The following is a 57,671-nucleotide window of genomic DNA, read 5'->3' as shown; positions in this document are numbered from 1 at the left end:
GGCTGATAATAAATATTGGGCTGGATGTGAATTACATACTCGCTATAAGCGATGTCAGTACTCGTCATCGGCACTTCAAGATTACGTGAATTATAATAACGAATCTCGGGCAAATTAGTCGCGGTTAACGTGGTTAAACGATAAGGCCGCAATAAATAATGATACTGTAAAGGCGGTTCATAAATTTGTGCGATAAAGGTGTATTCATCAGCAGAGTAAGAACGCGCAGGATCCAAATGCTTAGGTTGTTCAGAAAAAGCACTATATAAAATAGACTGTTGGCTTTGTTCAATAGGATAAGGATTATTCCAAACCAATTTATTATTTTCATTAGCTTGATCACAGGCAACCACACATAACAATAAGCTCAGCGCTAGCAGCAACGGGACGCGATCCAACATGTTATGTAGAGGGCGATAGCCTTGCACAAGAACCTCTTCTGGTTTGTATCCGTAAGCGAACAAGCTTATCATTATGCCCACTTTATCTTTCTAAATCACAATGCATTATTAAGGAGTTACCATGGGTTTTCTGTCCGGCAAACGCGCCCTGATTGTTGGCGTGGCAAGTGATAAGTCCATTGCCTGGGGTCTTGCTCAAGCGATGCACCGCGAAGGTGCTGAGCTGGCCTTTACTTACCAAGGTGATCGTCTTAAAGATCGCGTTTACAAATTTGCCGAAGAAGTGGGCTCAACGTTAGTCGCTCCTTGCAATGTTGAAAGCGATGAGGAAATTGCCGGCGTATTTGAATACTTAGGCAAACATTGGGACGCTTTGGATATCCTTGTGCACTCTGTTGCCTTCGCTCCACAAGATCAAGTCCGTGGTGATTTTTTGGATTCTATTACTCGTGAAGGCTTCCGTATTTCTCATGACATCAGCGTGTATAGCTTGGCAGCACTCGCTAAAGCAGCAAAACCCTTGCTGGAAAAAAGCGCCGCACCCGCAGTATTAACTCTGACCTATTTAGGCGCGGAACGCGCCATTCCAAATTACAATACCATGGGTGTTGCTAAAGCGGCGTTGGAAGCAACAATGCGTTATATGGCACCTTCCTTAGGTAAATTTGGTGGCCGCGTTAACGCTATTTCTGCAGGACCCATTAAAACATTGGCGGCTTCTGGGATTGGTGGGTTTCGGAAGATTTTAGATCATGTTGCAGACACTAGCCCCTTAGGCCGTAACGTGACGCAAGAAGATGTTGGCAATGTCGGCGCTTTTTTATGTTCGGATTTAGCGGCGGGTGTCACCGGGCAAGTTATTTATGTCGATGGTGGTTACAACATTACCGGCATGAATTTACCGGAAGCGCCCAGTAAAGACAGCAAAGAAGCATAAGCCTATTTAATTACGTCCAAAAAAAAGCGCTGGTAATACAGCGCTTTTTTTATGCTTCATTGATATTATTTAAAAAATATTAACTGGTAGGCTCGCCTCGTGCACGCTCAGAAATTGTCACATCAGCATCCGCTTTTAATGCATCTAGTAATGCTTTAAATGCTAACTCACCTTCGGCCTGCGCTAAACGCTCGCGTAATTGCTTAGCTTCGCCCACATTCATCGTCGCTAAATCAGCATAATTAACAGCGTGTAGCACTAATACATATTCGCCATGCTCACCCGCGCGCAACACATTATTAACAGTAGGTTCTTTATTCGCGAGTTGTGCAGCGCTATGAAAGGCTACTTGTTTTACCGCTGCAGGTACATCAGTCGTTTCCCGCCGTACTGCATTACGCGTTTCCAGTTTTGCCGCATTGTTTTTCGCAACCACAGCAAGCGCATTGCCAGCTTGTAACTCTTTAACGGCCGTTGCCGCTACCTGCTTAGCTTTTGCCCACGCTAAGTCTTGTTTAAGCTGAGCAAACACTTTTGATTTTGCTTCTTGCAAACTTTCAACTCGACTAGGGTTGTATTGCTTAACGCGTAAAACCAACACACGGCCATCGGGTAATTCTATAACTTCCGAATTTTCGCCGCCCGTTAATACACGGTCTGTAAAAATGCTCGCACGTACTACTGGATACTGAGCAACAGCAGCACCCATATCGCGAGTAACATCAGAAACTTCTTGCAAAGGTGCGTCTAATGCTTCGGCGACTGGCGCCAACGAATCAGGAGTTTCATAACTTACCGTGCGCAAAATATTCAAACGATCGTAAAACAGTGTTTCTGCTTGTTGTTGGCGTAATTGCGCGGCTAATTCATCACGTACTGATTCGTAAGGAGTTTTTTCTCCACCACTAACTGCATCCAACCGCACGATATGAAAACCAAATTGAGTGCGGATGACGTCGCTAATATCGCCGGCTTTTGCTAAGCCATACACAGCGTCTTCAAAAGGTTTAACCATTGCGCCTTTGCGTACTATGCCTAAAGCACCGCCATTAACCGCTGAACCTGGATCCATGGATTTTTCTTTGGCTAATGCAGCAAAATCAGCGCCCGATTTTAAAGAAGCCGCCAGCGCATCAATTTCAGCGCGTTTTGCCGCTACTGCAACTTCATCTGCATCAGCAGGTACTTGGATAAGAATATGGCTCGCTTGACGTTCGCTTTCGCTAACATAATTACCTGCCGCAACGGCTGCATCATACGTTGCTCGCACTTCTTGCTCAGTGACCGCCGCTGTTTGCGCAAAACTGGCTTTATCCAATTCAATATATTGCACACTTGCTGTTTCGGTAGTTATGAATTTATTTTTATTTTTTTCGTAATAACTTTGTACATCGTTTTCACTGGGATTAATGCCCGTTAAAAAACGTTCTACTGGAAAATGGAGATAAGAAAAATCGCGCGTCTGATATTGCAAACGTACTATCTCTTTCAATTTCGCTTCCGCAACAAAACTGGTGTCAACAATGCCGCGGCTGAGTTGATTCATGCGAATGTTATTAGCAACGCTTTCTTCAAATTGTTTAACTGTTAAACCTTGGCTAACTGCAAACGATTCGAAGAGTGCACGACTAAACGCATTCTCCATTCTAAACTGAGGATCATTAACAATGCTTTGCGCTAATTCCGTTGCACCTACTCGAAAACCAGCGCGCGTTACCACATCTTCTAAAACAGCACGATTAACGAATTGATCAATTACACTTTCACGCAATTTAGGTTCAATGCCTTCGGGCAATTGATCGTTCAACATTTGCATCAAACGCGAACGCTCACTGTTTAATGTTTGCTCAAAAACGGCTTGGCTGATTTTTTTATCTGCTACTTGTACAGCAACATCTTCAGGCGAATTACCTAAATACTCAGAAACGCCCCAGAGCGTAAAAGGAATCGCGATCAAAATCACGATTACCCATGCAAACAACCCCTTCACTCGATCATGAATTGCCAACAACATAATTTTTCTCGCTTATATGTCATCCCATGAAACATTTGTATCATGACAAGACAAAATTAATATGAATGTTCACCAACGTTAAGGCGGGGTATATAAAGCACCCAACTGAAACGGCAGCGCATTTTAACGTAAGCTGAAATTGAATGTGCAATAAAAAAGCGCCCTTGCGAGGCGCTTATCTATCAATAGGTGGCGGAGTGGACGGGACTTGAACCCGCGACCCCCGGCGTGACAGGCCGGTATTCTAACCAGCTGAACTACCACTCCGCAATTTGGTGGGTGCTGTAGGGCTCGAACCTACGACCCTCGCCTTGTAAGGGCGATGCTCTACCAGCTGAGCTAAGCACCCTACCCACTTTCAAGCCATCACTGAACAAATTTAAACTTTAAACCCGCCCAGCGAAGGCGCGCTAGTTTACGGCATCCTTCAAGCCTTTGCCAGCTTTGAAACTTGGAATATTTGCAGCGGCAATATTCAAGGCTTCACCAGTACGCGGATTACGACCAGTACGTGCTTCGCGTGTACGCATCAAGAATGTACCAAAGCCAGTGATGGCAACTTGATCGCCTGCTTTTAAAGCATTGGTTACTACGGTCAACATTGCTTCAACCGCTTTGCTTGCATCAGTTTTTGAGATGCTCGCAGCTTCTGCAACTGCATCAATAAATTCGGTCTTTTTCATTACGATATAATCCTTATCGGGTGTTAATGTTAACCAACTGCTGTTATTCACATCTCACAAAATTATTGCGCACGATACAAAGAAATTTCTTATAAAAAAATTTTCTAACAGTATCTACATTTAGTTCAGATGCGTTCGCAGCTCCAAAACTACCAAAGCCCTGTGTTCAGTTTCGTAACTGTCGCATTCCTTGCGAATTATAAATACGTGGGAAGTTTACACTATGTAACAGGCTAAACGTCAACAGAGTCTCGCTATTTGGCGGGACTCTTTTTACGTTTAATGAGGCAATACTATTTGCTCTTTTGTTTGATCTGTGTCTGGTTTAACACTTTCAACATTTTTCTGCCCTTCGTCTAAAGGCATTGGTTTACGAATAAGTGCAAGTTCTAACACTTCGTCAATCCAACGCACCGGACGAATTTCTAATTTAGAAGTTATGTTTTTAGGAATCTCGCTTAAATCTTTTTTATTTTCTTCCGGAATTAAAACGGTTTGTATGCCACCACGCAAAGCAGCCAATAATTTTTCTTTCAATCCACCGATCGGCAATACTTCACCACGTAAGGTAATTTCGCCGGTCATAGCTACATCAGCGCGCACCGGAATACCGGTTAACGCTGACACAATGGTGGTACACATGCCGATACCTGCACTCGGACCATCTTTAGGTGTTGCGCCTTCGGGAACGTGCACGTGAATATCGCGCTTTTCATAAAAGTCTGCACTAATACCTAAACTCGCAGCGCGTGAACGTACAACGGTCATAGCCGCAGTAATCGATTCCTGCATGACTTCGCCCAACTGTCCTGTATAAGTAGTTTTACCTTTACCTGGAACAACTGCGGCTTCAATAGTTAATAATTCACCACCCACTTCGGTCCACGCTAAACCGGTAACTTGGCCAATACGATCTTCTTCTTCAGCCTTACCATAACGAAAACGTTGTACGCCTAAATATTTTTCTAACGAAGCTGGCGTTATATTAACTGCGGTTTCTTTTTGTTTTTGTAACAATTGCTTAATGACTTTGCGACAGATTTTAGAAATTTCGCGTTCCAGATTGCGCACACCTGCTTCACGTGTGTAATAACGAATCACATCCAGCAAAGCCGCATCGGAAATAGTAAGCTCATTCGCTTTAACACCATTATTTTTTATCTGCTTAGGCACCAGATATTTTTTAGCGATATTAAGCTTTTCATCTTCGGTATAACCCGGAATGCGAATAACTTCCATGCGATCCAATAAAGGACCGGGGATATTCATGCTATTAGACGTTGCCACAAACATAACATCGGATAAATCGATATCGACTTCCATGTAATGATCGCTGAAAGTATTGTTTTGTTCGGGATCTAACACTTCTAATAAAGCAGAAGATGGATCACCGCGAAAATCCATCGCCATCTTGTCGATCTCATCCAACAAGAACAAAGGATTACGCGTGCCAATTTTTGCTAAATTTTGCACAATCTTGCCGGGCATAGAACCAATATATGTACGGCGATGACCACGAATTTCAGCTTCATCACGCACACCACCTAAAGACATACGCACAAACTTGCGATTAGTTGCGCGCGCAATAGATCGCCCTAAAGAAGTTTTACCTACGCCAGGCGGACCTACTAAACATAAGATAGGGCCTTTTAATTTGCGCACACGTTGAGTGACTGCGAGATATTCCAAAATACGTTCTTTAACTTTTTCCAAACCAAAATGATCTTCTTCTAACACATCATTAGCGGCATTAATTTCAAGTCGAATTTTGCTGCGTTTACGCCAAGGAATGCTTAACATCCAATCAATATAATTACGCACCACCGTCGCTTCGGCAGACATAGGCGACATCATTTTAAGTTTGTTTAATTCAGTTTGTGCTTTGGCTTTGGCTTCTTTCGGCATGCCCGCGCTTTCAATTTTTTGCGTTAAATCTTCAATCTCATTTACTTCTTCATTAAGATCGCCTAACTCTTTTTGAATCGCTTTTAATTGTTCATTAAGATAATACTCGCGCTGGCTTTTTTCCATTTGCTGCTTAACACGGCCACGAATACGTTTTTCAATTTGCAAGATATCTAACTCGCCTTCGATCAAGCTCATTAAATGCTCAATACGTGCGCGCGGATCCGCAATTTCCAAAATGTGTTGTTTTTCTTCGATCTTGAGCGCCATATGCGCAGCGATGGTATCCGCCAACCGCGAAGCTTCATCAATACCCGCAAGCGACGTTAAAATTTCGGGCGGAACATTTTTATTCAATTTCACGTATTGCTCAAATAAACTCATAATCGAACGCGTGAGCACTTCTAATTCACGTTCATCTAGAGTATCGCTTTCAGGTAAAGCTTCTACTTTAGCCGCAAAAAACTGGCCCTCTTCCACAAGATCGGTAATTTCAGCACGCTCAGTACCTTCCACTAATACTTTAGTGGTGCCTCCAGGTAATTTAAGCAATTGCAAAATTGTTGCTAAAGTACCTACGCGATAAACATCATCTTTACCGGGATCATCAACATCCGCACTCTTTTGTGCGACTAATAAAATTTTCTTATTAGCGGCCATCGCCACATCCAACGCTTCAATGGATTTCTCGCGACCCACTAATAAAGGAATAACCATGTGCGGATACACGACCACATCACGCAAGGGCAGCAAAGGAATGTAATTATCGCGTCGTGTTGTCATAAATGCCTCTGTTCAATCCATCACGCCAACGACGTGATTAGATGTGATATGGGGGACGACTGCGTGCTTTTCAAGCACGCAGCGCATTATTCGGCGGAAGCGGCTTTCTTATATTCAACGCCGCCTTCATACAAGATATAAGGTTTAGCGTCGCCCTTAATAACGGCCTCATCAATTACCACTTTAGAGACATTTTCTAAAGAAGGGAGTTCATACATAATATCGAGCAATACATTTTCTAAAATTGTACGCAGACCACGTGCGCCGGTTTTACGATCCATGGCCTTACGCGCCACGGCATATAAAGCTTCTTCACGAAATTCTAGACTGCAATCTTCCATATCAAAGAGTTTTTGATATTGTTTAACGATAGCATTTTTAGGTTCTAACAAAATTTGCACTAGCGCTTCTTCACTCAACTCAGTCAAAGTCGCAACTACGGGTAAACGTCCGACAAATTCAGGAATCAAACCATATTTAATTAAATCTTCTGGTTCCACCGTGTGCAAAATATCGCCCACATTCCGTTTATTGTCTTTGCTTTTTACTTCCGCAGAAAAACCAATACCGCCCTTTTCGGAGCGATCTAAAATAACTTTATCTAATCCCGCAAAAGCTCCACCACAAATAAATAAAATATTCGACGTGTCTACTTGTAAAAATTCTTGTTGCGGATGCTTACGTCCGCCTTGCGGTGGTACCGATGCAACAGTGCCTTCGATTAATTTCAGCAAAGCTTGTTGGACGCCTTCGCCAGAAACATCCCGCGTGATTGAGGGATTGTCAGACTTACGTGAAATCTTGTCGATTTCATCGATGTAAACAATACCGGTCTGGGCTTTTTCTACATCGTAATCGCATTTTTGTAATAATTTTTGAATAATATTTTCAACGTCTTCGCCCACATAACCCGCTTCAGTTAATGTGGTGGCATCCGCGATTGTAAATGGCACGTTTAATAAACGCGCTAAGGTTTCAGCTAACAACGTTTTGCCGGAACCAGTAGGTCCAATAAGCAAAATATTGCTTTTGGCTAGCTCAATAGTGTCACGCTGATTACGTGTTTCTAAACGTTTGTAATGGTTATATACCGCAACGGCCAAAACTTTTTTTGCACGCTCTTGGCCAATGACGTATTCATCAAGAATTTCACGAATTTCGACAGGTTTGGGCAAACTAGCGCCACTTAAAGTACCTTGTTCTTGTAATTCTTCGCGAACAATATCGTTGCACAGATCTACACATTCATCACAAATAAAGACCGACGGCCCCGCAATTAATTTGCGGACTTCGTGTTGGCTTTTGCCGCAGAAAGAGCAATACAACAATTTGCTATTATCGTGGGTATTGCGTGTGTCATCGGTCATTTTGCATTCTCGTACGCAGTAAAGTCTGTTCCGATTGTTGAGCTAACAGCCTGCACTGTCAACAAAACACGCTAGAAAACTATAAATTGAGCAGAAATTAACCAGCCAACTTATGCGGTCTTTTCCGTAAGCAATGATTCGCGATGCGTTAGCATTTTATCAATCAAACCATAACTCACGGCTTCTTCGGTGTTCATGAAGTTATCGCGCTCAGTGTCATGTCTAATCTTATCGACCGGTTGACCTGTATGATTAGCCATAATTTGATTTAAACGTTCGCGAGTTTTGAGGATTTCACGCGCATGAATATCGATATCGGTCGCTTGACCTTGATAACCACCCAAAGGTTGATGAATCATCATGCGGGAATTAGGCAATGCAAAACGTTTACCTTTAGCGCCACCGGTTAGCAAAAATGCGCCCATACTGGCCGCCATACCAATACATAAAGTACTAATATCCGGTTTAATAAATTGCATAGTGTCGTAAATAGACATACCAGCGCTGACTGAGCCCCCAGGTGAATTAATATACAAGGCAATGTCTTTGTCTGGATTTTCAGATTCTAAAAACAACATCTGAGCAACTACCAGATTGGCCATATAGTCTTCCACTGGACCAACTAAAAAAATCACGCGTTCTTTGAGCAATCGCGAATAAATATCGTAAGCCCGTTCACCGCGTGCGCTTTGTTCTACCACCATCGGTACTAAACCAACGTTCTGTTCTGGCATCCACACTTTGCTCATAAGCATTAAACTCCGTTAGGCCCGCAGGCGCTATTATTTGCTAGCTTGGTTGGCTTTCGTAAGGGCATCAAAGTCCATCGCTTTTTCACTGACTTTCGCTTGCGCCAAAATCCATTCCACTACAGTGGCCTCTAAAACACCGGCCTCGATACTTTGCAGTAAACGCGGATTGTTATAGTAATACTGCACTATTTGTTCCGGTTGACCATAATTCGCGGCTAATAATTCAACTTCTGCGCGTACTTTAGCAGGGTCAGACTTTAAATCATGCTGCTTTACTACTTCAGCAATAATCAAGCCCAATAACACCCGACGCGTTGCTTCTTCTTGATAAGGCTCGCGGGGCAACTGATTTGCTTGTAAGTCTTTAATGCCCATGCGCGAAAGTGATTGTTCTTGCAAATATTGGATCTCTTGATCAACCATGACTGCCGGGACATCAAACGTATGAATTTCGGCTAAGCCATTCATGACTTGTTTTTTAATGAAGGCTTCCCGATTTTGTTTAAGCTCACGCTCCATATGTTCGCGCAAATCTTGTTGTAGTTTTTCTACACCACCTTCTTCAATACCGAATGATTTCACAAATTCTGCATTCACTTCAGGCAAGCGCTGCTCGCTTACTTCATAAACTTTTACTTTGAAAACAGCTTTTTTACCTTGTAGCTCAACATTCGCATAATCTTTCGGGAAAGTAACTTTCACTTCGCGCTCATCGCCGGCTTTTAAGCCTTTTAATTGTTCTTCAAAGCCTTCGATTAAACGACCACTACCAATTTGCATTGGCACTTTTTCGCCTTTACCGCCATCAAATAATTCACCATCAATGCTGCCTTCAAAATCAATTAAAACTTGATCGTCTTGTTGTGAAGCGCGTGTCACTACTTCAAACGTGGCGCGCTGTTTACGCAAATTATCGAGTAATTTATCAATATCAACGGCTTGAATATCTACAAGCGGTTTTTCAACTTTAAGTTTTTTGAAATCGCCCAATTTTACGTCGGGGTAAATTTCAAACACGGCTGTATATTTAACATCTTGGCCGGGTATTAAGGGCTCTGGTTGAATTTGCGGTCTACCTGCAGGCCGCAATTTCTCGCTAGCAACCGCTTGGCCGTAACTACGCTCAATCATGTCCGACAATACTTCTTGTTGAATGCCAGCGCCGTAACGTTGTTGCACCACTTTCAAAGGCACTTTGCCAGCCCGAAAACCATCCACCCGCGCACTTTTAGCGGCGGATTGTAATTTCGCATCGTAGGCTTGTTGATATTGCTGCGCCGGCAATTGCACCGTCAATTTACGTTCTAAACCTTTACTAGTTTCCACCCGAGTTTGCATCTAACACCTCAACAATGAACCGATTACCCATCGGTCTGAACTGAGACGGCCGACGCCATCTCTTTAATTTAACTAAAAAAATCCGCCCCTACAGACGGATAAAATACACCATGGTGCGAAAGGAGAGACTCGAACTCTCACCCCTTACGGGACTGGAACCTAAATCCAGCGCGTCTACCAATTCCGCCACTATCGCGACACCGGGGCGCATTTTACAACATTCTGCGGCTTTAAACGTAACGACGTACATATAGAAATACAGATAAGAAAAATATCCATTCATGAATAAATCCTTATCAAAATAGCGGGTATGTAAAACAAAGATAGCCAGACGCCGCAGCTGCTGCGACGCCTGATATTCATTACAAGGAATGAGAATTTGGTGGGCTGTGTGGGACTCGAACCTACAACCAATTGATTAAGAGTCAACTGCTCTACCAATTGAGCTAACAGCCCGGAAAAATGGGGTGAACGATGGGGCTCGAACCCACGACCACCGGAATCACAATCCGGGGCTCTACCAACTGAGCTACGCTCACCACTGCAGATAGGCGCGCATTCTAACGTCTCTTTGGGTTGCTGGCGAGTCTTGTACAAACGTAATTAAAATCTGGTAGCGCAATTATATAAGAACCAAGTATTCGGACTATTTTTAAAGCGCTCTCTTCTAAACCTAATATTGATAGATTTTGCGACACACTATTTGAATATTGGGCAACCAAGATGGTGCGCCCGGCAGGACTCGAACCTGCTACCCTCGGCTTAGAAGGCCGATGCTCTATCCAGATGAGCTACGGGCGCGCACAGGAATTGTACCCAGATTGCGCTGATACGTAATGATTCGACGAATGAATATTGATGATGAAGAAAAGTGGTCGGGGCAGAGGGATTCGAACCCACGACCCTCTGCTCCCAAAGCAGATGCGCTACCAGGCTGCGCTATACCCCGACAAGATACCGTCTATACCGAATTACAGTAGTGACGCCAGCGGCGGCGATCATACGCAGCAGTCGCGAACAGGTCAAACCGTATCTACATTAATTCATCGTCAAATTTATACTTTCATAAGTCCATAGGTTGTCGCTAGCCAAAGCCCCATGCGACAATCGCGCCCGCTCGCGATCATTGACCTTTTGGAAAGCACATGTCTACTCACGTACTTGCGAATATTATTGATGGTAAAAAAGTCGCTACTGAAATACGACAAGACATTCGCAGTGCCGTAGAAACGCATATACAACTAGGTCGGCGGCGTCCCGGTTTAGCGGTGGTATTGTTAGGTAATGATGCGGCTTCGCAAGTCTATGTCAGCCACAAAAAACGCGCCTGCGAAGAAGTCGGCGTGGTTTCCAAAAGCTTTGATTTACCTAGCGATACTAGCGAGCAAACGTTGCTCGCGTTAATTGATGAATTGAATAACGATACGCACATCGATGGTATTTTGGTGCAGCTGCCTTTGCCTGCGCATATTAACGCCCATCTCGTGACCGAACGCATTTTGCCCAGCAAAGATGTAGATGGTTTTCATCCTTATAATATAGGTCGTTTAGTCCAACGCATTCCTGCCTTACGCCCCTGCACACCTTACGGCATTATGTTATTGCTAGAAAAAACCGGCGTTAAACTCGCCGGCAAAGAAGCATTAGTCGTGGGTGCATCGAATATTGTGGGTAGACCCATGGCATTAGAATTATTACTGGCGGGTGTAACCGTCACCATCGCTCATCGCTTTACTGAAGATCTCGCGACTAAAGTCGCACGCGCCGATATTGTAGTGGCCGCTGTTGGTAAACCCGACTTAGTGAAAGGCGATTGGATAAAACCAGGCGCGATTGTGATTGATGTGGGCGTTAATCGTTTAGCAGATGGGCGTTTAGTGGGTGATGTGGAATATGCGCGCGCCATTCAACGCGCGGCTTGGATCACGCCCGTACCCGGCGGTGTGGGTCCGATGACAGTAACCTGTTTATTAAAAAACACTTTGCAAGCGTATGAACAAAATCAAAAAAACAAATAATAGCTAACCGCGTCGCCAACGCGTCAGCTGTGCGTCATCTTCTAAAATAATGCCTGCTGCCACTAATTGACCTCTCAATCGATCTGCTTCTGCCCAGTTTTTAGCAACGCGCGCAGCATTACGCTGTGCAATTAAATCATTTATAAGCTCATCACTTAAAGAATGGATCGCATTAACAGAGCCCACCCGCAAATAATCATCGGGCATTTGTTGTGCAATACCTAAATATTTTGCCAATTCAATTAACAAACCCGCTGCTTGCCCAACCCGTGCATCATTCATTTCGCGCAATTTATTAATTTCACGCGCAACATCAAACAATACGGCGATCGCTAGAGGCGTATTAAAGTCATCATCCATCGCTTCAATAAAACGTTGTCGATATTCAACGCCGAAATTATTGGCGGGTTCTGCGACCACATCGCGCAAAGCCGTGTACAAACGGGTTAATGCCGCACGTGCATTATCTAATTGTTCTTCACCGTAATTCAGCGCGCTGCGATAATGGCTATTCAAAATAAAAAAGCGTACTTCTTCACCTTGATAGTGTTTTAATACTTCGCGAATTGTAAAAAAATTATTTAATGACTTCGACATCTTTTCTTCATTGACGCGCACAAAACCGTTATGCAGCCAATAATTCACATATTTATGGCCATTACATGCTTCACTTTGCGCGATTTCATTTTCATGATGTGGAAATTGCAAATCTTGCCCGCCGCCATGAATGTCAAAATGTCCGCCTAATATTTCCCGCGACATCGCTGAGCATTCTATATGCCAACCAGGCCGTCCAGCTCCCCACGGCGATGGCCAAGAAGGCTCGCCAGGTTTAGCGCTTTTCCATAAAACGAAATCTAAAGGATTCCGTTTTTGTTCTTCAATTTCGACGCGCGCGCCCGCTTGTAATTCATCTAATTTTTTACCGGATAACTTGCCATAACCCGCGAATGAATTAACTGCATAATAAACATCACCATTCTGCGCTGGATAAGCATGTCCTTTTGCAATGAGGGTTTGTACCATATCGACAATGCCCGACAAATGTTCGGTCGCTTTCGGCTCATGATTAGGCCGTAATACACCTAAAGCATCTGCGTCTTCATACATGGCATCAATAAAGCGCGTGGTTAGCGTTTGCATGGTTTCGTTATTTTCTTGTGCACGCTTAATAATTTTGTCATCAATGTCAGTAATATTACGCACATACGTAACATCATAACCCTGCGCTTGCAGATAACGATAAATCGCATCAAACACTACCATTACCCGTGCATGGCCAATATGACAGTAGTCGTATACGGTCATTCCACAGACATACATCCGAATTTTACCCGGCTCAATGGGGATAAAAACTTCTTTGCGTTTCGTGAGACTGTTGTGAACGGTCAGCATAATGAGTACCTAGAGCTAGCAAAGCTGAAATAATAGGCATAAGAATTCATGGCGGGCCGCGATAATAACTGAAAAAGCCAGTATGGCCTAGAGCCGGCCCCACGCTTCCGGTATAATTACGCCCCAATCTCGTGAACTTTGCGCAATGCGCAACAACACATCTTTTCATTATTTTGCTGAGGTCAGTATGCGTAAATTATTAATGATTATTGCTTACGTTTGCTTAAATTGCGCTTATGCGCAAGCAGCGGAGCCATCAAGCAATTTGCCACAAGTGGTTTTCCATACCAACAAAGGTGATATTCGAATTGAATTATTCGCGGAACAAGCGCCTGTTAGTGTTAAAAACTTTTTACAATACGTTGACGATGGCTTTTATAAAGACACCGTTTTTCATCGTGTGATTCCTGGATTTGTTATTCAAGGCGGCGGGTTTAATACCCAGTATCAACAAAAACCCACGCGCGCCCCTATTGTCAATGAAGCGGATAATGGCCTGAAAAATAATCGCGGCACTTTATCAATGGCGCGATCAGGCAATCCGCATTCTGCTACTTCGCAATTTTTTATTAGCTTACAAGACAATGCTGCACTCGATTACACCGCGAAAAACTCTCAAGGCTGGGGTTATGCGGTATTTGGCCGAGTAGTCAGCGGCTTAGAGGTTGTTGATGCTATTGCTGCAATACCGACTACAAATATCAACGCAATGATGCGCGATGTGCCCAGCGAAGCGATTGTTGTAACGCATGCAGAGCGCGTAAGCGATACCACTAAAAAGAAAAACACTAAAGCCGCGCCCACTACAACAGCTCCGGTCGAAAAAAACATTCCCACGCAAATTCCATAATCCATCATTATTAGAGAGAAAATAAACAATGGTTACTTTTCATACCAATCATGGCGCAATCAAAATTGAATTATTTACCGAACAAGCACCTGAAACTTGCGCTAATTTTATTAATTACGTGCGCAATGGCTTTTATGAAAATACATTATTTCATCGCGTCATTCCCAATTTCATGATTCAAGGCGGCGGTTTTGCGCCAGGCATGAAACAAAAACCCACGCAGACGTCCGTGCGCAACGAAGCTGATAATGGCATCGAAAATGAAATAGGCACCTTAGCAATGGCGCGCACTTCCGATCCGCATTCGGCCACTGCACAATTTTTTATTAATGTTAAAAGCAATGACTTCTTAAATTACAAAGCATCAACACCACAAGGCTGGGGTTATTGCGTCTTCGCCAAAGTGATTGAAGGCATGGATGTAGTCAACAAAATAGTCAAAGTTCCTACGGCCCAAAAAAATGGGCATGGCGACGTACCTGTTGACGACGTTATTATCGAACGCGTTGAATACTCGGAAGCATAAGTTAGCAAATACCCTTTCTTAATGACCGCCACTTATTTTATTTCTGATTTACATTTAGACCCAACGCGCCCAGACATCTTGGCGCGTTTTGGGCAATTCCTGAACAACATTCGTCACGATGCAAACGGTTTATATATTCTTGGCGATTTTGTCGAATATTGGATTGGCGATGATGACACTGAACATGGTTTAGATGTTAGCTTCGAAGAATTAAAACAATTTGCCGGCAAGGTTCCAACTTATTTAATGCATGGCAACCGAGATTTTCTGATAGGCCAAGATTTTGTCACACGCTATCAACTTACTTTATTGCCTGATCCCACTATCATTAATTTATACGGACAAAATACTTTATTGATGCACGGCGATCTTTTATGCACCGACGATATCAAATACCAAGAATTTCGAAAAATGGTGCGCAACCCCAATTGGCAAACTGAAGTTCTCAATAAAAGCTTAGCCGAGCGACGTGCGCTAGTTGAACAATTACGCGCCATCAGCAAAAAAGAAACTAGCGGAAAAGCTGAAGACATTATGGACGTGAATAATGCAGCCGTTACAAACGCGCTAATCCAACATAACACAGCGCAACTTATTCATGGTCACACGCACCGCGCCAAAATACATAACATGAATTTGCCTAATATGACGGCGACGCGGATTGTATTGCCTGATTGGTATACTAGCGGTGGTTATTTGCGCGTTGATGCCAGCAATGGCGCTGTGCTGCATAGCCTATAAATCAAGACAAGGCATTAAGCCTTTGAATTTCTTGTTCACTAAAACCGGCTAAACGCCGCGCACGGTCATTAAAAGGACCACGTAAAGAACCGCGCATATACTCTTGAATCAAATCAAAAAATACCGTTTCCGGATTTAAATTGCGCTGCTCGCAACAATAAACAAACCAACGACTGCCAATTTCCACATGACGAATTTCTTCTGTATAAATCAAACTTAATACTGCCGCAGCCTGGGGGTCACCCGCACGTTCACAGTCAGCAATCATTTTAGGCGTCACATCTAAACCCCGCGCTTCCATTACTCGCGGCACCAATGCCATGCGTACTAACACATCGTGATCCGTTCTGAGAGTCATATCCCACAAGCCATCATGCCCAGGAAAATCACCATACTGTGCAGAATATTTTTCCAAATAAACACACACCGCACGAAAATGTTTTACTTCTTCTGATGCAACGCTTAACCAATCACCATAATAATCATCGGGCATGTCACGAAATCTATAGGCCGCATCTAATGCCAAATTAATCGCATTAAATTCTATATGCGCAATCGCATGCATAAACACGATACGACCTTGCTCCGTAAAAATAGAGCGTTTAGTTAATTCGCGCGGATGCACTAATGAAGGCTTTAAAGGACGCCCCACTTTTTCTAAACGTTGTGGATGGCTATTCGCAGCCCGCGACAATAAACCAGCGTGCCACGCTAAAACAATTTCATCCGTCATCTGACACTTTTTAAACGGATCCGTGCACAATAAAGCATTTTCTAATTGATCATATAAAACATTATTCATACATCAACATCGCTACGACGAAATAAAGTCCTTGTTTGCAATACTTTGCCGGCCAAATGATAATTTAAAACGTAGCGCATTAAGCGCTTCATTTCTTGCAGGCAATTAATATCATTGTAATCATCTTCTAATAATGCTTTAACACTACGACCACTAATTTGCGGGAGCATTGAAAGTTTTGTGTCACCGCTAAAAGACATATCTATCAAACCGCGTTCGCAATCATAATAATAAGTATGCTCCGCGATCAACTGTTCACGCCCAGTATCATCCGTGGTCGTCAACAACGCCAAACCGTAACCCAATTCTTCTAATAAGCGTTTTTCAAAAAAACGCAAACGACCTTCTAAAACAATACTCGGGGATTCAAGATGTCGCACACATTGATCGTAGTCATCAAACAAAGCTTCATGCGGGTCATGTTTATGTAATAAATGCACTAACAGTTCATTTAAGTACAAGCCGCTATACATAGATACTTTGCCGATTAAACGACAGCTATAAGTAGTTTCCACTTGCGCCAAAACCGGTAACTCACCGCGCCCTGCCCAACTTAATTCGAGACATTGAAAAGGTTCAAAAACGACAGCGCGGCGCTTAGCTTGGCGCGCGCCTTTTGCAAGAATACTTAAACGGCCATGTTGGCGCGCAAAAATATCAAGAATTAAACTGGTATCGCGAAAAGGTCGAGCGTGCAGAATATAAGCGGACTGCAAGAGACTACGCATAGAGATTATTTTAATTCGTTATCGTCGTAACCTAAACTTCGTAAAGCACGCACGTCGTCTGACCAACCTTCTTTAACGCGAACCCATAACTCTAAAAACACTTTGCGTTCAAATAATTTTTCCATTGCCAAACGTGCTGCACGTCCAATATCTTTTAATTGCTGCCCTTGTTTACCTATCACCATACCTTTATGACTATCCTTTTCTACCCAAATAACCGCAGCAATCCGATATAACGCACCGTCTTCAACAAACTGTTCAATCTCCACCGCAATGGAATACGGCAACTCTTCTTGCATACGATGAAATATTTGTTCGCGCACGCGTTCAGCTGCCAAAAAACGCATGCTTTTATCCGTTATTTGATCTGCGTCATACAATAATTCACCAATCGCTAATTGTTGCGTAATAGCCGCGACTAATTGTTCGACGCCATCACCTTTCTTAGCTGACAACGGTACAATTGCAACAAAAGAATAAAACGCGTTTAATTTTTCTATAAATGGCAGCAATTCTAATTTGTCATTTAATAAATCAATTTTATTTACCGCAGCGATCACCGGACAATTAATCGCTTTAATATGCGTCAACAATGCATCTTCTTCTTCCGTCCAGCGACCAGCTTGAATCAACCACACCACTGCATCGACATCATGCAAACTGCTCAACGCCGCTTTGTTCATATAATGATTAATGGCTTTTTTTTCACCGATATGAAAACCCGGAGTATCAACAAACACCAACTGCGCATGTTCTGTGGTATGAATACCTAACAAACGATGCCGGGTAGTTTGTGGTTTCGGTGAAGCAATACTTATAGGCTGACCAATAATAACATTAAGTAAAGTCGACTTGCCGGTATTAGGACGGCCAATTAATGTTACTAAACCACTACGAAAATTATCTGTCACTTAAGATCCTGCAATTGTTGAAGAATTTTTTCAGCGGCAACTTGTTCAGCAATGCGACGACTACGACCTTCGCCCTCCGCTGTCAGCTGCTGCTCAGATAAAAAACAGCGAACACAAAATAACTGCTCATGCGGTTTGCCGCGTGCCCACACTAACTCATATTCTGGCAATAACGAACCGCGGCCTTGCAGCCATTCTTGTAATTGTGTTTTAGGATCTTTTTGGGCTTGTATATCAGGCAACTGAGTTAAACGCTGACCGTATAAATTCAAGATCAGGGCTTGGGCTGCGGCAAAGCCACCGTCGAGAAATACAGCACCGATAATGGCTTCTACCGCATCGGCCAAAATAGATTCACGCCTAAAACCGCCGCTTTTTAATTCACCAGGACCTAAACGCAAACACTCACCCAGATTTAAATCTTTGGCAATGTCTGCTAGTGCCTGCTCATTCACTAAGCTTGCGCGCAAACGACTTAATTCGCCTTCCGCAGCTAACGGTTTTTGCTGATAAATAGCATGTGCGATAACACAACTAAGTATGCTGTCACCAATAAACTCTAAACGTTCGTAATTTTGACTAGCAGCACTTCTATGGGTTAGCGCTTGTTCAAACAAATCAGCTTTATTAAATTGATAATTCAATTTAATACTTAATCCACCCAAAGACCCTGCTTGCGTCACTATTGCGCGCCACCAATATCAGCTGAATGATCAAATACAGCAACGATTTCTAAATTAGCAAATAAAGGTTTACGTGCTTCATACATGACATGAACGGTAAATGCTTTTTTGCCTTGTTGCTTTTCAATAGTGTAATTGCTTCTCTTTAAATCATTGACATTATTAATATCAAGATACTTACGAAAAGTCGCAGACACTATTTCTTGAGTGGGATTTTTCAAGGCGGGGTCTTTTTGCATATCTTCCAAAATAGATTTCACAGTATAAAACTCTAAATAAACTGGCATCAACTTAAGTGCAGATACTGCCATCACGCCGGTCATCGCCAAAATGATTAGCCAGCCCCACATGGAAACGCCTGCTTGTTTTTTCATGTTATACATAATCATCTCCACTTTGAGAAAATAGATTTTATCAAGCTTAGCACGTGCTTTTGTGATCGCGCACCGCTCTTGCTATACATTAAAGTTTTTTACCTAAGCGATCCCAGCTAAAACCATCTAAACCACGACTTCTATCCCAGTGCATCCAGATAAAAAACGCACGGCCTACTAAGTTTTGCTCGGGTAAAAAACCCCAGAAACGACTATCGCGACTATCATCACGATTATCCCCCATCACAAAATAAGAATCGGCAGGAACATCGATAACATAATCTTGATCGGGACGCTGCGGATGGATTAATAGATGATGCTCGACACCGATTAAATTTTCACGAAGTTCGCTGGCGGTCACAATCGGCATATAGGCCGACGCACGATCAGTTCTGACATAAGGAGCATCGTAACGCTGTTGCGCTTCTTGACCATTGATATAAAGCACTTTATTGCGATATTCAATATGATCGCCGGGTAAACCGACAATCCGTTTAATATAATCAATATTCGGATTTTCGGGATATTTAAAAACCACAATATCGCCACGCGCGGGTGCATTCACTGCTATCAATTTAGTATTTACTACGGGCAAGCGTATGCCATAGCTGAATTTATTCACTAAGATAAAATCGCCTACTTCTAAGGTAGGTAACATAGAGCCAGACGGAATTTGAAAAGGCTCAACAATAAAAGAACGCAGCACTAACACAATCAATAAAACCGGAAAAAAAGAACGCGAAATATCTACAACAAACGGCTCATTAATTCTTTTTTCTTGTGCCGCTACTCGCCGATGTGCAATAAAATAACGATCAACAAACCAAGTGATACCGGTTAACAAAGTCGCGACTACTAACACCAATGAAAAATTTAACATGCCGTCATTCATGCGCTTATAGAATAAATGCAACGCCAATAATATGAGCAAGCCAATAAACACCCACCGTACCCAAGGCGCAGACGGAAATGTTGTCGCTTCTGTACTATCCGTATTTATTGATGGCTTGGCTTTCAAAAACCAACCAACGACATAATCAATCACCCAAACAATGCCCACCAATAAAGCCAGCAACACAATAAAAAAATCCAACATCTTATTTCCTTTTATTCATACGCAGCTTCGCTGCTTAATTAGGTTTGTTTGTTGACTTGCAATACTGCTAAAAAGGCCTCTTGTGGCACTTCTATTTTGCCAACTTGTTTCATGCGGCGTTTACCGGCTTTTTGCTTTTCTAATAATTTACGTTTGCGCGATATGTCGCCGCCGTAACATTTCGCCAATACATTCTTTCGCAACGCTTTGACAGTGGTGCGCGCGATAATATGCGCGCCAATAGACGCTTGAATAGCCACTTCATACATTTGGCGAGGAATAAGCTCGCGCATACGTTCAGCAATATCACGCCCGCGTGATTGAGATTGTGCACGATGTAAGACAACGGCTAAAGAATCTACTCTTTCGCCGTTGATCATAATATCTACTTTCACCAAATCAGCAGCCTGAAAACGTTCAAATTTATAATCAAATGAGGCATATCCTCGACTACACGATTTTAAACGGTCAAAGAAATCTAAAACTACTTCGGCTAAAGGTAATTCATAAACAATTGAAACTTGCGTGCCAAGGTATTGCAGATTTTTTTGTACGCCGCGTTTTTCTTCGCACAAGGTGATGACTGCACCCACATAATCCTGCGGCAATAAAATGTTAGCCGTAATAATAGGCTCACGAATTTCTTCTATGTAATTAACTTCGGGCAATTCAGATGGGTTCTGAATAGTTAAAACTTCACCTTTGGTGGTCAGCACTTGATAAATTACGGTAGGAGCCGTGGTAATTAAATCCAAATCGTATTCTCGTTCTAAGCGTTCTTGCACAATTTCCATGTGCAACATGCCCAAGAAACCGCAACGAAAACCAAAACCCAAGGCTTGCGAAGTTTCAGGTTCAAAATACAAAGCGGCATCGTTCAAACGTAATTTCTGCAAAGCTTCGCGCAGGTCTTCATAATTATCCGCGTTGATTGGAAATAAGCCGGCGAACACACGCGGTTGAACTTGTTTAAAACCAGGCAAAGGTTCTTGCGAAGGGTTATCAATGCTTGTAATAGTATCGCCAACAGGTGCTGCTTCAATTTCTTTAATGCCGGCAATTAAATAACCTACTTCGCCTGCACCTAAACAATCGCGTTTAGTTTTCTTCGGCGTGAAAATACCTACTTCTTCGATAGGAAATTGTCGGCCGGTCGACATGATGCGCATTTTTTGTTTAACGCGGAGTTCACCATCAACCACACGCACGAGTGACACCACGCCCACATAATTATCAAACCACGAATCAATAATGAGCGCTTTTAAAGGCGCATCAGGATTACCTGTTGGCGCCGGAATTTTTTGCACTAAGACTTCTAATAAATCGGGAATACCAACACCCGTTTTAGCGCTGATACGAACTGCATCGCGCGCTTCTACACCGATAATATCTTCAATTTGCTGGCTAACACGTTCCGGATCTGCGGCGGGCAAATCAATTTTATTGAGCACCGGTACAACTTCTAAGCCTTGTTCAATCGCCGTGTAACAATTCGCAACCGATTGTGCTTCTACGCCTTGTGACGCATCAACCACCAATAACGCGCCTTCGCAAGCGGCCAGCGAGCGCGAAACTTCATACGAAAAATCGACATGACCCGGTGTATCAATGAAATTTAATAAATAAATTTGGCCATCGCGCGCGGTATATTCCAACGATACGCTTTGCGCTTTAATCGTAATACCGCGTTCACGTTCAAGATCCATAGAGTCTAAAACTTGACTGCTCATTTCACGTTCACTCAAACCGCCGCAGGTTTGAATAAAGCGATCAGCCAAGGTGGATTTGCCATGGTCAATATGGGCAATAATGGAGAAATTACGTATTTGTTTCTGCTGCATAACGATCCGACATCACACGCCATCCATAAAGGGAGTGGCGAAAGGACGACATTATACTGGAATCCGAGCGAGAGCTCGTGACAATTAGTCGTCTTGCAAAGGGGTCAACGCACGCGCTAATGCATCAATATCAAGACGGTGGTAACAAATAACCGTTTGGCCCCATAACAATACCGGCACATAACGGCCATATTGTTCCGCCATACGTGGCTGCCCATCAACATCATGTACTTCTAATTTAAAGCCAAATTCGCTTTCTATCGCACGTAACTGTTGTTTCATCTCCTCACAAGGAGGGCATTCATGACGAGTATAAAGACGTAATACCGGAACGGTCATCGACTAAAAATCCTTGGAAAATAACGAGGCAACGCAGGGGCCGCACGGCGAATTATAGCGATATGTATCGGCGAGGGCAGTTAATCTACGAAAAATCGCGTATTAACAACAGTAAAGTCTAAATCACGAATTCATCAATAGTGAAGCGGGTACATATCAAGGTCGATGCTGCTCATTCATTTTAACGCCTTCCGCGATATACCGTACTGTCACTGCGGGTACTTCACCCATAACAGTGACCGTATGTTTATCTACTTCCGTGCTGTAGCTATTAATCGCGCCGCGTTTACCACTGCCCGCTGGCAAATGTTGTCGCATGCCCGCTGGACTAACAAAAACGGATACCGCCGCAAGCCCGTCAGACAAGACCATGTGCTCAATAAGTGCATTATCTTGTTTACGCACGCGCTGCTGATGCACTGAAATAGCAAAACCTGCAGGTAGTTGTTTAAACTGCCAAAGACTTTCGCCCAACACTGGACTGCTGTCTGCGCCTTTTAATTCATGGCGCTTAAAATCTTCACTCGCATACTGCGATTCAAAAATGCTATCCGGCAATTTATCGTGTCGATCTAATTGCGTGAAAATAACTTCTTCAATTACTTTATCGTCATCTAAAAGTTGCGACTTCACTAATAAATGTTCATTCGCATCGATCCACAAACGATAACTAAACCGAAACTGATCTTTAGAAACAATATTGACGATTTTACAATTCCGATCAGCGATGCGATCAGCGCCACCTAACTCAAAACGATAATACTCTCTCACTCGATCGATATTGTCAGGCACCAAGCCAGGAAACTGACTTTTTGATTGATTTTTATCTACAACCACCACTCGATTTTTTGGCCAAACACAAATCACACCTTTTTCATCGCGCAAAATTTCGCGCGGCTCGCCACTTAAAGCCACCAATTTTTCATTGACGCCTTGCGAGGTTCTGCGATGCGTAATTTTAAGCGTTTCTAATTTATCAGCGTGCCGATAAATAAACGTCCCAGAATAATTTTTATCCCGCATTGCTTCTGTCATGCTTTTCACTAAGCCATAAGATGAATTAGCTTCAGCGGGAGGCTCTGCCGACCACGCAAGCGGCATACATAACAACGACAACCATAAAACAAAATGTGCCATATAAAATTTATTGACTTTCATAACCCGCCAAACGAACGTACGGCGAAACACCTTGCATCCGACCTGCTGCCGAATGTGCCATATGATCCATTAGATATTCATCTTCAACCGTACTTAACACAGGTGGTGTCGTTATGTTTTTATTTACTGATAATAAAGTTTTAATATCAGTAGCTGATGCCGCATCCGCATACCACGTGGCATTAGAATCGCTGAGATTTTGTTGTTGCATTAATTGCACGCTCACCAACGTAACAAAAGCCGCTGAAGCTGCAATAGCAGCGCCTACTAAGGGCTTGAATAATTTTCGAGTAATTTTTTTGGGCAATGACATTGCATGCGGCGCAATCACTGTCGGTTCATTTTCTAATGCGGCCATCACGCGATCAGCAATATTAATATTCGCCCCTACGGACACTTCATCACGCAAGCACGCGCCAATTAAATGATATCGTGACCAACGCGCGCGACTTTCAGCATCATTTTTTAACAAAGACAAGGTTGTTTGAGTATCAAACTCCGCGTGCTCCGACGCTTCAGGTGTATGACCATCCATCAAACAAGATATCGATTCATATTTGTCATCTATCATAAAAAATTCTCGCTACTTAAGTTTATCATCACATTCACTATCATTATTAACCTCGAGTACCTGACATGATCAGCGGTTTTAAATTTACATCAATCGCTTCACGGGCTCGGAAAATACGCGAACGCACTGTGCCAATAGGACAATCCATTGCTTCGGCAATTTCTTCGTAACTCATACCTTCTAATTCACGCAAGATAATGGCCGTTTTTAATTCAGCCGGCAAACTATTAATAGTTTGCTCTACCGTCGTTTTGATTTCTTCAGTTAACAATAAATGCTCGGGTGTATCATAATTTTTCAACGCCGAAACACCCTCAAATTGTTCTGCATCTTCAGCATCCACACCGTAATGCGGAGTCTTGCGCCCCAAAGAAATTAAATAATTTTTTGCGGTGTTAATTGCGATGCGATACATCCACGTATAAAAAGCACTTTCACCACGGAAATTTTTTAAGCCTCGATACGCTTTGATAAATGCTTCTTGAGTAACATCTTGAGCTTCATGCGGATCACGAATATAACGACCTATTAATTTTGCAATTTTATGTTGATATTTTTGCATCAATAAATTAAATGCATTTTTATCACCGCGTTGCACGCGCTTAACTAATTCTAAATCAACATCCGCCGATGCGCTTACTGCGGTATCTTTCATTACAACTGCCGTGCTGGGTGCTGGCATATGGAATGCCAACAATTGTTTAGCAGCAGTAAATCTAGAAGGTGGTCGTGCCGATGTGTCATGCAGGAAAAATTCTGATTGAGGTGGCATATCAAGTTTGATAGTAGGTCGGATTGTAACGACCTGTGCAGTAGAAAGCGACTTTGTAGCCATAACACTTCCTTTAAAAGCGGCCCCGGAGCATTCAAGACCTTGTAGCGTAAAGACTGCTAGCTGACTTATTAGTTCCTTTTAGCTCCCGCTAGTTTCTTGTGCCACAATATACATCTATCGTGTTGAGTGTAAGTAATGACTGATCAACATTCCCAACAAATTCTTATTATTGGCGCCGGCGCTGCGGGTCTTACCTTGGCGTTGCAACTGGCTGAGCGCGCTCAAGTGACCATTATTGCAAAAGGCGATCGGCACAGCAGTAGCACTTATTATGCGCAAGGCGGTATTTCAGCCGTACTCGATCCCGAAGATCATTTTACCGATCATATTACCGACACTTTAGAGGCAGGCGCAGGTTTATGCGATCCGGCAACGGTGCGCTTCGTCGTAGAAAATGCGCCTAACATGGTGCGCTGGCTAGAAAGTCTCGGCATGCCTTTCACCCGTGAATCATACGAAGACGGTACCGCCGGTTTCCATCTGACACGCGAAGGCGGCCATAATTATCGACGCGTTATTCACGCCGATGATGCAACCGGTAAAGCCCTGCATAGCACCTTAGAAAATCATGCGCGCGCGCATCCCAATATCACGATTTTAGAACGCCGAATCGCTATCGATATCATCACCGGCCACAAGCTAGGTTTAAGCACACCGCGTTGTTTAGGTGCCTATGTGCTCAATTTAGATACAGGCCGCGTCGAATGTTTAGCCAGTCAATTTGTAATATTAGCGACCGGTGGCGCCAGTAAAGTGTATCTCTACACCTCAAATCCAGATGGCGCTACGGGTGATGGCATTGCGATGGCGTGGCGCGCGGGCTGCCGTGTGGCCAATATGGAATTCATGCAATTTCATCCCACCTGTCTGTTTCATCCGAATGCCAAATCGTTTTTAATTTCCGAAGCGGTACGTGGTGAAGGTGGTCGCTTGTTATTACCCGATGGCACGCGCTTCATGACGAAATTCGATGAACGCGGGGAATTAGCGCCACGTGATATCGTCGCGCGCGCCATCGATCACGAAATGAAACGTCAGGGTTTAGAGTGCGTATACCTCGACATCAGCCACAAACCTGCGGCTTTTATTCGTAGTCATTTCCCGAATATTTATGAACGTATTTTAGAATACGGTTACGACATGACGCGCGAACCTATTCCAGTAGTTCCCGCTGCGCATTACACCTGCGGCGGCGTGGTCGTGGATCACAATGGTCGCACCGATATTCCAGGTTTGTATGCCTTAGGCGAAACTGCGTGCACGGGCTTGCATGGCGCGAATCGTTTAGCGAGCAATTCCTTACTCGAATGCATGGTGTTTGCACACGCTGCTGCGCAAGATATTCAATTACAACTACCGCATACGCCGGCTCCCATGTCTTTACCCGCATGGGATGAATCACAAGTCGCTGATTCGGATGAAGAAGTCGTGGTGCTCCACAATTGGCATGAGTTACGCCAAACCATGTGGAATTATGTTGGCATCGTCCGCACGGATAAACGCTTACAACGTGCAGCTAATCGAATTAAATTATTAATGCGCGAAATTAATGATTACTACTGGAATTTCCGGGTCAGTAACGATTTTCTAGAATTACGTAACCTGGCTACGGTCGCCGATTTAATTGTACGTTGCGCATTGCAACGCAAAGAAAGTCGCGGTTTACATACCACGTTGGACTATCCTGAGACGTTGGCACAAGCAACGCCGACTATTCTTACGCCCGCGATCAAAACGACGCTCACGGAAGTTCGCTTGAAGCACAGCATCGATCCATTGGATATTGATTCGTGACCTTTAATCCCGCTTTTATCATCAGCCCTGAAGTTTTACATACGCACTTAAGCGATTTCATCATCATCGACATCCGCGAACGTCGCGCGTATATAGAAAATCATTTACCCAACGCTATTTGGTTTGATGCCAGCCTGCTCAATCGCAATGATGCTCCACGTGTTGGTTTGTTACCCGCACCCAATGAGCTCGCCCTGCACTTAGGTAATATTGGCATTAGCGAAAGCAGCTCGGTGGTGGTGTATGACGATCAAGGTGGACCCGCTGCTGGACGTTTTGTTTGGACCACACGCGCTATCGGAGCACAACACGTCGCGATGTTAGACGGTGGATTTAATGCTTGGCATCATCTGCGCCTGCCTATCAACACTCAGCTCGCGATCTCACGAGCAGCGGTTACTTTTAAAACGGCGTTAAAGAGTGAGTCCATGGTCGATGCAACATGGATACAGGCGAATTCTGCCAATCCCGCGCTTTGTATTATTGATGCACGCACACCCGCCGAATATCGCGGTGAAGATGTGCGCAGCGCACACGGCGGTCATATTCCCAACGCCTTAAATCTCAATTGGCTGCTGACCAAAGATCCTGATAACAGCGGACGTTTTAAATCGCCAGAATTGTTACATCGTTTATTTGAAGCGACCGGAATTAATCCTCAGCAAACGATTGTGAGTTATTGTCAAAGCCATCAACGCTCGGCTTTGCTGTGTGTTTTATTAGAAGCGATGGGATATCCGCAAGTGAAAGGCTATCCCGGCGCATGGTCAGATTGGGGCAACCGTGACGACCTGCCGATTGAAACTAAATCTTGAAGACCTGCTGACGGTAATAACGCAATTCTTCAATAGATTCTCGAATATCATCCAGCGCCAAATGACTGCCTTTTTTCTCAAAACCCGCAGACACCGTCGGTGCCCAGCGTTTCGTTAACTCTTTGATGGTGCTCACATCTAAGTTGCGATAACTAAAATAACTTTCCAAACTCGGCATCACGCGCGCCAAGAAACGCCGATCTTGGCAAATGCTGTTGCCACACATAGGCGACAAACCTTTACCCACATAATCCGCCAAAAAAGCTAGCGTTTGTTGTTCGGCCAGTGCCTCATTAATGTGACTACTGACTATCCGCGTCACCAAACCCGACTGATTATGTTGACGAGTATTCCACGCATCCATGCCGGCTAATACCGCATCGCTTTGATGAATCGCCAACATCGGGCCTTCCGCCAAAATATTCAATTCTTTATCCGTCACGATAGTCGCAATCTCAATGATGAAATCGAGTTGCGTATCTAACCCCGTCATTTCCAAATCAATCCAGATTAAATTCTCGGGGTTTTTGCTCATAATTAACGCGTGCCTTTTGACAAAACGTGGACTAAACTTTAAAAGGTTTAGCTAAGTCTAGGATTTTATTGAAACTCATGCTTTTTTGCTAACGGTGTTAAAGCGCTCAGCAGCACCCTTTTAGGCAAAACTGATTTTCTCTTGCCAAGGCATCTTAGCAGCTGACTCGATGAAAAAGGAGTATCTCAACAGGAGCTCCACCACAACCGAACCAAACAAACGGAATTTCTGGAGATTGTCGGTAATGAGTAAGTTGACAGCCCATCACTGCGAACCCATTCGTAAAGGCACGCGACCTTTAAGCGCGGCCGTTGCGCGCAGTCTCATGCAAAAACTCCACACTGATTGGGAAGTTGATAACGAACACACCCACATTCAGCGCACTTTTCATTTTAAAAGTTTTCACGAAACTATCGAATTCGTAAATGCCGTCGCCTGGATCGCTAATCGCGAAGATCATCATCCCGACATTAGCACCCAATTCGATCGCTGCACGATTCGTTTTAGCACGCACGATATTAATGGCTTGAGCTTAAATGATTTTATTTGCGCCGCAAAAGTTGACGTTACCGCCAGCCAACATTACGGTGAAGCACACGGTAATCTCGTCTTAGATACGCCCGACTTAAGCACCTCGAGCTTCGCCCAAAATGCAGCCGCTACTCGTCAACAATCAAACACAGACAATGAAGACGATCAGGTCACGCGTGCAACACATCCATTGTTTGCTCGTCCTATTTATGAAGATGAACCTTTGCCGCGCGAAAAACCTCGTGGCGGTGAATTATGGGGCGCAAAACCTTACACTGATTTAAATAGCGATTTCCTAAATAATATTAGCGGCGCATTCACTGTCAACAACAATTCGCGGGCACATTCAACAACGAAATCCCATGACTCATCGCCATTATTAGATCCTAGTTTGTTAGACGACATTACATCTAACTGGGCTCCCGCACCCATCGTCACGTCTAGTGGTTATGTACAGTTCGAAAATATGGATGCATTACGCGCTGATCGCGTGGACGCGAATGAACGCACCTTGCCGAAATTAGATAACACGACATCTCTAGAATTAAATTGGCCGTTTGAAGATTCCAATTTAATTACGCCACCCAGCACTTATATAAACCCACCACCCTATTTTGGTGAAGTAGCAGAATCCATCACGCTAGAAGCGGCAGCCCCGTATCAAGAATCTGAAACCTATGCCTTACCCACAGATTTACATAACTCGGTAGTAGAAGCAGAAGAACTCGAAACAGAAGAAATTGAAATTGCGCCGCCACCTTTAGCAATAGAAGAACCTACTGCCAAAACTATTCCGCATACCATCATCATGCCTGCGGTGGACACGGCGATGACTGCAGAAACGACGGTAACATTGCCAGCAGCAGAATTAATGTCGGTTTCAGCGAAACCTGTTGAAGACATCACCCGCGCTATTTTAGCGCCAGACGAAGATAATAAGCCGCTCACTGCTGCTGCACCTAAAATCATTCCCGACAAGTTATTGCATGCGATTGATGAATTATCCAAAGCAGCTGAAAGCATTGCGCGCATTGAAAAGAAATCGCCGTCCATAAACAACAAACCAACCATCGCGGCGCCGACTAAAGCAGCGGTTACCGCTAAACCCGTCGCGCCTATAAAACACGCTGAGCCTATTATTCAAGCGAGCGCATTTCCTGATTTAAGTAGCGCTATTAATGCTAAAAACAATATGGCAAATCTCGTCAGCAATGTGACGTCACTGCATAAGAAACTACTCACATCAGAAACCAATTTATTAGAACAAACCCGCAACAACACGGAAAACAAGAATGCGTCATCCAATATTGTCGGACGTATTAACAACAATCGTTGGGAAGATCAGCAAAGTTTAATTCCACGCCATCAATCACCGGCAAATGAACCGACGCATCCGACAGCTAAAGTGACTGCGCCGCAAGATGTATTGGAAAATACGCTAGACAACACTGCCGAAGATTCTAAAGCTGAACCAACCTTAGTGATGGCGCCGGTAATTTTAGATGCACAAACGCCTAAAAAACCCTCGCCCGCAACGACTAATGCGGTCGATGACTTTATAAAAACGCTGGTTATTCCACCGAATGAATCACGCGAAGCTTCTTTAGCGTCGCCGCCTGCGCCCACCCCAGCGCCACTGCCTATAACACCTGCAGCTAAAACGAAAAAAAATACGCCGGCTGCTGCACCCGTAGTCGTACCCGCTGCGCCATCCGAAATAGAACCCATCATGGAAACCGATGACAATGATGAGACCTTGAACAATGACGACACCTTAAACGAAGAATTAAACGATGAGCTAGATGCATTATTAAATCGCACAATGATTTTATCAGCTGCAGATTTAATGCCTGTATCTACTGCGCCAGCAGAATCCGAAAATCCTGGATTAATGGACACATTAATTATTCCACCCGAAGAACGTATTGCCATTTTAAAAGCGGAATTCAACACACCCATTCGCACGCTTGTAGACGACGCGAGTGTAAATGCTGATCCAGAAATTGAAGCAGATGACACGCTCGTCATGTTAGTGAATGATTTTCGTGATTCCTCCAGAAATCCCTCTTCTCATTAATCCTTTGTTGCACCAGTCATCGATGACCACGCGCGCACGCGTCATAACTAGTCATGGCAATAATCTGCTGATAGAAACGCACGAAGCACAATTAATAATGTGCAAAACTAAACGCAGCTTTGGACTCATTATCTGCGGCGACTGGGTAGAATTCGAGCAACAACACGACGGCACTCACGTTATCACTGCGCGTTTAGCAAGGCGCGGCGAACTGGCAAGACTAGATCGCCGACATCAACTCAAACCTATCGCCGCTAACATAGATCAACTTATTATTGTCGCGGCCAGCCAACCTGCACCTAGTCATTTACTCATTAACACCTATCTTATTTATGCGCATACGCATCAGATGAAATCGATTTTGGTATTTAACAAAGATGATTTAGCAAGACCTGAAAATATTGCGCTGCTAACAAAAGAATATACCGAGCTGGGTTATCCTGTTATTTACACGAATACTAAAAAACCGAACGGCGTAAACGATTTACTACAGCACTTAAATAACAACACCAGTATTTTAGTAGGACAATCGGGCGTTGGAAAGTCATCACTCATTAATTATTTATTGCCCGATCGCGATATACAAACCAAAGCCATTTCAACCGCAGGTCTTGGCAATCACACAACCACCACTACTACGCTTTATCATGTGGCCGCCAGCCCTGACTGCAATGGCGAAATTATTGATTCGCCTGGTGTTCGTGAGTTTTCTGTCGGACATCTTACGGCTGAACAAATACGCCAAGCATTTATTGAATTTAATAATGTGACAGAACCGTGCCGGTTTAATAATTGTCGACATATTAATGAACCCGGCTGCGGCGTACAAACTGCTGTCAAGCAAGGAAATATTTCAATGACGCGTTGGGAGCACTACTGCGCTTTAATCAAAGAAAATCAAAACCCCTGATATTTAATCGAGATACTTAACCCGGCGGCCATGCTAACTGACGCCCACCTAATAGATGCAAATGAATATGGAACACGGTTTGACCTGCATCGGCATTACAATTCATGACTACTCTATAACCACTTTCACTTATACCTTGTTCTGCGGCAATTTTTTGGGCCGTCAGAAATAATTTACCCAACAAAGTAGCATCTTCCACTTTAATATCATTAATTGTCGGAATTCGTTTTTTGGGAATTATGAGAATATGTATCGGCGCTTTAGGTGCTACATCTTTAAACGCTAATACATCAACATCTTCATAAACAATATCGGCGGGAATTTCACGGCGAATAATTTTATCAAAAATAGTGTCTTGTTCAGTATTCATAAAAAATCTCCTAAGCCAACGATACGGTAATGAATATAAAACTCGCAGCAGAATGGCATGCGTTTTTAGCATTACAATAAGGTTCGCGCCTTAAATGCATGCGACAAGGTACCACCATCGACAAATTCTAATTCACCACCTAACGGCACGCCGTGCGCAATCCGCGTCACGCGCACTTTATTTTCGCGGCACACATCTGCAACATAATGCGCAGTCGCTTCACCTTCTACAGTAGCACCGGTTGCTAAAATAACTTCACGCACTTCGCCTTGCGCCAAACGCATTTGTAATTTATCTAAGCCTAGTGCACTCGGCCCGACGCCGTCTAAAGGCGACAAACGTCCCATCAAAACAAAATACAAACCGTTATAACCTGCCACTTGTTCCAAGGCCAACACATCCGCCGGCGTTTCTACTACACATAAAACTGAATGATCACGCCGCCGATCAGCACAAATACTACACGTCGCAACTTCACTGAAGGTTCGACAAATTTCACAGTGACCAATGCCATCCATAGCTTCCTGCAAAGCATTCGCTAATTGACGTGCGCCGTCACGATCGCGCTCCAACAAATGGAACGCCATACGCTGCGCTGATTTTTGTCCTACGCCAGGCAGGACCCGCAAAGCTTGAATCAGTTTTTCTAGTAAGGGTGAATAATTCATCAACAGCTACAAATTTAAAATGGCAGTTTCATGCCAGCAGGCAAGTTCAAACCTGCTGTCAAGCCTGACATTTTTTGCTGCGATGTCGCTTGTGCTTTACTAAGTGCATCATTAACAGCAGCCGCAATTAAATCTTCTAACAACTCTTTATCATCCGCCGCACTCGTGATAGCGCTAGCATCCAACACCACACGACGTACTTCGTTAGCGCAGGTCACAACTACTTTAACTAAACCACCACCCGCTTGGCCTTCTACTTCTACATTCGCCAATTCCGCTTGGGTTTTTTTCATTTGTTCCTGCATTTTTTGTGCAGCTTGCATCAAATTACCAATACCACCTTTCATAATGACTCCTTTATTAAACTGTTAACTATCTAAGGGTTTAACGCTATCGACTTGTAAACGCGCACCAAATTTTTCTTGCAAACCTTGCACTACTGGATCGTTTGACAACTGCTCAACGGCTTGCTGTTGACGCGCATCAATACTGCGTTGCGCTGCCATCGCGGGCGTTTCTTCAGTGGGTTTTGCCAGTACTACATTTAATTTAATAGCGCGTGCTAAATATTGACTCACTGAATGAGCGAGTTTTTCAATATTTTCTTTGGTATTTAATTGCGCATACGCGGGTGACAACGCCAACAACCAGATATCATTTTTTTGTTCTTGCAATTGACTATTCAAAGCCAGCTCAGACAAAAATCCGCGCAAACCCAACAATGGCGCTAGCTGTGTCCACTCAATCGCCGGTAATGGTGGTTCTGGTTCACTCATCGCAATAGGATTAATAACAGGAGCAGCATTAATAATAGGAGGCGCGATGGGTACAGCTATAACCGGCGTTGATGTGGGTGTCGCCGCCAGTGGCAAAGGTTTGGGTATTTCGCGAACAGTTGTTTCAGTTAACTTTTTTTTTACGACAAGCTCAGCATCGGCGGGACGAAACGCCAGCATCCGTAACAACGTCATTTCAAAACCACGCCGAAAATCGGCCGAGAGATTTAAATCGCGCTTACCCATCAAAGCAATTTGATAATACAGTTGCACATCTTCTTTCGACAAATTAGCGGCTAGGGCGCGCACGCGCGTTTCATCAACCATTTCCGGATCAATCGCATCCGGAGCAAATTGCGCAATCGCAACTTGTTGTAGCACTAATGCCAATTCATCTAACACCACCGCATAGTCAGGCGCATTTTCATTTAACTTCGCCACTCGTGCCAACAGGTCAGAGGCATTTGCGGCCACTAAACTATCTAACAAACCATAGACATGATCACGTGCAACCAAACCTAACATCGCGATGACATCGTCTGCGGTTACTGCACCTTGACCATAGGCAATCGCTTGATCCAACAAACTCAAGGCATCACGCATTGAGCCATCGGCGGCTTTAGCAATATAGTGTGCAGCCGCTGTTTCACACTGAATATTTTCGTGGCCGAGAATTTTATTTAACTGTTGCACAATTTGCTCAATCGGCATGCGCTTCAAACTAAATTGTAAACAACGCGACAAAATAGTGGCTGGCAAATTTTGCGGATCGGTTGTCGCTAATAAAAATTTTACATGTGGCGGTGGTTCTTCTAATGTTTTCAACAAAGCATTAAAGCTGTGCGTAGATAACATGTGAACTTCGTCGATCAAATAAACTTTATAACGACCGCGTGTAGGAGAATATTGGACGTTATCCAAAATTTCGCGTGTGTCTTCGACTTTGGTGCGCGAGGCAGCATCAATTTCAATTAAATCAATAAACCGACCTTCATCAATTTCACGACATGCGGAGCAAACACCACAAGGTACGGAACTAACGCCTGCTTCGCAATTCAGTGCTTTGGCTAAAATACGCGCAATGGTGGTTTTACCAACACCTCGTGTACCCGTAAATAAATAAGCTTGATGCAAACGTTGCTGATCTAAGGCATTAATCAATGCCCGTAAGACGTGCTCCTGCCCTACCATATCGGCAAAGATTTTGGGTCGCCACTTGCGAGCTAATACCTGATATGACATGGGTGACTCAATGCGTCCTAAAGAAGGTCATTATATCTATGCTCAACCTAAATAGGCGTCTAACTCAATTTCCACCAACATATCAGCATCAATCAAGCGACTAACCTCAACCATGGCCGTTGCGGGACGAATCTCGCCGAAAAATTCACCATGTGCACGACCGGCCGCTTCCCATTGACTAATATCAGTCAAATAAATGCGCGTTCGTACGACTTGAGACAAGCTTACGCCCGCTTTTTCCATCGCTGTTTGAATATTCAATAAACATTGACGTGTTTGCGCACCCAGATCACCAATGCCAACTAATTTACCGTCAGGGCCGGTTGCGGTGGTACCCGACACATGCAAATAATCACCGGCTTTAACAGCGCGTGAATAACCAATAATCGGCTCCCAGGCAGAACCCGAACTAAAATTTTGACGCGACATACTTCACTCCAAATTGGGGTGGCCCAAACCAGCCGCACTTCGGCGCCCGCTAGCCTGCTACCGTTGCTCCCTTCCGGGCCTGGCGGAGTTCACAGATTCACGTCGCGAAGGAACCGGTTTGAACCATAACGAACGCGGGATTATACGCGAGGGCTGCAACAACTCACAGCCTTCAGCGCACTAGCTTAATTGTCTTTAGGCTCTTCTTTAACAGGGTCGCTTTTATTTTTCTTAGCAGCACGTTGCTCACGAATAACGCGCTTAATTTCTTTTTTATCTTCAGATGTACACGCTTCAACCGTTGCATTGGTTAAATCATAACAATCCCAGCCGAAACTCACCGGCCAATAAGTAAAAGCAACCGGCGGCCAAATCACTGCTTTCTTACGAAAACGAGCTTTTAATTTACCTTCACTAATAACCACATTATTTTGTTCAACTTGATAAGGAATACCCGAAATCTGACCCCAGCCAAACGGACGCTTATCAATCCGAATTCCAGAATACGTTTTCGAACTGTCCGCACCTAAACGCACTACCGCATTTTCAGGCAAACGCATATACGTTGAAGTAGTAGCACAACCCGTCAACAACGCCATTAATAACAAACTCGACAACACTTTAAACATACTAGCTCCCTTATAAAATAAAAATTAAACAACACTACCGAACAAATCGTATTCCGAGGCTTCTTCAATCAACACTTTAATTTTTTCACCGACTTTTATTTTGGCATTTAAAGTAACGATCACTTGCCCATCAATTTCTGGAGCATCAGCATAACTGCGCCCTATTGCTACACCTTCTTCTGCATCAATTTCATCAATCAACACGTCCATCACTTGACCGACACGCAACTGTAAGCGCTGCGCACTAATCGTTTGTTGTAACGCCATAAAACGCTGCCAGCGTTCTTCTTTAATATCATCGGGTACATGATCGGCTAAATCATTGGCAGTAGCGCCCTCAACCGGCGAATATTTAAAACAACCCACGCGATCTAATTGCGCTGCTTGCAACCATGTCAATAATTCTTGAAATTCATCTTCGGTTTCACCAGGAAAACCAACAATAAACGTACTCCGGATGACCAACTCTGGACATACTGCACGCCATTTTTGAATACGCGCCAACGTATTTTCTGCATGTGCAGGACGCTTCATAGCTTTTAATATGCGCGGACTCGCATGCTGAAACGGAATATCTAAATAAGGTAATATTTTTCCCGCCGCCATTAATGGAATAACCTCATCCACATGCGGATAAGGATAGACATAATGCAGGCGCACCCACGCGCCTAAAGAACCTAAGGCTTCACACATTTCCGTCATGCGCGTTTTCACCGGCCGACCTTGCCAAAAACCCGTTCTATATTTGGTATCAACGCCATACGCACTGGTATCTTGCGAAATAACTAATAACTCTTGTACGCCAGCCTTCACTAAACGTTCGGCTTCATCTAACACATCACCGATAGGTCGACTCACTAAATCGCCACGCATGGAAGGGATAATGCAAAATGAACACCGATGATTACAACCTTCAGAAATTTTTAAATAAGCATAATGTCTAGGCGTTAATTTAATCCCTTGCGGTGGGATTAAATCAAAACGCGCATCGTGTTTAGGTGGTAAATGTTTATGCACTTCCGCCACCACCGCTTCGTAAGCATGCGGGCCCGTCACACTTAACACATTCGGATGTACTTCACGAATCTCACTTTCTTTAGCGCCCAAGCAACCGGTCACAATCACTTTGCCATTTGCGGCTAAAGCTTCGCCAATCGCATCCAATGATTCGGCTTTCGCTTCATCAATAAAACCACAGGTATTCACAATGACTAAATCAGCACCATCATATGATGCCGACATGTCATAACCTTCCGCACGTAACTGCGACAGAATGCGCTCAGAATCTACTAGCGCTTTTGGACAACCTAAACTAACAAAACCAATTTTTGACATAGTGTGCTCGTTAACTATTTGTTACGCGTTTTGCAAAACGCTATCAGCAACATAAGGATTATGTTGTCGCTCAAAACCAAATGTGGATATGGGTCCATGCCCGGAAATAAATTGTACGTCGTTACCCAACGGCCATAATTTTTCACGAATAGAGTGAATTAAATCGGCATGATTACCGCGTGGAAAATCGGTGCGGCCAATTGAGCCTTGAAATATAACATCACCCACAATAGCAACTTTATCTTCCGGTACATAAAAAACGACATGTCCCGGTGTATGACCGGGACAATGAAACACCTGTAATGTATGACCTGCCACGTCAACCGTATCACCGTCATTTAACCAACGATCCGGTTCAAAAGAGGCAACATCGGGCATTGCGTATTTCGCCGCGTCTTTGGCTAAACGATCAATCCAAAATTGTTCGTCGCGATGCGGTCCTTCAATGGGTAATTGTTGTTCTTTGGCTAATTTCCACACTTGCCCAGCATGATCGACATGCGCATGGGTGACTAAAATTTTTTCTAAGGTAATGCCTTCCGCATGAACCAATGCAAGAATTTCTTCGATTTCACCACCTGGATCAATTACTGCACCCCGTAGCGTGTGCTCGTCCCATAAGATGGTGCAGTTCTGCTGAAACAGCGTGACGGGGACAATTCGATATTGCATGCAAGCCCACTCTCAGAGGCAGTAAACAGAACAGGCCGGCATTTTACTCAAAAACGAGTGGGGTTTCTCATTAGATAGGGATATTACGCGTCAATTTCAGGCGAACGTGATTTTTTCCAAGTGTCATAAAGCACGCTGCCTAATAACATGGCTGACACAAACAGCCATAAACGAATATCCAACAGGAAAATAGAGGCTATCGCAGGGCCCGGACAATAACCCGCAATACCCCAACCAATGCCGAATAAAGCCGCACCTAATAATAGATCTCGATCAATCTGGGAATGCGCAGGCGCAGAAAAACTCTCTGCTAAGATGGGTTTGGCGCGACGCACAAAATAAAATACTGGGAATATCACTACCCATGCGCCCGCCATAGCGAATAATAAACTGGCATCCCATGCACCAAATACATCTAAAAATGCTAATACTTTCATCGGATTCATTAAACCCGACAACGCTAAACCCAAACCAAATAATGCTCCACTCAATAGCGCCAGCCAATGTTGTTTCATAACAACGTTACTCCATGTCGCAGTACCCAAACCGTTAGCATGCCGCATAAAATAAACGTGATCGTTGCTAACACAGAGCGGCGCGATAACTGCGCAATGCCGCAGACACCATGACCACTAGTGCAACCATTTGACATGCGCGCGCCAACACCTACTAATAAGCCCGCAACTACTAACCACATTTCGCTCATCACCGGATGCCACGTCAAAGCGCGCGGATCACATAAACTATAAATGGTAGCGCCGACGGTGAGCCCTATCAAAAACCACCAACGCCATGCACGATTATCTTGAGATGTATCAATCGCATCACTAACAATAGTACTAACACCGGCAATGCGACCATTAAAAATCCACAACACAGCGGCGGCTAAACCAATCAGCATGCCACCCAATAATGAATTCAACAGGGTTAGATTATGCATACGCTATCCATCTCATATGTGCACTCGTTTAATTAAGCCCCGTAGGCTTTTTGATAAGCAGGTCTTGCACGTAAGCGAGCTAACCACGCGCTGGTGCGCGGGCCTAGTGTGGTAATTTTAATGCGATCCGCTAAATGCACTACCGATCCCACATTCACATCGGCAACCGTAAAACGTGAACCTAACAAATATTCGTCTTTTAATGCTTCTTCTATGACAGCCAAATAACGAATTGCTAAATCTTTGGAACGTTCCGCTAATTTCGGACTGCGCAACTCTTCCGCCAAGACGCGGGTATGCCCTAATACTTCTAAGACATCTTTTAAAAGATTAGTTATTGCAAATAATGACCAATAATAAATTTGCGCGCGTTGCTCAGGAGTATCGCCCCACAAAGTCGGCGCATATTTTTCAGCGATATAAAAATTAATCGCAATTGATTCGCCTATCTGTACATCGCCATCCACTAAATAAGGCATTTTGAGCGCTGGATTTATTTTTGCAAACGCGGCACGTCCTTCCGCAGAACGTAAATCTAATTTTTGATAATCAAAAGCCACATTCGCTTCATATAATAACCAGGCAGAACGATCAGCATTAGATTGGGGGGCGCCGTACAGTGTCAACATGACTTGATCCTTTAAATCTCATCTAAACAAAGCCGCAGCACTGAGGCAAACCTATGCTGCGTAATGACTAGAGCATACACTAGCTCAAGATGAGTTACTTGACCAGCCCCACTAAAGCCGCTTATAAATACGCTCTATCCTCTTCTACTCGAATAATCGTACACTTTAGCTATGAATGATTTTTCAGCCGAAAATGTGACCATTATTCAACGCAAAGTAAAACAGGCGCGTGTGCAAATCAAAATGGAAGAGGGTTTACCTCGCATTACGCTGATCACACCTTATTTATATCAACAACGCCATATTGAAGATTTACTCGCGCAAAAATCTGCTTGGATTGAGAAAACACTCACTCGCATGCAGGCACGTCAGCTCACTATGCCGCGCTTAAACAAGGGCGAATTATTATTGTTTGGCGATGTGTACCGCGTTCAGCATGATACCAGCACGAAACAATGGGCCGTCGTTGATACCACGTTACGCAGTATTACGAGTTGTTGGGATTTACATAGCAAAAAAGAACAAGAACGCTGGTATCGTCAATTCGCGAGTCATTATTTGCATGACAGATTACGCGTATTAGCGGATACGCATAATCTGGATTACAGTCAACTCAGCATCCGCAATCAAAAAACCCGCTGGGGTAGTTGCACAGAAGATCGAAATATTTCGTTAAATTGGCGTTTAATTAAAACACCTTTGTTTGCCTCAGACTACGTCATGCTCCATGAGCTCGTGCATACCCATATCATGAACCACAGCCCCGCATTTTGGGCTGCGGTACAAAGCGTTTGCCCCGACTATAAAAAAGCAACCGCGTGGTTTAAGCAATTTGGCCATACTTTATAAAATAATCTATTTAGTCTGCCGCCACACATTTAGAGTAATTGCAGCCGTTGTTAATAACAAACATACGCCGCCGGAAAACTCTGCTGCATACGATAACGGGGCAATAAATGTCAGCGCTAAGGCATGCCACAAATAAGGCAATGCCGTCCATGTAGGTAACAATGATGATTTCCACAACACAATACTATGCAAAATTGCGCCTATCAAAAGTGTTAAAGCAGAAAGAATTAAAAAGGGTAATGCAAAACTCCCTGCTAACCCACTGTTAACAATACCAATAGCCGCTGGCAAACCTTCTATATAAAGCTGCGCCACCGCCGGCGAAACAAAAGCGATAACGCCGGTAAACGGCAAAAACAAACCATTGCCGATAATGCTTAACACCATACCCCAGAACGCTAAACCTTCTTGCGGAGTATCTTTAACATACGCCCATAAAGCGATCCAACCAAAACATTGAATGACTAAACTAGGAATTAACAAACTCCAAGCATACACATGAGTACTGGCTAATGCTCCAGCCACATACGCATCCGTGTGTGTTACTTGATCAATAATAGGCCCGCGCAAATACAAACCAATGACAGTCAATATTCCTGAAGCCAACAAACAGAATATACCCAATCGAATACGCGCACGCTGCTGCATAGATACCTCCGGCAGTAAGAAATTATTGATATTAATGAACTAACAAGAAATGACGTAACGCTCAGGCGTCATTACCTAAGCGTTACGATGTATGAAACTTACAATATAATCACGAGCGACGGCCAAACCACATGCGCGATATTAATTTATCTTTTAAAACAAACTGATGATAAATCACCGCCACTACATGCAGCACTACTAAGACCATCAAAATACTACCAAATAATTGATGTCCTTTAAGCGGTGGAAAAGCATCAAACGATGCAGGTAATGGTTGGCCAGAATTTCCAAATACAATATCAAATAAGCCGGCAGTAACCGCTAAACCTATACCACTCACCGTCAATGCGATCACGCAGATATAAAACAACACATGTACAACCGTGCGTAATTTATCAAAAAATAATTTGCCGGTATTAGCATGCGGCGGTTTTTCACTAAATAATTTCACAAAAATACGGATCAGCATTAATACCAATACGAAAATGCCCGCAGCCATGTGGCCTTTTAAGGCTAAGATTTTTTGAGGATCGTCATTAGGCATATGCTCTAAAACCACGTTACCTATCACTAAACCTAAAATCACTAAAAACGCGACCATCCAATGTATCGCAACTAAAAACGGACTATAACGTGTCACCATTGCTGTCTTTCCTGTTCAAATATTTATAAAAAAACTCGCGTCACTTACACCTAATCAACCAGGTATAAATGACGCGAGCGTCTTAAGGCATTAATTTAAATTTAGAATGCAAAAGCGTATTCAACGCCCCATTCAGCAGGTCTAGCCGGCGTCACGATATTGGTCGCAAATGTGCCTCTTGAGTCCTGCATATTCAAATTATATTCTTCATCAGTCACGTTCTCACCGTATAAGGCCAGCGTCTGAGTCTCAGCTGCCCAACTATAAGCAGCACGGAGATTTAACACACCATAGGCTTCTTGTAATTCACCGGCATCATTTTCTACTTGAAAATAAAATTCATCCCGCCAGTTATAATCACCTCGGATCGCTAACTTATTATCCCCGAAAAATATCGCGTACTGAGCACCTAGGCTCGCAGTCCATTCCGGCGTATTAGGTAATTTATCACTCAGTTCAACGGTTAAAGTTTGGGGCGCAGTAGGTTGACGTAGTGAGGTGTATTCATTATCCAACCAACCTAAACCGAACATTAACTGCAAAGCTTCTGACAGAAAAGCTTGAGCTTCTACTTCTACGCCGGTGAAATCCGCATCCCCAACATTCCGAGTATCAAAAACACCATTAGTATTATTAATTACCAATAACTGTATATTTTGATAATCAGATTTAAATACTGCGGCATTCAATCGAATAGGACCAAATTCGGACTTTACTCCCGCCTCTATTGTTTGTACGGTTTCTGGGTCATAAGTGGTCAATGCAGTAATTAAAGAACTGGGACGACCACTGAAGCCACCACTTTTGAAGCCTTCAGAATAGGTCCCGTAGAACATTAAATCTTCAGTTAATTCATAACGAAGACCTATCTTAGGTGTAGTCTCACTCCAAGAGTCTTTACCCGGAACACTGCCTAAATCTATAGTAGTGCCAGGAGCCGGAATAATAAAAGGAGGGAAAACAGTAAATACACCATCTGTATTATCTAAAACAGATGCTGACAACTGTTCTTTTTCTTCTTTCGTATAACGCACACCTAATATCCCCGTCCATTGATCAATAAACTCATATTCCATATGCGTAAATACTGCATTTGAAGTAGTTTCTAGTTCAATATTGTTGTGGCTTAATAAACAACTTGGATCGTTAAACGCTATATTACCGCCTACACAAATATCAACCGTGTTCTTGATATCTTCTTTGAAAAAATATAACCCAGCCAACCAACTTAAACGATCATCTAATGCAGCGCCGGAAAATTGGAACTCTTGACTTTGTTGATCTTGATCAATGTAACTAAAACTATCGTAAATAGTGTATGCAGAACCATCTAAATCAAACCATGTCGTTTGCTCTAATTGACGTGCCGACGTAATAGACTTAATAGTAATTGGACCTTCCCACGCTATTGTTGCTGATACGCCAGAGGCATCGGTATCTAATTGCGCAGGAGTAGAAGCAAAAATTTCTTCACGATCGGTGGAGAGCTGTGATGCCATTGCTGCGGAAGGAGGTAACGGAACGCCGACAGGTGATAACCCCGGAAGTGCATTATTAGCAGGATCATAATTCGTTAATATCATCGGAGCCTGAGTACCCCTGCCTTTCGAAGCATCAGCCGCGAATTTGATCGTTAAGTCATCAGTAGCATCCCACACTAATTTAGCTCGACCACCCAAGGTATCAACATCACCATAGGTATCATCGTAATGACTGCCAGGAGCTTTATTCTCTGCCCAACCTTCTTGATTCAGAGAATGCAGTGACACTTTCATACCAACTGTATCTGCAAAGGGTATATCTGAGGTAAGCGACACATCTCGACGCGATGCTTGGCCTACTTTAACCTTACCACCAATAGTAAATTCGTCTTTAGGATCAGCCGTTATTACGCTAATAGCACCACCAATTGTATTACGACCAAAGATAGTACCTTGTGGACCACGTAATACTTCTACGCGTTCAATGTCTAATAAATCAAACGAAGCACCTTGTACGCGACCTAAATAAACTTCATCAACATACGTACCCACGCCTGGATCTACCGAGACACTGTTATCAGCTTGGCCTACGCCACGAATAAAAAAGAAACCATCGCTGCCACCAGCAGGACCTGAAGAGCTACTCACGTTAGGAGCAAAATTAGTAACGCCACCCACACTGTCTACACCCATTTCTTCTAAGGTATCGCCAGTAAAGGCAGTTACCGAAACAGGGACTTCTTGTAAATTTTGCGCACGCTTTTGCGAAGTAACAACAATTTCTGTTAGTTCAGCAGCGGAAAGAGCATTACTAGTGACTAGACCACTCACCAACAAACTGGCAAATAGCACTTTAGGTTTAAATAGTTTCTTACACACCATGTTTATTCCCTCAACAGTCGCAGAGATCGGATGATCCTGCAATATTTTATCTAGCAAAACCGCATCTATAGAACGGAAAATACTGACTAGGCGGCCTTGCCTCGTGTATAGCTAGAACCAATCCTGTGCCGAGTTACAAAATTTGTCAACCATTTGCAAGCGCACTAATTAGTGAGCAGATGCAATTGCTGAGTCAATATTCAGATAGTCAATTAACCGACGGCTCTTGCATGACTATTCTCAGTTTGCGGTACTAGTACTTCCTGACGTGGTTGCCAGTGCTGCGCATAATCGCGGACAAATTCGCGCATCGTCGTAGGGGAGCGGCCTAATAACTCACCCAAAGTATTGGTCATCGGCGCATTTTTGCCATGACGCGTTAAGAAATAAACGATCATCATAAAAGCTAATACATCCCAACTCATACCGCGATGCCATAAGCGCCATAAAAAACGCGGCATAGAAGGATTGCTGTAGCAAATTTTTCGGCCGGTAACATCCGTAAAAATATTCGCCACTTGATATAAATTAAGTTTTTCAGGCCCTGTTAATACGTGGGTTTTACCGACATGCGGCGCTGGATTTTTGATAATACTCACCACCACTTCGGCCATATCACGCGAATCAATAAACGATGTTAACCCTTTTTTAGCCGGTAAAAAAATCTCATCCCGTGTCGCAATATCGTAGGAATGTGTGGTGATATCACGGCATAAATTCTGAGCAAAATAGGATGCTTGTAAAATGGTGTAAGACACACCCGAATTTCTAACAGCATTTTCAACGGCATTATGTGGAATAAAAGAATATTTTTCAGCACCAGGCACAGAGCAATAAATAATATGCTTGATACCCGATTGCGCGGCAGCCTCAACAAAAGGCACCATCCACGTTTTTGCTGTGCGTGGATGCGGCAAAGGAAATAATAAAAACAGCGTGGTCACACCCTGCAACGCAGCGGGCCACGTTGTACGATCGGCGTAATCAAATTTTACGCAAGGAGTGTCGTTACCATAGAGATGTTTAATTTTGGCAGGCGTATGCGCGGCAATACGATATTCAATATCGCCTAATTGCTTCACTTTGCGCACCAACTCAGTACCGATATTGCCATTAGGTCCAGTAATCAACAGCATCTTTCACTCCTAATAAATTTACACTCAAGCTGTACAACACAGCCATAAAAAAGCCCCCTAGATTTATCAAGCATGCTTGATAAAACACAGGAGGCTTCATTACCTCGTGCGAGCAGTTTAGAACGCAGTCATACCATTACAAACTCTAGAAACATAACTTAATAACAAATAGCCAGCATTTAGTATGCCGCCGCTATTCAATTATTCAATGACCAGGTGCTTGCTCACCACCCATGGACGGCATCGGCATTTTTCCCGCTTGCATCCGTAAAAAATTTACCATGCTTAATCGCAACATATCGCGTGTGCCATCACAAGCATCACCAATCCACGCATCATTCAAAAATTTACCGGTTTCGTATTCATCTGCCAAACCATAACCACCTAAAATTTTCAGTGCACGTTCGGCATTACGAATCGCAACATCCACTGCAAACGTTTTTGCAGCCGGCGATAACACACCCGCCGCATAAGGATCATTTGCGTCGGCAGCGCACGCTAAACGCCACACCATTAATCGCGCCGCTTCTACATCGGCGACCATATCCGCTAATTTCAACGCTACTGCTTGATGATTCACAATAGGCTGTCCCCAACTAACACGTTGATGCGCATATTCAAAAGCATATTCATACGCGGCACGCGCCATGCCCACATACGCCGCAGCTAAGCCCGATGCTAAATAAGGAATGGTTTGCATAAAAAATATTCCAGCATTCGCGCCTTCTGCACCAATGCGATTAGCCACTGGAATGCGCACGTCATCAAAATAAACTTCCGCATGCATCGCGGTTTTCCAGCCCATTAATTTAGTTTTTTTGCCAACTGTAACGCCAGGCGTGTTCGCATCAACTATAAACATAGAGGTGCTAGCAAACGCCGGCTGATTTAAATCCGTACGCGCCATCACAAAATAGGCTTTAGCCGCGCCTGCATTCGTTGAAAAACCCGCTTTGCTGCCATTGATAATGTAACTATCGCCATCTAATTTTGCAGTACTGCGCAAACCAATTTTTGGATCTGGATAAGGACAGAACGAATCTGCACCCGCGACATTGGCTTCGCTGCTGGCGCTTGCAAGTACAAAATCATCTTCTTCTACTAAGCGAGTTAACCAATGTTGTCGCTGCGCTTCATTGCCACCTTTGATAATGACAATCGGAGAAGTCATGCTGACATTAAAGTAAGATGCAGCAATACCTAAATCTGCCGCACCAAACTCTTCCATAACAATAACATTATCTAAACAACTGCCGCCTAAACCGCCGTATTGTTCCGGAATTAATAATTTCGTAAATCCCAACGCTGACGCTTTCTTGTAAACGCTTTGCATCAAATCCCAAGGACTTTGTTTTTCTGGATCACGTTGTCGAATGGCTTCCGCAACCGGTTTAATTTCACGCAACGCAAATTCGCGCGCGGTGTTTTGATACATGCGTTGTTCATCCGAAAGATTAAAATCCACCATCAGCGTGTCTCATCTGTTATGTGTTAATGCCCACTTTATCGTAGACATAAAAAAAGCCCTCTTTGTCAACGCGCTAGCGCAACAAAGAAGGCTTCGTTACCTTCATTAGGATCAAGCATGGTCAATGAATCAGCAAAAGTCAACTCCACCTGCGATTAAATATCTCATTTATTTAACAAGGCGATCACCATTTCCGCGACTTGTTTCATGGAAATATTCTTTTCCATGCTGAGTTTTTGCATTTGTCGATAAGCATCCATTTCACTTAACTGTTGATGCTGCATTAATAAAGACTTGCCACGCTCAATAATTTTGCGCGCTTCTAATTGTTGAGCTAAGGTGTTTACGCGTTCGCTTAAATGCGCTTCACGCATAAAATGCGTCACCGCTAGCTCAATAGCAGGACCAATATCTTTTTCACGATAAGGTTTAGTTAAATACGCCATCACGCCCGCATCACGCGCATCGTGAATAAAATCCGGGCTCGAATGCGCGGTTAACATAATGACGGGGTATTCATGGCTGATTTGTTTTGCCACTTCAATGCCATTTATATACGGCATCATGATATCGAGGATGACGACATCTGGTTTATGCGCCTCAACCAACGCCAGGGCTTGACGACCATCACGCGCTTCAGCGGTGACGCTATAACCCAGCTCTACCAACAACTCTTTTAAATCTTGACGATTTAAAGCTTCATCATCCGCAATTAACACCCGAAAACTCATAAGCAACTCATTTATATATAAACTCACTATCAATGCGTAATGGAAATATTAACTCAACACGCGTTCCTAATTCTGACTGTTGCGATTTTTGAATATTCTTGGTTTGAGTATTCTGGGAAAAAATTAATTGGCCATGTAAATCATCAGCCACCAACGCCGCCACAATCGTCAACCCTAAATGACTATGGGTATCTACATTAAAATCCGACGCCAGGCCCACACCATCATCCATCACAGCAATGTTAATATTTTGTGCGTCACGCGCTACTTCCACAATCACCGTACCCGCTGCGTTATTGCGTAAACCATGCTGACAAGCGTTGTGCAGCAATTCATTTAACACTAATGCCACAGAGGTAGCTTGTTTAGAATTTAGCATAATTACCGCACCCGATAAATTAATAATGATCTGCGGTTTTTCTGCCAAATTATCCATTAACAAATTAACTATCCGCGTAATCAAATCGCCGAGATTGACCATGCCGATTTCGCCTTGCGATAAAGTTTCATGCACCAAGGCAATACTTAAAATTCTATTAATACTATCTTCTAGCACTTGTTTAGGCGGCACTTTATCCAATCGTCTAATCTGCATGCGCAGCAAACTAGCAACAGTTTGTAAATTGTTTTTAACGCGATGGTGGATTTCTTTATAAAAAGTGGTGTTCGCTTCTAATGATTTGTTGTGTACAAAAACAGCCATCTGCCCACTGATGGCACGCAAAAATTCATTTTCATCGGCATCATTACTTTGTTTAAATAACCAATGAGCCGCATCAAGGCCGTGCAAATTTAATACGCCAAATACCTCTTGCATAAATATCAGCGGCAAAGAGATAACAGAGCCAGAATATTGTTCCGCTAAATTAAAATTACTCACGACTACTTGGCCGTTTTTAATTAACACTCTTTGTCGATGTTCTAATTGCCAATAAGTCAGTTTCTCATCAAGCGCCAACTTCGCTTCGGAAAATTCCGTGGTGGGTGCGAAGTCCATCGCTTCTTTTACTAATAGCTGATGCTTGCGATCAATCACCCATAAGCTGACTGCGGACAATTCCAAGATACTACGAAACTGTTGTACCACCGCTGGATAACCGGAACGACTACCAGAACCTACATCCAAGGCCTGCCCTAGACGATTTAGGATTTTGATATGTTTTAAATTTTTTAAAGCTGTTTTCATAAATTCATTAAGCGCCTGATAGACAAATTACAAGCAATCCGTAACGCAGCTAGAAATCTGCGCATCTACACACAGTCCTATATAATGAGTGCAAATCTTCTTTTAAAGCAACTACCACTATTCATGTCATCTAGCCCATTACCGATTAATGCTTTACTGCCCGATATCCAAAGCGTATTGCGCGAGCACACACGTTTGATTTTGCATGCTCCTCCGGGTGCAGGCAAAAGTACCCGCGTGCCTCTCGCTTTATTAAATGAGCCATGGGTTGCTCAGCGAAAAATTATTGTTTTAGAACCACGGCGATTGGCGGCCAAAAGTATTGCGCAACGATTGGCGCATAATCTGGGCGAAGCCGTTGGCCATACGGTGGGTTATCGCATGCGACTAGAGTCTAAAATTAGTCAACATACGCGTATCGAAGTAGTAACCGAAGGCGTGTTAACGCGCTTATTACAAACCGATGCTGCATTGCAAAATGTAGCGGCCGTTATATTTGACGAATTTCATGAGCGTAATTTAAATGCGGATCTCGCATTAGCTTTATGTTTAGACGCACAAACACTGGTTCGAGAAGATTTACGTTTAGTATTAATGTCCGCCACTTTAGATGGTGCAGCACTAGCGCAATGGTTTAAGGCTCCTTTAATCATTTCACCCGGTCGTCAATATCCCATTGTTACGCATTATCGACCTATTGCAGCGCGGTATAGCCGCGAACGGCGGGCTTTTTTAGAAGCAGTCGCACAAACAACTTTAAAAGCCATACAAGAAAATAATGGATCTGTATTAGTTTTTCTGCCCGGCGAAGCGGATATTCGACAGCTTGCGCAATTATTAGCGTCACGCGTAGATAACGATACTGCCATTACGCCTTTGTATGGCAATTTAGATTACGCAGCACAACAACGTGCTATTCAACCCGCGCCACTCGGTCAACGCAAAATTGTTTTAGCCACCAATATTGCGGAAACCAGTTTAACAATTGAAGATGTGTGTATTGTTATCGACAGTGGTTTAGCACGCGCACCTCGTTTTAATCCCAACCAAGGCATGGCGCAACTCGAAACTATTTTTATTTCACAAGCAAACGCCGATCAACGTGCGGGACGTGCGGGTCGAACCCAACCTGGCGTGTGTTATCGTTTATGGGCTGAACCCACTATTTTAAACGCACATGCAGAGGCGGAAATTTTACAAACTGATTTAGCGAGCTTCGCCTTAGAGTTAGCGCAATGGGGCACGCAAAATATAAAAGAACTGCAATGGTTAGATGAACCACCGACCGCGCATTTAAATCAAGCGCAAACATTATTGCGTAACTTAGGCGCGCTCAATGATTTATTGCGTGTTACCGAACACGGCAAAAAAATCTTAACGCTCGCCACGCATCCTCGTTTAGCGCATATGATATTGCGCGGCATTGATTTAAATGCGGGCGCATTAGCCTGTACCTTGGCTGCGTTACTCAGCGAACGTGATATTTTTATCGCTAATAGCAGCGATAAATCCAACGACAAACCGGCGGATATTCAATTACGCTTAGATGCCATTAACGAATTGGGCGCCAATACACAACCGATCCACAATGAAACACTGCGCCGCATTCAAGAACAAGCACGTCGCTGGATGCAGCAATTTAATATTGCACCTAACTCTTCGCATGCGGCTAATAATTTGATCGGTGTATTAATTGCTTGCGCTTATCCTGATCGCATCGCACAACAACGCCCAGGTCAAAATGCTCGTTACTTATTAAGCAATGGTCGTGGTGCAGAACTCACTGCGCACGATAATTTAAATCAGCATCCTTATCTCGCCTGCGCACACATTGATGGCGCCGCTAACGGTAAAATTTTTCTTGCAGCTAAATTAGATGAACGCGATATTGACGCACACTTCAACGCCAATATTACTCAACAAGCATTATTGTATTGGGATAAAAATACTCAATCGATAATCGCTAAACAACAGCGGCGTTTGGGTGATATCATCTTAAAAGAAAACGCCAGTAAAACGATTGATACCGCAGCATTGAACGCTGCGTATGTCACCGGCATTGCTAACGAAGGGATTGGCTGTTTACCTTGGGACGCACGCATGCGTCAATGGCAAGCGCGTGTGCAACTTATGCATAACCTGCAACCTGATGCGTGGCCAAACGTCAGCGATGATTATTTGCAACGGCATATTACGCACTGGTTAGCACCGTTTACAAATGGCTTTATTCGGCTTAATCAAATCACTAGCGATATTTTATGGCAAGCATTACAACAACATTTAACCTGGCCACAATCATCTGCGTTAGATCAACAAGCACCAACTCATATCACCGTCCCTAGTGGGTCGCGAATTGCAATTGATTATGGTCAAACACCGCCCGTGTTAGCCGTGCGCTTACAAGAATTATTTGGTTTACAAGACACTCCGCGTATTGCTAACAACACCATCACACTGATGTTACATTTATTATCGCCTGCGAGACGGCCAGTACAAATCACTCAAGACTTAGCGAATTTTTGGAAGAGTACTTATGCGGAAGTAAAAAAAGATTTAAAAGGCCGTTACCCAAAACACGAATGGCCAGACAATCCTTTGCTGGCCACTGCCACTGCACGTGCGAAACCGCGCGGCAAATAATTAAAATGCAATTATGGTATCTGAATTTTCCCACCGCCAGGCATACCACCAAATCCACCTCGCCCACCTTCCATACCGGGCACCACAATTTGTGAAGAAGCTTGACGACGCATTTCATTCATTTCTTCAATGGTGTCTTGTACGGCTTTTTTCATTGCAGCTGGAAATTGTGCAACCGCGTGCGCTAATGAATCCGCTTCAATTTCTGCCGCAATAGGTAAAGCACCCATCGCCGTCATTAATTGTGTTTGGCCAATGTAAAGTGACTGGCGAGCTGCGTCAGTCGCGCCGGTAATAGTAATGGGAATCATGCAACGCAAAGTACCCAACTTACGATCGGTATACACTTCTTCGCGATATAAATTATCGCCATCTAATTTCAAATCATCAAAACCTTGTAATTCACTCATATCAGCACCTGGGTCATGTCAGTCGACGGTTATTAATGGTCGCGATTATAACGATTAATATTATGCTTATCACACTATCAATCGCATCGATCTATTGGATTTTTCATATCTAGTAAATATTTTCTGGCACAATGCCGCTCATTACAAACCTGTACTCGCACCATGAGCTTCCATGCCGCGTCCATCTAATTGGTTATTTAATGTCATTCTGACTTGCTTGGTAGCATTTGGTGCGGTCTCTACTGATTTATACTTAGCCACTATTCCGCAAATTGTTGAGGCGTTTAATTCAACGCCTGCGATGGGACAATTAACATTAAGTATTTATATGTTTGGTTTTGCGTTTGGTCAATTGGCTATGGGGCCTTTATCTGATTGGCGTGGTCGCAAACCGATTTTATTATTGGGTCTTTATATTTATTTAGTCGGATCGTTCGCGTGTTTATTCGCTGTCAGCATGCCCATGCTGTTGCTCGGACGCTTAATTCAAGGTCTCGGCGCATCCGCAGCGCCGGCTTTAGCACGGGCGATTGTTGCGGATTTATACGAAGGTCGCGAAGCCGCCAAAGTATTATCCTATCTCACTTCTGCTATGGCACTCATTCCCGCTATCGCGCCGGTCATAGGCAGTACCTTATTATTGTGGTTTGATTGGCGTTCTAATTTTGCTGCGTTATTACTCTTTTGTGTGCTGGTCATTATTGGCACTTCATTATTTATTCCAGAAACTAATCAACAACGCGGTGGTGATAAGCCCACACTGCGCTTAGTAACTCATCGTTTTAAACAATTTTTATCTGATCAAACTTTTGTAGCTTATGTCGTATGCTCATCAGCAGTCTTTGGCGGAATGTTCGCCTACATTTCCAGCACCTCTTTTATTATCGTTGATGTATTAAAGCTGCCCGTCCATTATTTTGGTTACACGTTTATGTTTGTAGTGATTGGTTATATTGTAGGTGCTGTCGTCAGCGGTCGTCTCGTGCAAAAAAAAGGCATAGTGTCAGTGATGGGCATGGGTATTTATTTATCGGTGATTGCTAGCACGTTAGGTGTACTCAGCGCACTGTTGCACTACAACACCTTAGCCAGCGTATTATTACCGGTATTTTTATATTTCATGGCTGCAGGTTTAACAGTGGCAAATGGTCAAGCCGGCGCTTTTGGTTTATTTCGTAGTAGCGCCGGTGGCGCAGCATCCGTGTTTGGGTTTTTACAAATTTCTTTTGCGGCATTAACCGGCGTGTTAGTTGGGCAGCTGTACGATCATACGACCTTACCAACCATGTTAATTATGTTTACGCTTAGTATTAGTTCATTACTGTTTTATCGCATGTCTTTGTATAAGAAAATAACGGCTTAAATTTATTCTGAATTTATTCCAAGTTTATTCTGGCACCAACCATTCGCTGTGCGCAGTCGCTTGATCATTTTGGCGCAATATTTCGACTAAACATTGCGCTAATGGATACCATGCACCATGCACTGACCACGGCGGATTGATAATCAACATACCCGAACCTTGCATGCTGCGCGCTTTTTCAGTATTGATATCGCGCAACTCATGACAATAAATATTTCGCAAGCCACTGGCCTTTAATTTCATTTTTAAACGCAAATGTTGTTCATCAGGTAACAAGGGATACCAAATAGCATAAGTGCCACCCGCCCAACATTGTTGCGCGGCTAATAATAAACGCACGATTTGTTGATACTCTTTTTTTACTTCATAACTCGGGTCGATCAACACCAAACCACGCTTCGCTTGTTTAGGTGGTAATAATGCTAATAAACCTTCATAACCATCGCGATTATGCACATGCGCACGTTTATCGCGTTTTAATAATTCACTCAATTCGGGATATTCACGTGGATGTTGTTCAAACAAAATCATGTGATCTTCAGCACGCAAAGCCTGTGCAGCAAATAACGGTGAACCAGGATAATAACGAGGGTTAGCCCCCGTTTTATTCAATAACTCTTGGTAAGGTCGCAAGGTTTTTGGCCATTCACCTTGCAAAGCCCATAATTTCGCAATGCCTTGTTTATATTCATGGGTTTTCTGCGCGGCGGCGCTATCGAGTGCGTAATGTCCACGTCCTGCATGAGTATCAAAATACGCGAAAGCACTGTCTTTTTGCGTCGCTACTTGCAACAAGGTACTGAGTACCGCGTGTTTATGAACATCGGCAAAATTGCCCGCGTGAAAGCTGTGTAAATAACTGAGCATGGTGACGATTGCCTATCATTTCATAACGACGAGGGGCGGCGATTGTCCTTTGCTAGAAAGACAGGTGCAAGCCTTATTCCCAATCAATGCAAAACAAGCTTCTTAAATTTATCTGCTATCTTAATTTCGCTCAATGATAATAGTTCTTATTTACAAAAACAGCAAATTAAGCTAAGCTCTCTCATCATTTTTAGACTTTGGGCCAGCATCCTCTATGAAATACCTGCTCTCCTTAGGCTTTTTGAGTCTATTAGCCAGTCTCAGTCTCCAGGCGCATGCGACTCCTGTAATAGATGCTCCACGCGTCATTCAACATTACGCAGCTATCGCGCATGCAACTTTTAGCGATGCTTTAACCACCGCCCAAACATTAGATAAAGCCATTCACCAATTAATCGCAAAACCTACCGCCGCCAATTTGCAAACGGCGCGACTCGCTTGGAAAGCTGCGCGTATTCCTTATGGTCAAAGCGAAGTGTTTCGTTTTGGTAATGCAATCGTCGATGATTGGGAAGGACAAATTAACACCTGGCCACTGGATGAAGGCATGATTGATTATGTAGCCGGTGATTATGAGTTTGAATTAGGCAATGAAGGCGCAAAAGCGAATGTTATCGCTAACACGCAACTTAAAATCGGCGCCAAAATAATCGATGCAAGCATCATCACCCCAGAAATTCTAATTAGTTTGAATGAATTAAGTGGTTCAGAAGCGAATATTGCCACTGGCTATCACGCCATTGAATTTTTACTCTGGGGCCAAGATACTCATGGCACAGGATCCGGCGCTGGTGAACGCCCCGCGAGTGATTATGCTAAAGGCAACGCCTGCACTCATGGTAACTGCGACCGTCGCGGACAATTTTTACAAGCAGCGTCAACACTACTCGTCAAAGATTTACAGTGGATGGTTAATCAATGGGCGCCCCTGCAAAATAATAACTATCGCGCCAAACTTTTAGCTGAATCGTCCGATCAAGGTTTACGTAAAATACTTTACGGCATGGGCACATTAGCATTAGGCGAACTCGCAGGCGAGCGAACCAATGTAGCACTAGAAGCAAATTCTACCGAAGATGAACATGATTGCTTTAGTGACAATACACACAATTCTTTATACTTCAACGCGCAAGGTATTAAAAATATTTACACTGGCACTTACATTCGCATCGATGGAAGCGTGCTTAAAGGACCTAGTCTCGCCGAACTAATTGCCAGTAAAGACACAAAGGTTGCCGACAACCTCAAACAACAACTTGATAATACGCAAGCCGCATTACAAAAGATTGTCGATAGTGCAGAAAAAAATAATATGCACTTCGATCAACTTATAGCAGCCGATAATATTCAAGGTCATGTGTTACTCAGAAATGCCATTGCAGCGCTCATTAATACCGCGCGCGCCATTGAAAAAGGCGCTTTAACGTTGGGAATCAAAAATATTAATCCTGATGCACGCTAAACCCACGCTGTAAAATATCTGTTAGCGTGATTATCAGCAGAATATTGAATCTTTTGTACAATCAAAAACACTATTAATACAAAGGTGTTGAATGCATTATTTTAAAACACTCGCTTTAAGCCTATGCGCCACACTCGCATTTGCAACGGATGTACCTGATCCTCGTGAGTTATCTGGCGGAAGTACTACCGTTTTTAAAACAGGTATCAATGCCTATTCATTACCAGCCGCCAATATTAGCTTTGAAGAGCGTTTAAAATTTTCTTCTGGTAATAGTTTTTTTCGTAATCCCTGGGTCACAGCTCCCGCATCTACAGCGTCTCGTGATGGTTTAGGTCCACTATTTAATACCAATGGCTGTCAAAACTGCCATATCAAAGATGGACGTGGCCATCCACCAGAAGCTGATACAACCAATAACGTTTCTTTATTGGTCCGCATCAGCATTCCTACATCGACAGGTACAACCACAGAAGAACCTAATTACGGCGGACAATTGCAAGACTTTGCTATTCCGGGTGCAGAGCCAGAAGGTCAAATCAAAATTACTTACCAGCCCGTTAGTTTCACCTTTGGCGACGGCAGTGTTATCGAATTACGCCAACCAACCCTAGAGATTACTGATTTAAAATACGGCCCACTACATCCAACAACCTTGCTTTCCGCACGCATCGCACCGCCCATGATTGGCTTAGGTTTACTCGAATCCATTAGCGCTAAAGACATTTTAAAACACGCTGATGCCAAAGATAAAAATCAAGATGGTATCTCGGGCAAACCCAATTACGTATTAGACGTACAAACTAACAAAAAAGTCTTAGGTCGATTTGGCTGGAAAGCCGGACAACCAACCATTCTGCAACAATCCGCTGCTGCCTTTAATGGCGACATTGGTATTACCTCAACGCTTTTTCCAAAAGATGATTGCACCAACGCACAAACTGCGTGCTTAAAAGCAGTTGATGGCGGAACCCCTGAACTAGAAACTAATATTTTAGATTTAGTAAATTTTTATAGTCACCATTTAGCGGTGCCAGCCCGTCGCGACATTACTAATCCGATTACATTACGCGGCGAACAATTATTTCGTGATGCAAAATGCAACGCTTGTCACGTGGAAACATTTACCACCGCAAAACACAATGATTTCCCTGCACTTTCACAACAAACTATTCACCCCTATACCGATTTGTTATTGCACGATATGGGTAAAGGTTTAGCGGATAATCGCCCTGATGGAGATGCCAACGGGCAAGAATGGCGCACGCCACCTTTATGGGGTATTGGCTATACACAAGAAGTGAACGGTCATACTTTTTTCTTACATGACGGTCGGGCACGCAATCTGACTGAAGCTATTCTGTGGCATGGTGGTGAAGCTCAAGATGCACAACACGCTTTCATCAACATGCCCACAGCTGATCGAGAAGCCTTAATTAAATTTTTGGAATCTTTATGAACAAAATACATTTCAACTGTCAGCTACCTTTACTCTGCGTCATGCTGCTATTAAGCGCTTGTCAATCAGCACCTGTCCGTGAAGTTACGCCTTCTGCAGTAATTAGCACACAAGTACGTTTGTTAGATGAGCGCATAGAAAAATTAAAAATGGCTGCTGCCGAATTAAAAAATGCCAATCAATATTTATGCACCAATTACAATGCCGACACACTCGGCATTGCTCAAGAAAAATGGCGCGTTTTATTTACCCGCTGGCAAGGCTTACAAGGTATTAACATCACCTTAAACGAAGGTGTCAAATTAGATGGCTGGCTAATTCAATTTTGGCCCGACAAAAAAAACCTAACCGCCAACAAAATTGATAACCTTCTCGCTAATCCAAAAGCGACTGCGGAGACATTGCAGCAATTAGGTAAACCCGCGAACAATATAGGTGCTGCGGAATATTTTTTATTTGACGAAAAATTAATTAGCCAATCAACATTACAAAACACAGAACAATGCCAAGGTTTATTGTGGCTCAGCGATAGTTTAAAAATTCAAATACAGCAACTGGCTCAACAATACCAACAGCCTAATGGTGTCTCAGCTCAGTTGCTGCTGATGGCAAATCAAGATGCTGCGCAGCAACATTATGCTATTACTCAATTATTTGGCGTATTGGATGCGCAAATTGATGTCAGTGCAAAAAAAATCTCCACCATCATTGTCAATAACGAACAAGTGCAACCTCTATTTGCGGAAGCGTGGCGAGCTGATTATTCTTTGACGGCTTTACGTAAACAACTTTCTGCGATTGAAGAATTTTATCAAGGTGGTCGCGGTGGTATAGGATTAGATGATCTTGCGCGACAACAAGGCTTTAAAGTCCATGCTGAGCAATTTGAAACACGCCTAAAATTAGCCGAGCACACTCTTTCGCAGGAAACCGACTTACAAGAATTAATGAAAGATCCCATTAAAACATTAGATGCTCTACAAGAATCCTATGTTGCTATCACTCAAAGCCGCGATGCTTTGCACCAATTAGCGCAAGATTTAAAT

The 57,671-nt window shown here is 43.5% G+C and carries 55 protein-coding genes, 7 tRNA genes and 1 other RNA gene (2 of these 63 cut by a window edge); 15 read left to right on the top strand and 48 right to left on the bottom strand.

Annotated features, from left to right (window positions below; genetic code table 11):
• Window positions 1–401 carry the start of an ABC transporter substrate-binding protein gene (locus tag H0W44_07780; protein MBA3582329.1) on the bottom strand. The gene continues 1,777 nt to the left of window position 1, outside the view, so 401 of the gene's 2,178 nt are visible here — the first part of the coding sequence; its start codon is at window positions 399–401; its stop codon lies off the left edge, out of view.
• 121 nt (window positions 402–522) lie between these two features.
• Here H0W44_07780 and H0W44_07775 point away from each other — a divergent pair, with 121 nt between their 5' ends.
• Window positions 523–1,338, top strand: a complete 816-nt coding sequence (locus tag H0W44_07775) for an enoyl-ACP reductase (GenBank protein ID MBA3582328.1) — start codon at window positions 523–525, stop codon at window positions 1,336–1,338.
• A 79-nt stretch (window positions 1,339–1,417) separates the two neighbouring features.
• Here H0W44_07775 and H0W44_07770 read toward each other — a convergent pair whose 3' ends face one another.
• From H0W44_07770 to H0W44_07710, 13 genes are all read right to left on the bottom strand, one after another.
• Window positions 1,418–3,352, bottom strand: coding sequence for a SurA N-terminal domain-containing protein (locus tag H0W44_07770; protein ID MBA3582327.1), 1,935 nt, complete (start codon window positions 3,350–3,352; stop codon window positions 1,418–1,420).
• 190 nt (window positions 3,353–3,542) lie between these two features.
• A tRNA-Asp gene (locus H0W44_07765) sits at window positions 3,543–3,619 on the bottom strand.
• A gap of 6 nt (window positions 3,620–3,625) precedes the next feature.
• Window positions 3,626–3,701 (bottom strand) — tRNA-Val (locus tag H0W44_07760).
• Window positions 3,702–3,762: 61 nt separating this feature from the next.
• Window positions 3,763–4,035, bottom strand: coding sequence for an HU family DNA-binding protein (locus tag H0W44_07755; protein MBA3582326.1), 273 nt, complete (start codon window positions 4,033–4,035; stop codon window positions 3,763–3,765).
• A 279-nt stretch (window positions 4,036–4,314) separates the two neighbouring features.
• Window positions 4,315–6,723: an endopeptidase La gene (gene lon, locus H0W44_07750; protein MBA3582325.1), complete on the bottom strand. Its 2,409-nt coding sequence runs from the start codon at window positions 6,721–6,723 to the stop codon at window positions 4,315–4,317.
• 86 nt (window positions 6,724–6,809) lie between these two features.
• Window positions 6,810–8,090: an ATP-dependent Clp protease ATP-binding subunit ClpX gene (gene clpX / locus H0W44_07745; GenBank protein ID MBA3582324.1), complete on the bottom strand. Its 1,281-nt coding sequence runs from the start codon at window positions 8,088–8,090 to the stop codon at window positions 6,810–6,812.
• A 110-nt stretch (window positions 8,091–8,200) separates the two neighbouring features.
• Window positions 8,201–8,824: an ATP-dependent Clp endopeptidase proteolytic subunit ClpP gene (gene clpP / locus H0W44_07740; GenBank protein ID MBA3582323.1), complete on the bottom strand. Its 624-nt coding sequence runs from the start codon at window positions 8,822–8,824 to the stop codon at window positions 8,201–8,203.
• A gap of 48 nt (window positions 8,825–8,872) precedes the next feature.
• Window positions 8,873–10,180, bottom strand: coding sequence for a trigger factor (locus H0W44_07735; GenBank protein MBA3582322.1), 1,308 nt, complete (start codon window positions 10,178–10,180; stop codon window positions 8,873–8,875).
• 111 nt (window positions 10,181–10,291) lie between these two features.
• A tRNA-Leu gene (locus H0W44_07730) sits at window positions 10,292–10,376 on the bottom strand.
• A gap of 184 nt (window positions 10,377–10,560) precedes the next feature.
• A tRNA-Lys gene (locus tag H0W44_07725) sits at window positions 10,561–10,636 on the bottom strand.
• Window positions 10,637–10,643: 7 nt separating this feature from the next.
• Window positions 10,644–10,719: transfer RNA gene (locus H0W44_07720), tRNA-His, on the bottom strand.
• Between the two features lie 185 nt (window positions 10,720–10,904).
• Window positions 10,905–10,981: transfer RNA gene (locus H0W44_07715), tRNA-Arg, on the bottom strand.
• 71 nt (window positions 10,982–11,052) lie between these two features.
• Window positions 11,053–11,129, bottom strand: a tRNA-Pro gene (locus tag H0W44_07710).
• Between the two features lie 196 nt (window positions 11,130–11,325).
• On the opposite strand from H0W44_07710, the gene folD reads away from it, so the two are divergent.
• Window positions 11,326–12,198: a bifunctional methylenetetrahydrofolate dehydrogenase/methenyltetrahydrofolate cyclohydrolase FolD gene (gene folD / locus H0W44_07705; protein ID MBA3582321.1), complete on the top strand. Its 873-nt coding sequence runs from the start codon at window positions 11,326–11,328 to the stop codon at window positions 12,196–12,198.
• A 3-nt stretch (window positions 12,199–12,201) separates the two neighbouring features.
• Here the strand turns inward: folD and H0W44_07700 are convergent, their stop codons facing one another.
• The gene (locus tag H0W44_07700; protein MBA3582320.1) at window positions 12,202–13,593 is read right to left on the bottom strand and encodes a cysteine--tRNA ligase; all 1,392 of its coding nucleotides are present in this window, start codon (window positions 13,591–13,593) and stop codon (window positions 12,202–12,204) included.
• Between the two features lie 187 nt (window positions 13,594–13,780).
• On the opposite strand from H0W44_07700, the gene H0W44_07695 reads away from it, so the two are divergent.
• The 3 genes from H0W44_07695 to H0W44_07685 are packed head-to-tail and all read left to right on the top strand — an operon-like array spanning window position 13,781 to window position 15,710.
• A complete protein-coding gene (locus H0W44_07695) occupies window positions 13,781–14,443 on the top strand; it encodes a peptidyl-prolyl cis-trans isomerase (GenBank protein MBA3582319.1) in 663 nt (220 codons plus the stop codon).
• A gap of 28 nt (window positions 14,444–14,471) precedes the next feature.
• Window positions 14,472–14,969, top strand: a complete 498-nt coding sequence (locus H0W44_07690; protein MBA3582318.1) for a peptidylprolyl isomerase — start codon at window positions 14,472–14,474, stop codon at window positions 14,967–14,969.
• A gap of 21 nt (window positions 14,970–14,990) precedes the next feature.
• Complete coding sequence (locus H0W44_07685; protein MBA3582317.1) at window positions 14,991–15,710, top strand: UDP-2,3-diacylglucosamine diphosphatase; 720 nt, start codon at window positions 14,991–14,993, stop codon at window positions 15,708–15,710.
• A 1-nt stretch (window position 15,711) separates the two neighbouring features.
• Here the strand turns inward: H0W44_07685 and H0W44_07680 are convergent, their stop codons facing one another.
• The 11 genes from H0W44_07680 to rpoE all read right to left on the bottom strand — a co-directional run bounded on the left by H0W44_07680 (window position 15,712) and on the right by rpoE (window position 24,868).
• Window positions 15,712–16,512, bottom strand: a complete 801-nt coding sequence (locus H0W44_07680; protein MBA3582316.1) for a ferritin-like domain-containing protein — start codon at window positions 16,510–16,512, stop codon at window positions 15,712–15,714.
• Window positions 16,509–17,240, bottom strand: coding sequence for a DNA repair protein RecO (gene recO / locus H0W44_07675; GenBank protein ID MBA3582315.1), 732 nt, complete (start codon window positions 17,238–17,240; stop codon window positions 16,509–16,511). The genes H0W44_07680 and recO overlap by 4 nt, the downstream gene beginning before the upstream one ends.
• Window positions 17,241–17,245: 5 nt before the next feature.
• Window positions 17,246–18,151, bottom strand: a complete 906-nt coding sequence (gene era, locus H0W44_07670; protein ID MBA3582314.1) for a GTPase Era — start codon at window positions 18,149–18,151, stop codon at window positions 17,246–17,248.
• A complete protein-coding gene (gene rnc / locus H0W44_07665) occupies window positions 18,148–18,816 on the bottom strand; it encodes a ribonuclease III (GenBank protein ID MBA3582313.1) in 669 nt (222 codons plus the stop codon). The genes era and rnc overlap by 4 nt, the downstream gene beginning before the upstream one ends.
• 17 nt (window positions 18,817–18,833) lie before the next feature.
• Complete coding sequence (locus tag H0W44_07660) at window positions 18,834–19,208, bottom strand: DUF4845 domain-containing protein (GenBank protein MBA3582312.1); 375 nt, start codon at window positions 19,206–19,208, stop codon at window positions 18,834–18,836.
• Between the two features lie 88 nt (window positions 19,209–19,296).
• Window positions 19,297–20,100: a signal peptidase I gene (gene lepB, locus H0W44_07655; protein ID MBA3582311.1), complete on the bottom strand. Its 804-nt coding sequence runs from the start codon at window positions 20,098–20,100 to the stop codon at window positions 19,297–19,299.
• Window positions 20,101–20,342: 242 nt separating this feature from the next.
• Window positions 20,343–22,145 carry an elongation factor 4 gene (lepA, locus tag H0W44_07650; protein ID MBA3582310.1) on the bottom strand — a complete coding sequence of 601 codons (1,803 nt, stop codon included), beginning with the start codon at window positions 22,143–22,145 and terminating at the stop codon, window positions 20,343–20,345.
• Window positions 22,146–22,229: 84 nt separating this feature from the next.
• Complete coding sequence (locus tag H0W44_07645) at window positions 22,230–22,484, bottom strand: glutaredoxin family protein (GenBank protein MBA3582309.1); 255 nt, start codon at window positions 22,482–22,484, stop codon at window positions 22,230–22,232.
• A 156-nt stretch (window positions 22,485–22,640) separates the two neighbouring features.
• On the bottom strand, window positions 22,641–23,642 hold the full coding sequence (locus tag H0W44_07640) for a MucB/RseB C-terminal domain-containing protein (protein MBA3582308.1): 1,002 nt from the start codon (window positions 23,640–23,642) through the stop codon (window positions 22,641–22,643).
• Entirely contained in the window at window positions 23,629–24,213 is a 585-nt protein-coding gene (locus H0W44_07635) for a sigma-E factor negative regulatory protein (protein MBA3582307.1), read from the bottom strand. The genes H0W44_07640 and H0W44_07635 overlap by 14 nt, the downstream gene beginning before the upstream one ends.
• 46 nt (window positions 24,214–24,259) lie before the next feature.
• Window positions 24,260–24,868, bottom strand: coding sequence for an RNA polymerase sigma factor RpoE (gene rpoE / locus H0W44_07630; GenBank protein MBA3582306.1), 609 nt, complete (start codon window positions 24,866–24,868; stop codon window positions 24,260–24,262).
• Between the two features lie 315 nt (window positions 24,869–25,183).
• Between rpoE and nadB the strand changes: the two genes are divergently transcribed.
• Both nadB and H0W44_07620 read left to right on the top strand, forming a co-directional pair.
• Window positions 25,184–26,842, top strand: coding sequence for an L-aspartate oxidase (gene nadB / locus H0W44_07625; protein MBA3582305.1), 1,659 nt, complete (start codon window positions 25,184–25,186; stop codon window positions 26,840–26,842).
• Window positions 26,839–27,657 (top strand): sulfurtransferase, encoded by an 819-nt coding sequence (locus H0W44_07620; GenBank protein ID MBA3582304.1) that lies wholly within the window; start codon window positions 26,839–26,841, stop codon window positions 27,655–27,657. The genes nadB and H0W44_07620 overlap by 4 nt, the downstream gene beginning before the upstream one ends.
• On the opposite strand, the gene orn is transcribed toward H0W44_07620, so the two are convergent.
• On the bottom strand, window positions 27,647–28,192 hold the full coding sequence (gene orn, locus H0W44_07615; protein ID MBA3582303.1) for an oligoribonuclease: 546 nt from the start codon (window positions 28,190–28,192) through the stop codon (window positions 27,647–27,649). The genes H0W44_07620 and orn overlap by 11 nt on opposite strands.
• 244 nt (window positions 28,193–28,436) lie before the next feature.
• On the opposite strand from orn, the gene H0W44_07610 reads away from it, so the two are divergent.
• Both H0W44_07610 and rsgA read left to right on the top strand, forming a co-directional pair.
• Window positions 28,437–30,800: a 4a-hydroxytetrahydrobiopterin dehydratase gene (locus tag H0W44_07610; protein MBA3582302.1), complete on the top strand. Its 2,364-nt coding sequence runs from the start codon at window positions 28,437–28,439 to the stop codon at window positions 30,798–30,800.
• A gap of 22 nt (window positions 30,801–30,822) precedes the next feature.
• The gene (gene rsgA, locus H0W44_07605) at window positions 30,823–31,710 is read left to right on the top strand and encodes a ribosome small subunit-dependent GTPase A (protein ID MBA3582301.1); all 888 of its coding nucleotides are present in this window, start codon (window positions 30,823–30,825) and stop codon (window positions 31,708–31,710) included.
• 16 nt (window positions 31,711–31,726) lie between these two features.
• Here rsgA and H0W44_07600 read toward each other — a convergent pair whose 3' ends face one another.
• The 12 genes from H0W44_07600 to H0W44_07545 all read right to left on the bottom strand — a co-directional run bounded on the left by H0W44_07600 (window position 31,727) and on the right by H0W44_07545 (window position 39,400).
• Window positions 31,727–32,080 (bottom strand): histidine triad nucleotide-binding protein, encoded by a 354-nt coding sequence (locus tag H0W44_07600; protein ID MBA3582300.1) that lies wholly within the window; start codon window positions 32,078–32,080, stop codon window positions 31,727–31,729.
• A 71-nt stretch (window positions 32,081–32,151) separates the two neighbouring features.
• Window positions 32,152–32,748, bottom strand: coding sequence for a recombination protein RecR (gene recR / locus H0W44_07595; protein MBA3582299.1), 597 nt, complete (start codon window positions 32,746–32,748; stop codon window positions 32,152–32,154).
• Between the two features lie 14 nt (window positions 32,749–32,762).
• Window positions 32,763–33,098 (bottom strand): YbaB/EbfC family nucleoid-associated protein, encoded by a 336-nt coding sequence (locus H0W44_07590; GenBank protein MBA3582298.1) that lies wholly within the window; start codon window positions 33,096–33,098, stop codon window positions 32,763–32,765.
• An 18-nt stretch (window positions 33,099–33,116) separates the two neighbouring features.
• A complete protein-coding gene (gene dnaX, locus H0W44_07585; GenBank protein MBA3582297.1) occupies window positions 33,117–34,766 on the bottom strand; it encodes a DNA polymerase III subunit gamma/tau in 1,650 nt (549 codons plus the stop codon).
• A 42-nt stretch (window positions 34,767–34,808) separates the two neighbouring features.
• Window positions 34,809–35,195 (bottom strand): RidA family protein, encoded by a 387-nt coding sequence (locus H0W44_07580; GenBank protein ID MBA3582296.1) that lies wholly within the window; start codon window positions 35,193–35,195, stop codon window positions 34,809–34,811.
• Between the two features lie 23 nt (window positions 35,196–35,218).
• An RNA gene (gene ffs / locus H0W44_07575) (signal recognition particle sRNA small type) lies at window positions 35,219–35,314 on the bottom strand.
• Window positions 35,315–35,380: 66 nt separating this feature from the next.
• Entirely contained in the window at window positions 35,381–35,824 is a 444-nt protein-coding gene (locus H0W44_07570; protein MBA3582295.1) for a hypothetical protein, read from the bottom strand.
• Window positions 35,825–35,848: 24 nt separating this feature from the next.
• Complete coding sequence (rimO, locus tag H0W44_07565; protein ID MBA3582294.1) at window positions 35,849–37,159, bottom strand: 30S ribosomal protein S12 methylthiotransferase RimO; 1,311 nt, start codon at window positions 37,157–37,159, stop codon at window positions 35,849–35,851.
• Between the two features lie 21 nt (window positions 37,160–37,180).
• A complete protein-coding gene (locus H0W44_07560) occupies window positions 37,181–37,831 on the bottom strand; it encodes an MBL fold metallo-hydrolase (GenBank protein ID MBA3582293.1) in 651 nt (216 codons plus the stop codon).
• Between the two features lie 83 nt (window positions 37,832–37,914).
• Entirely contained in the window at window positions 37,915–38,346 is a 432-nt protein-coding gene (locus H0W44_07555) for a YeeE/YedE family protein (GenBank protein MBA3582292.1), read from the bottom strand.
• Complete coding sequence (locus H0W44_07550; GenBank protein ID MBA3582291.1) at window positions 38,343–38,771, bottom strand: YeeE/YedE family protein; 429 nt, start codon at window positions 38,769–38,771, stop codon at window positions 38,343–38,345. Before H0W44_07550 ends, H0W44_07555 begins: the two co-directional genes overlap by 4 nt.
• A gap of 32 nt (window positions 38,772–38,803) precedes the next feature.
• A complete protein-coding gene (locus H0W44_07545) occupies window positions 38,804–39,400 on the bottom strand; it encodes a glutathione S-transferase family protein (GenBank protein MBA3582290.1) in 597 nt (198 codons plus the stop codon).
• Between the two features lie 171 nt (window positions 39,401–39,571).
• Between H0W44_07545 and H0W44_07540 the strand changes: the two genes are divergently transcribed.
• Window positions 39,572–40,249 (top strand): M48 family metallopeptidase, encoded by a 678-nt coding sequence (locus H0W44_07540; GenBank protein MBA3582289.1) that lies wholly within the window; start codon window positions 39,572–39,574, stop codon window positions 40,247–40,249.
• A gap of 6 nt (window positions 40,250–40,255) precedes the next feature.
• Here H0W44_07540 and H0W44_07535 read toward each other — a convergent pair whose 3' ends face one another.
• From H0W44_07535 to H0W44_07505, 7 genes are all read right to left on the bottom strand, one after another.
• Complete coding sequence (locus tag H0W44_07535) at window positions 40,256–40,897, bottom strand: hypothetical protein (protein ID MBA3582288.1); 642 nt, start codon at window positions 40,895–40,897, stop codon at window positions 40,256–40,258.
• 109 nt (window positions 40,898–41,006) lie between these two features.
• Entirely contained in the window at window positions 41,007–41,540 is a 534-nt protein-coding gene (locus H0W44_07530; protein MBA3582287.1) for a cytochrome b/b6 domain-containing protein, read from the bottom strand.
• Window positions 41,541–41,641: 101 nt separating this feature from the next.
• On the bottom strand, window positions 41,642–43,903 hold the full coding sequence (locus tag H0W44_07525; GenBank protein ID MBA3582286.1) for a TonB-dependent receptor: 2,262 nt from the start codon (window positions 43,901–43,903) through the stop codon (window positions 41,642–41,644).
• A gap of 212 nt (window positions 43,904–44,115) precedes the next feature.
• Window positions 44,116–45,039, bottom strand: a complete 924-nt coding sequence (locus H0W44_07520) for an NmrA family NAD(P)-binding protein (GenBank protein MBA3582285.1) — start codon at window positions 45,037–45,039, stop codon at window positions 44,116–44,118.
• Between the two features lie 205 nt (window positions 45,040–45,244).
• Window positions 45,245–46,507, bottom strand: a complete 1,263-nt coding sequence (locus H0W44_07515) for an acyl-CoA dehydrogenase family protein (protein ID MBA3582284.1) — start codon at window positions 46,505–46,507, stop codon at window positions 45,245–45,247.
• Window positions 46,508–46,671: 164 nt separating this feature from the next.
• A complete protein-coding gene (locus H0W44_07510; protein ID MBA3582283.1) occupies window positions 46,672–47,238 on the bottom strand; it encodes a response regulator in 567 nt (188 codons plus the stop codon).
• A gap of 7 nt (window positions 47,239–47,245) precedes the next feature.
• Complete coding sequence (locus H0W44_07505) at window positions 47,246–48,424, bottom strand: ATP-binding protein (GenBank protein MBA3582282.1); 1,179 nt, start codon at window positions 48,422–48,424, stop codon at window positions 47,246–47,248.
• 123 nt (window positions 48,425–48,547) lie between these two features.
• Here H0W44_07505 and hrpB point away from each other — a divergent pair, with 123 nt between their 5' ends.
• Complete coding sequence (gene hrpB / locus H0W44_07500; protein ID MBA3582281.1) at window positions 48,548–51,064, top strand: ATP-dependent helicase HrpB; 2,517 nt, start codon at window positions 48,548–48,550, stop codon at window positions 51,062–51,064.
• 11 nt (window positions 51,065–51,075) lie between these two features.
• Here hrpB and H0W44_07495 read toward each other — a convergent pair whose 3' ends face one another.
• A complete protein-coding gene (locus H0W44_07495) occupies window positions 51,076–51,474 on the bottom strand; it encodes a hypothetical protein (GenBank protein MBA3582280.1) in 399 nt (132 codons plus the stop codon).
• Between the two features lie 172 nt (window positions 51,475–51,646).
• On the opposite strand from H0W44_07495, the gene H0W44_07490 reads away from it, so the two are divergent.
• On the top strand, window positions 51,647–52,837 hold the full coding sequence (locus H0W44_07490) for a multidrug effflux MFS transporter (GenBank protein MBA3582279.1): 1,191 nt from the start codon (window positions 51,647–51,649) through the stop codon (window positions 52,835–52,837).
• Window positions 52,838–52,861: 24 nt separating this feature from the next.
• Here the strand turns inward: H0W44_07490 and H0W44_07485 are convergent, their stop codons facing one another.
• A complete protein-coding gene (locus H0W44_07485; GenBank protein ID MBA3582278.1) occupies window positions 52,862–53,704 on the bottom strand; it encodes a 23S rRNA (adenine(2030)-N(6))-methyltransferase RlmJ in 843 nt (280 codons plus the stop codon).
• 214 nt (window positions 53,705–53,918) lie between these two features.
• Between H0W44_07485 and H0W44_07480 the strand changes: the two genes are divergently transcribed.
• The 3 genes from H0W44_07480 to H0W44_07470 all read left to right on the top strand — a co-directional run.
• Complete coding sequence (locus tag H0W44_07480) at window positions 53,919–55,166, top strand: peptidase (protein MBA3582277.1); 1,248 nt, start codon at window positions 53,919–53,921, stop codon at window positions 55,164–55,166.
• A 91-nt stretch (window positions 55,167–55,257) separates the two neighbouring features.
• Window positions 55,258–56,625 (top strand): c-type cytochrome, encoded by a 1,368-nt coding sequence (locus H0W44_07475; GenBank protein MBA3582276.1) that lies wholly within the window; start codon window positions 55,258–55,260, stop codon window positions 56,623–56,625.
• On the top strand, window positions 56,622–57,671 hold the 5' portion of the coding sequence (locus H0W44_07470; GenBank protein ID MBA3582275.1) for a hypothetical protein. 36 nt of this gene lie beyond the right edge of the window; 1,050 of the gene's 1,086 nt are visible here — the first part of the coding sequence; it begins with the start codon at window positions 56,622–56,624; its stop codon lies off the right edge, out of view. The genes H0W44_07475 and H0W44_07470 overlap by 4 nt, the downstream gene beginning before the upstream one ends.

The sequence above is a fragment of the Gammaproteobacteria bacterium genome (genome assembly GCA_013817245.1).
Taxonomy (GTDB): domain Bacteria; phylum Pseudomonadota; class Gammaproteobacteria; order HTCC5015; family HTCC5015; genus JACDDA01.
Note: the sequence above shows the minus strand (reverse complement) of the source record. Positions and strands in the feature narration are given on the sequence as shown.

What these genes read in the sequence shown, in the direction of transcription:
- H0W44_07600 (MBA3582300.1), bottom strand. Translation starts at nt 32,080, where the DNA reads ATGAATACTGAACAAGACACTATTTTTGATAAAATTATTCGCCGTGAA.
- H0W44_07610 (MBA3582302.1), top strand. Translation starts at nt 28,437, where the DNA reads ATGAGTAAGTTGACAGCCCATCACTGCGAACCCATTCGTAAAGGCACG.
- H0W44_07560 (MBA3582293.1), bottom strand. Translation starts at nt 37,831, where the DNA reads ATGCAATATCGAATTGTCCCCGTCACGCTGTTTCAGCAGAACTGCACC.
- H0W44_07515 (MBA3582284.1), bottom strand. Translation starts at nt 46,507, where the DNA reads ATGGTGGATTTTAATCTTTCGGATGAACAACGCATGTATCAAAACACC.
- H0W44_07580 (MBA3582296.1), bottom strand. Translation starts at nt 35,195, where the DNA reads ATGTCGCGTCAAAATTTTAGTTCGGGTTCTGCCTGGGAGCCGATTATT.
- rsgA (MBA3582301.1), top strand. Translation starts at nt 30,823, where the DNA reads ATGACCACGCGCGCACGCGTCATAACTAGTCATGGCAATAATCTGCTG.
- recO (MBA3582315.1), bottom strand. Translation starts at nt 17,240, where the DNA reads ATGCGTAGTCTCTTGCAGTCCGCTTATATTCTGCACGCTCGACCTTTT.
- H0W44_07525 (MBA3582286.1), bottom strand. Translation starts at nt 43,903, where the DNA reads ATGGTGTGTAAGAAACTATTTAAACCTAAAGTGCTATTTGCCAGTTTG.
- lepB (MBA3582311.1), bottom strand. Translation starts at nt 20,100, where the DNA reads ATGAATGACGGCATGTTAAATTTTTCATTGGTGTTAGTAGTCGCGACT.
- H0W44_07645 (MBA3582309.1), bottom strand. Translation starts at nt 22,484, where the DNA reads ATGACCGTTCCGGTATTACGTCTTTATACTCGTCATGAATGCCCTCCT.
- hrpB (MBA3582281.1), top strand. Translation starts at nt 48,548, where the DNA reads ATGTCATCTAGCCCATTACCGATTAATGCTTTACTGCCCGATATCCAA.
- H0W44_07535 (MBA3582288.1), bottom strand. Translation starts at nt 40,897, where the DNA reads ATGCAGCAGCGTGCGCGTATTCGATTGGGTATATTCTGTTTGTTGGCT.
- H0W44_07555 (MBA3582292.1), bottom strand. Translation starts at nt 38,346, where the DNA reads ATGAAACAACATTGGCTGGCGCTATTGAGTGGAGCATTATTTGGTTTG.
- H0W44_07530 (MBA3582287.1), bottom strand. Translation starts at nt 41,540, where the DNA reads ATGGTGACACGTTATAGTCCGTTTTTAGTTGCGATACATTGGATGGTC.
- clpX (MBA3582324.1), bottom strand. Translation starts at nt 8,090, where the DNA reads ATGACCGATGACACACGCAATACCCACGATAATAGCAAATTGTTGTAT.
- H0W44_07735 (MBA3582322.1), bottom strand. Translation starts at nt 10,180, where the DNA reads ATGCAAACTCGGGTGGAAACTAGTAAAGGTTTAGAACGTAAATTGACG.
- dnaX (MBA3582297.1), bottom strand. Translation starts at nt 34,766, where the DNA reads ATGTCATATCAGGTATTAGCTCGCAAGTGGCGACCCAAAATCTTTGCC.
- H0W44_07490 (MBA3582279.1), top strand. Translation starts at nt 51,647, where the DNA reads ATGCCGCGTCCATCTAATTGGTTATTTAATGTCATTCTGACTTGCTTG.
- H0W44_07635 (MBA3582307.1), bottom strand. Translation starts at nt 24,213, where the DNA reads ATGATAGATGACAAATATGAATCGATATCTTGTTTGATGGATGGTCAT.
- recR (MBA3582299.1), bottom strand. Translation starts at nt 32,748, where the DNA reads ATGAATTATTCACCCTTACTAGAAAAACTGATTCAAGCTTTGCGGGTC.
- H0W44_07770 (MBA3582327.1), bottom strand. Translation starts at nt 3,352, where the DNA reads ATGTTGTTGGCAATTCATGATCGAGTGAAGGGGTTGTTTGCATGGGTA.
- H0W44_07505 (MBA3582282.1), bottom strand. Translation starts at nt 48,424, where the DNA reads ATGAAAACAGCTTTAAAAAATTTAAAACATATCAAAATCCTAAATCGT.
- H0W44_07690 (MBA3582318.1), top strand. Translation starts at nt 14,472, where the DNA reads ATGGTTACTTTTCATACCAATCATGGCGCAATCAAAATTGAATTATTT.
- H0W44_07545 (MBA3582290.1), bottom strand. Translation starts at nt 39,400, where the DNA reads ATGTTGACACTGTACGGCGCCCCCCAATCTAATGCTGATCGTTCTGCC.
- H0W44_07640 (MBA3582308.1), bottom strand. Translation starts at nt 23,642, where the DNA reads ATGAAAGTCAATAAATTTTATATGGCACATTTTGTTTTATGGTTGTCG.
- H0W44_07680 (MBA3582316.1), bottom strand. Translation starts at nt 16,512, where the DNA reads ATGAATAATGTTTTATATGATCAATTAGAAAATGCTTTATTGTGCACG.
- H0W44_07550 (MBA3582291.1), bottom strand. Translation starts at nt 38,771, where the DNA reads ATGCATAATCTAACCCTGTTGAATTCATTATTGGGTGGCATGCTGATT.
- nadB (MBA3582305.1), top strand. Translation starts at nt 25,184, where the DNA reads ATGACTGATCAACATTCCCAACAAATTCTTATTATTGGCGCCGGCGCT.
- H0W44_07485 (MBA3582278.1), bottom strand. Translation starts at nt 53,704, where the DNA reads ATGCTCAGTTATTTACACAGCTTTCACGCGGGCAATTTTGCCGATGTT.
- H0W44_07480 (MBA3582277.1), top strand. Translation starts at nt 53,919, where the DNA reads ATGAAATACCTGCTCTCCTTAGGCTTTTTGAGTCTATTAGCCAGTCTC.
- H0W44_07695 (MBA3582319.1), top strand. Translation starts at nt 13,781, where the DNA reads ATGCGTAAATTATTAATGATTATTGCTTACGTTTGCTTAAATTGCGCT.
- H0W44_07685 (MBA3582317.1), top strand. Translation starts at nt 14,991, where the DNA reads ATGACCGCCACTTATTTTATTTCTGATTTACATTTAGACCCAACGCGC.
- lon (MBA3582325.1), bottom strand. Translation starts at nt 6,723, where the DNA reads ATGACAACACGACGCGATAATTACATTCCTTTGCTGCCCTTGCGTGAT.
- H0W44_07570 (MBA3582295.1), bottom strand. Translation starts at nt 35,824, where the DNA reads ATGTTTAAAGTGTTGTCGAGTTTGTTATTAATGGCGTTGTTGACGGGT.
- H0W44_07510 (MBA3582283.1), bottom strand. Translation starts at nt 47,238, where the DNA reads ATGAGTTTTCGGGTGTTAATTGCGGATGATGAAGCTTTAAATCGTCAA.
- rimO (MBA3582294.1), bottom strand. Translation starts at nt 37,159, where the DNA reads ATGTCAAAAATTGGTTTTGTTAGTTTAGGTTGTCCAAAAGCGCTAGTA.
- rpoE (MBA3582306.1), bottom strand. Translation starts at nt 24,868, where the DNA reads ATGAAAGATACCGCAGTAAGCGCATCGGCGGATGTTGATTTAGAATTA.
- H0W44_07660 (MBA3582312.1), bottom strand. Translation starts at nt 19,208, where the DNA reads ATGAAAAAACAAGCAGGCGTTTCCATGTGGGGCTGGCTAATCATTTTG.
- H0W44_07775 (MBA3582328.1), top strand. Translation starts at nt 523, where the DNA reads ATGGGTTTTCTGTCCGGCAAACGCGCCCTGATTGTTGGCGTGGCAAGT.
- H0W44_07475 (MBA3582276.1), top strand. Translation starts at nt 55,258, where the DNA reads ATGCATTATTTTAAAACACTCGCTTTAAGCCTATGCGCCACACTCGCA.
- H0W44_07755 (MBA3582326.1), bottom strand. Translation starts at nt 4,035, where the DNA reads ATGAAAAAGACCGAATTTATTGATGCAGTTGCAGAAGCTGCGAGCATC.
- H0W44_07495 (MBA3582280.1), bottom strand. Translation starts at nt 51,474, where the DNA reads ATGAGTGAATTACAAGGTTTTGATGATTTGAAATTAGATGGCGATAAT.
- orn (MBA3582303.1), bottom strand. Translation starts at nt 28,192, where the DNA reads ATGAGCAAAAACCCCGAGAATTTAATCTGGATTGATTTGGAAATGACG.
- clpP (MBA3582323.1), bottom strand. Translation starts at nt 8,824, where the DNA reads ATGCCAGAACAGAACGTTGGTTTAGTACCGATGGTGGTAGAACAAAGC.
- H0W44_07520 (MBA3582285.1), bottom strand. Translation starts at nt 45,039, where the DNA reads ATGCTGTTGATTACTGGACCTAATGGCAATATCGGTACTGAGTTGGTG.
- H0W44_07540 (MBA3582289.1), top strand. Translation starts at nt 39,572, where the DNA reads ATGAATGATTTTTCAGCCGAAAATGTGACCATTATTCAACGCAAAGTA.
- folD (MBA3582321.1), top strand. Translation starts at nt 11,326, where the DNA reads ATGTCTACTCACGTACTTGCGAATATTATTGATGGTAAAAAAGTCGCT.
- H0W44_07700 (MBA3582320.1), bottom strand. Translation starts at nt 13,593, where the DNA reads ATGCTGACCGTTCACAACAGTCTCACGAAACGCAAAGAAGTTTTTATC.
- lepA (MBA3582310.1), bottom strand. Translation starts at nt 22,145, where the DNA reads ATGCAGCAGAAACAAATACGTAATTTCTCCATTATTGCCCATATTGAC.